Below are 57,671 nucleotides of genomic sequence, written 5' to 3' on the forward strand. Positions count from 1 at the left end.
CCTTTTTGGTATTATCTGGGTCTGTTTTAAAAATATTTTTTGATTATGCTTTGGTGTTATTTTCCATCAACTGCATAACTCCTGTGTTAATAAATCCTGCATATCAAGGAAAAGGCATTGGAAAAGAGTTAGTTAGATTGTTATCCCAAAAATACAAGGAGTATTTAAGGATTGTGCTTATAGCTTATGAAAAAGAAACGGAATTCTATAGACGCTGTGGATTTGAAGTTGGAGTGGAAAAGGTACCTATGTTTATTACTTCTTTGTGGACATAATTAATATAAGAAGTAGGGTTTTGATATCACAGAATGGTATCAGAAAGTTTTATTTAGGGGCTGACGTCCTGTCAGCCTCTAGTCTTCGAAGGCGCGCGACTATTACATAACACCACATTCACGCTATCGGGCTTCGGCCTGCGAGGGTAAGGTCATAACGGAGAAGGGCTTTGCCTCAGCCACATCGTCTCAGTAAGTCCAGGTATGACTAGACTTCGGCGACGTCGTGAATGCGCCCCGATAATCGGACATCGCTCGCTGCGCTCGCTCGTCCGATTATCGGGGCGCGGGCTTCGCCTGCTGATAGGCTCGCTCGCGCAAAGCGCTCGCGACATCGCCTATCAGCAGGTTTACGGACACCCCTTCGCCAAGTGCAAGCACTAGGGCTCAGGGCGTCGTAAACCCGCGCCCCGTTAAGCGCAATGTTCTTTAATAGTAAAAGAAAAGACCCAATATTGGGTCAGATTTTGCTCCAGAATTCATTTTCAGATATTTTAAGTTGCTTATCTAGAATTCTTTTCCATAGGTTTCTGGGGATTTCTTTAGCAATAGCATGACTGATTTTTATTCTGAGAACGGAGCCATCGGCTAAAACCTTTTCATAGTACCAATGATCTGTATTTCTTATAAGAACCCAACCGTTTTTATCACAGTATCTTTTTAGGTCTCCAAATTTAGGTGGCATTGTCCAGCTCTAGTAATTGACGAATTTCTTCATCAGTTTCACATAGTAGGACACGTAAGACATAAGGGAAATGAGATTTACGGTTGGGTGCGTTCAAGAATAATTGTGATCTCTGTATATAATCTGAGGCATAGATTTTCAGATCATCAACTAGACCACTGATAGCTTCATCTAAATTTGAACCATTTGAATAAAGCTCTAGGTCATCCAAAGCAAGTGTTATAGATGAATCATCTTCTTTAATAATCTCAGGCTTCAAGCTAAAATTAGACAATAACATTTTCTGTTGGTCAACTCGAAGAACCATTACTTCTTCTGACTTTTTTCGTTTAATTATAGCTGGTTTATACATATTGAAAACCTGATCATACAAAGAAGAGAACTCTTTGCGGGCATCGGTTAGGTTTAATTCATATAACATAGTCATACACCTCCTCACCTCCTATACTACAACAATATGCACAATCTGTACAGATAGAACATTTATAGTATGGGTTGAAGGGGATAAATTATAATGATACCAGAAAACGAGACAGACAAGATGGGTCAAATAAGTTAGAATAGAACTATGGACAAGAGAAGGAATTTTACACCGGAACAAAAAGCAAAAATCGTGATTGAAGTCTTGCGGGAAGAAAAAACACTGAATGAGATTGCTGCAGAGCATGAAGATTGTTGTTGGCACAGTTATAAGGAATCTAGAAATCATAGGAGGTACAAAATGAGAGAACTTAAAGCAAAAATGTTTAACAAAAAAGCATCAGACCCGAAAAATAAACCTGCTCATATTATAGAAGCCATAGGATTGAAATATGCGGATATTATCGCTGATATAGGTGCAGGTGGAGGTTATTTTTCACTAAGATTTGCTGAAATAGTGGGCGAAAAAGGTAAAGTTTACGCTGTTGATACAAATAAAGAGTTTTTGGAATTCATCAAAAACAGTGCTAAGAAAAAAGGGCTAAAAAACATAATTACACTCCTTATAACTGAAGATAAAATGGATTTACCTGAAGAAAGCTTAGATTTCATATTTATGCGTAATGTCACCCACCATATACCAAATCGTGTGAAGTATTTTAAGAATCTAAGAATGTTTTTGAAATCTAATGGCAGGATAATCATAATAGAGTACAAAAAAGGCAAACCTTTCACTTTTCGCGGGATGTTTGGGCACTATGTTCCCAAGGATACTATCGTACGAGAAATGGGAGAGGCGGGATATGTATTGGAAAAAGAATTTGATTTTTTACCAGAGCAAAATTTTACAGTTTACTTAAACACACCCCTTCGCCAAGCGTAAGCATGAACCGTTATCCGAAATGGCTTTACTCGATCGAACAGTGAATGCTTTTGATATCTGAATCATTGAAAGCTGCATATCCTGGAGGGTTAATTGGAGCTATTCATTTTAAGAATGCGAGCAACTCTGATTTTAGTCCAAGGCTAGAAAAAGAGAAGGAAGAACTTGAAAATGCTTTAAGAACTAAATCGATATGTTAAAGTTGTTTCACCGGATGCAATATTAGAAACACAGGAAATATATAAAATCTAAACCAGTTTTATTTAGCTGCTGCGAGGAGTGAGATTATTGAAATACGTGGTAATTGTGCCTGACGGGATGGCTGATTATCCTGTCCTCGAATTGGGGGGGCGCACTCCCCTGGAAGCCGCAAATACGCCGGCCTTTGACCGCCTGGCAGAGGCCGGGGAAGTCGGCATGGTCAAGACAATCCCCGAGGGGATGGCGCCGGGAAGCGACACGGCCAACCTGGCGGTAATGGGCTATGATCCCCGGGTGTATTATTTCGGCCGTTCTCCTTTTGAAGCGATCAGCATGGGCTTGAACCTTGCGGATACCGATGCGGTTTTCCGCTGCAACGTGGTGACGCTCTCAGAAGACGAGCCGTACGGCGAAAAGACCATGCTGGACCACAGTTCCGACGAGATTTCCACGGAGGAAGCAAGGGAACTGCTCGAAACCGTCAATCAACACCTGCGGACCGAAGAAATGACTTTTTACCCCGGGGTGAGCTACCGGCACATCCTCGTCTGGAACAATGCCCCGTTTGATTTCCGGTTTACCCCTCCCCATGACATCATCGGCCGAAAGATAAAGGAATACCTGCCTGCCGGCCCTTATGGCAGTCTTTTCCTCGGCATGATGGAAAAAAGCAGCAAGTTTTTAAAAGACCATCCCGTCAATATCAGGCGGAAGGAGCGCGGGTTAAAACCCGCCAACTCCATCTGGATCTGGGGCGAAGGCAAAAAACCGCGGCTGCCGAATTTTTTTGAGAAATACGGGTTAAACGGTTCGGTTATCTCTGCGGTTGACCTCATCAAGGGGATCGGGATTTGCGCTGGCCTGGAGCCGATAGAGGTGGAAGGGGCTACGGGCAACTTCCATACCAACTACGAGGGCAAAGCCCGGGCGGCCCTCGACGCGCTGCAAAACGGCCGGGACCTGGTTTACATCCATATTGAGGCGCCCGACGAGTGCGGGCACCGCTATGAAATCGAAAACAAGGTCAAATCCATTGAGGCGATCGACGCCAGGATCGTCAAGCCCATTACCGCTGAACTCGAAGCAGGGGGAGAGGAATACGCGGTCCTGCTCCTGCCTGATCACCCAACCCCGCTGAGACTGCGGACCCACACGGCTGAACCGGTTCCCTTTTTGATTTACAGAAGCGGCGACAAAAAAGACGGACGCGGACAGATTTATAACGAAGCGTCGGCGGCGGCCGCAGGCCGCTATATCGAGGAGGGGCACAAGCTGATGGATTACTTTGTAGGGAAACTCCCGTGGTGATATTTATTGGTAATAGTAGCAAAACAAACAGCGCAGCAAAAAGGCTGTCGGCGGTTGGCCGACAGCCTGGGCCGGCATTTTACCGGCTTTTTTCTTTTCCGCGTTACTCTTCCGGCAAGGCTTTGGCGCCGGAAACGGGGGTCAAAAGTTTTTTATAGAAGGCCTCTTCCACCGGCGATGTCAGGAGGCTTACCACTACCATGGTCAATGCCGAAAGGGGCAGGGAAATGACGATGGGATCGACCACTGTCCAGGGGAAGCCGGCCAGGGTAGCCTTCCCCGTTAGGGCTTTGCTGATGCCGAGTCCCGCTGCCCCTTTGGCATAAACGAAGGTCAGCCAAAAGAGGCTGCTGAGGGAGCCTATCACCATGCTGGCGATGGCCCCGGCAGTGGTAGCCCGCGGCCAGTATAAAGCGGCAGCATAGGCGGGAAGGAAGCTGGCGGCGCAAACGCCGAAAAAAATGGAAGTGGCTACGGCGATTATGCCGGCCGGAAGGCGGAAAGTGAGCCAGACTGTTATGATCATGGCTGCGGCCAGACCCAGCCTGTTTATCAACAACGAGTGCTTTACGGACCTGGACTTTGAACCGGCGTACAGGTCGCGGCTTAAAGAGGTGCCTATCACATGGAATTGCCCGCTTAAGGTGGACATGGCCGCTGCCATCAGCGTCAGGGTAAACAGGTAGGTAAACCAGGACGGCATGGCGGAATTGATGAACAGGGGTATGATCCGGTCGACATTAGGGGCGTTGGTGGCGGGGTCAATGGAAGCCGTAAGCGCGATCTTGCCCGTGGTTTGAGCGAAATAGGCATTGGAAAGGGAACCCACGACGAAAGCCACTCCCGTCATCATCAGGATGAATATACCGCCCACTACTACGGCCCGGTTTAATTCCCGGGGCGCTTTTACCGTCAGGTAGCGGACGATTAACTGGGGCTGGGCCAGGACCCCGATTCCCACACCCATTACCAGGGTTGATACAACCACCCACCAGTATTCCGAACCCAGAGCGGGCATGCTGGTCCAGCCCAGGTGGCCTTTCTGCGCCAGGCTGGCGGGAACCTGCGAGGACAGGGCTGTCAGAGCCTTGTGGGCCGTAAGAATCCCGCCCAGTTTGGCATAAGTCATCACCAATAGAAGCGACATGCCGATAAACATGATGCTTCCCTGGAGTGCGTCTGTGTAAACAACGCCTTTCAGCCCGCCGGTTATCACATAGGCGGCGACGAACAGGGCGAAGACCCACACCGCCAGTTCGTAATTTATGTTGAGGGTTTGCTCCAGGAACCTGCTGCCGCCGATCATTACCGCCGCGGCATACAGGGGCATGGCGCAGGTCACAACAACCGCCGCGTAGCGCTGGATGAAGTCTGATTGATAGCGGCGTCCCAGGAATTCAGGAAAGGTATGGGCATCCAGGTTGCGTCCCAGGATGAGGGTCCGCTTGCCGAAAAAGACGAAGGCCAGGAAGATGCCGACAAAGATGTTGGCGAAAGTCAGCCAGAGCAGGCTCATGCCGTACATCCCGGCGGTTCCTCCGAAGCCGACGATGGCCGACGTGCTGATGAAGGTCGAACCATAGGCCAGGGCCATCAGGTACGGGTGCACGTTGCCGCCCGCAATGAGATAATCCTTGTCGGACCTGGTCCGCCGGTAGGCTATGTAGCCGAGTATCGCCACGGCCAGAAGATAAATAACGACTATTGCTATTAGCTTGACGTTCACGAAAATTCACTCCTTTTTTTAAATATTTGATTGTTAATCATTGCTGTTCCATTTGACCACGCCGTAAACCACGCACAGCACCGCCGAGAGAACGGAAAGCAGGTAAGCCAGCCAGATTTGGGGATCGGGTATGCCCAACATATTCATCACCTCCCTGTCTAAAAAAATGCAAAAGGCTTTCCATCCTGCGAGGACGAAAAGCCTTGTTTTCCGCGGTACCACCTCTCTTGACCGGAACTTATCCGGACCGCTCAGCAGGGCACAGGGCGAGAAGCCTTTATACCCCCCTTCCTGGTAACGGTGGAAGTTCCGTGGGGCCTACTTTCCGACTTCTTGGTCAGTTTCAGCCGCCGGCTCCGGAGAGAACTTCGGCCGGGCAGACCATGAGGGAACTTGCAGTCAGCGATTCCCTCTCCCTGGAAGGCTGTTGCCGGCGTACTTTGCTCCGTCATTGCCGTTTATATTCTCTTTTTGTTTTAATATTTTAATAGTTTTAAAAACGCCTAAAACAAAAAACTTCTCAGTCCTTTAGGGACGAGAAGCCATGCTTCCGCGGTACCACCCTGGTTGGTCTGGCGTGAGACCCTCTCGGCGACGCACGGGACCGGATCACTCGGTCTCAGCCGGTGCGCCCTTCCCGATAACGGTGGAAGGCCCGGGCAAACCTACTTGCTGCGCGCGCAGTTTCAGCCGCCGGCTCCGGAGGGAACTTCGACCGTCTTCCGCCCGGGAAGGCTTTCAGTCAGCGGCCTTCCCTCCCTGGGGGTTTCGAACGGCGTACTTTTCTCCGTCATTGCCTTGATATTATTGTTAATATATCATATGCCGCCTGCAAAAACAAGTGCCTGATCCGGTTTTTTTATGACGTTTATTGTCTTTCACCGCCTTCAGCGGTGCAATCAATTATCGTTAAGTATGTTTCAACGATCAAATATGCATTCATAATGCGTGAACACCAGGTCCAGCCCACAGTCGGCGCCGGTAACCAGGGAACGGTTGCCGATCCTGTTTAAGGCGGGAACGGGGCTGTCACCCAAGTGCAGGCAGCGGTATAATGCCAGGCACAGTTCTTCGGCTTCAAGCGCCGCAGCCAAAAACATCTCCGGGAACGATAAGGTGAATGGGGTTGAGTTGTCCCAGGGCAGTCGCCAGGGGCGGCGTTGAAGATTTAAACAATCGAGTTCGCTGTCAATGCTGGTTGGGTAGACCATGCTCGAAATGAGCGGGGGGCGGCCCAAGAGTTTTTCCACAAAAATAAGCAGGGGCCTTTTCAGGCCGGTCCGGTCCCGCAGCGCGGCCTGGGCGGTTGCCATGTCCCTGGCGGCGCGGGAAACCTGTTCCGCGCTTACTCTAATGCCGTAAGTGTTTTGTAAGGCAACCCGGTACAGCCTTCCGATCGATTGGGCTTCTCCGGTATTTAAGGAAATAAGATTGTGGACCTTCAAATCTGCCGGTTTTTGGGCCAACAACCTTTCAAGCATCAGGACATCGGCGGCTGTTTCAAACAGGCGGTGACGGCAGACGTGCCTGGCGTCGGGATTTTCGCCCGGACGGGCAAAGCCTGTCCGGTAATAAACGTAAGGGTGAGCATGGCAGTCAAGGGAATAATGGCAGGCATAACCGCAAAGATAAGCGGTAAGGAGTTCCCTTTCCCTGCCATTTTGTTGCATAATATAACTGACGGCATTTGCAAAAAAGGCGTTCACTTTTTCCAAGTGCAGCATGTCCCCGGTTTTGTTGAGGCCGCGGTTTGCCGTCCAGGGCCAGGCACGGTAATAAAAGAAGATGTCCGGTCCCTGAGTTCCAAGGTTGAAAACCTGCCTGTTTCCGGCAATCAGCTCCCGCAGAGGTTCGTCTTTCAGGTTTTGGAGCACCTGGTGGCCGCAGAGGTAATGGGTAATAAAACCAGGCACGGGTTTCAGATCCTTTCTTTCGGATGAAGTTTAGAACGCGGAAATGCCTTACGGCGGCGAAGGAGGGCAGCAAACAGCATGTTGAAGAGGCTCACCATACAGGAAAAGAGCTGGGTCATGTACGACTGGGCCAACTCGGCATACTCCGCAATCATTACGGCTTCTATTCTTCCCATCTTTTTCAAATCCATGGCCAGGGACGCCGGATTAAGCCCGTATACGGCCGACGCTTACTGGGGCTATGCAACTTCACTAGCCACCCTGCTGGTTGCGCTATGCGCCCCGGTGCTGGGCGCACTGGGGGACTACCGAAATATGAAGATGCGGCTGTTTAAAATCTTTTTCGTCATAGCAGTAATATCAACGGCCGCGCTGGCTGCAGCCCAGCAGTGGTTCCACATCCTCGTCCTGTATGCGGTGACCATTACCGGTTTTGCCGGGGCCAACCTGTTTTATGATGCTTTCCTTGTTGATGTTACCACGGAGGACAGGATGGACATGATTTCCACATATGGGTTTGCCCTTGGTTATATCGGTGGAAGCACTATCCCTTTTATTATTTCCATCGCCCTGATCATGTTCGGCCCGCAAATCGGAATTCCTGCCGCTGCGGCGACCAGGTTTTCGTTTTTTTTGACAGCCCTGTGGTGGACAGTGTTCTCCATACCCATGCTGAAAAACGTCAAACAGGTCTACTTCATTGAGCCCGCTTTGAACATGGTACTCGGCAGTTTCGGGAGATTGCTGCAGACATTCAGGAATATCAGGCGGTACCGGCATGTTTTCCTGTTCCTGGCGGCCTACTTTTTTTATATCGACGGGGTCAACACCATAATCAACATGGCTGCCGTTTACGGGGACAGCGTTGGCCTGAGCAGCGCGACTCTCCTCCTGGCACTCCTCGTTACCCAGGTCGTGGCCTTCCCTTTTGCCATTATTTACGGCGCCCTGGCCAGGGTATTCGGGGCCAAAAAAATGATTTTGGCGGGGACTTTGGTCTATTTGCTGGTCTGCGTGCTTGGTTACCGTATGAAAACCGCCTTTGATTTCTGGGTGCTGGCCCTGCTGGTGGCTACTTCCCAAGGCGGCATGCAGGCGCTTTCGCGCTCATTTTTCGGCAGGATGGTGCCGAAGGAAAACTCCAACGAGTTTTTCGGTTTTTACGATATTATCGGCAAATTCGCGGCGGTTATGGGGCCGGCGCTTTACGGCCTTTTCAGCCAGTTGATGGGTCATTCGCGCTACGGTGTCCTGAGCGTGATGGTTTTGTTCCTGCTCGGCGGGGGAATCTTCCTTTTTGTTCCGCTGCAGCAGCCGTCCGGCACTGATTTGTAATCGCTCGTTTTTTAAAATCGTTTTTATCAAGTTTTACCTTTAAACTAAAAATGGATACTAAACGTGAGAAGAGAGGGATGGTTACGGAACACGCCGGCGATTTTAAAGCGCAGATCACCAGATTTCATGACCTGATGAAATTCAGGGTCACGGAAATACTGCTTGTCTCTACCCCGTATGACGGTTTTGTCCTGGAGGAAGACGGCAGACTTTCCGAAAGGATTTATAACGAATACTTTGACCTGAGCATTTATTTCGTACCGAGAATCCACAGGGTTTCCTGCGGCCTTGAAGCCCTGGAGGTCCTGCGGGAAAAAACCTACCACCTGGTGATAACCATGTCCCGCATCAGCGACATGAGCCCTTTTGAGCTCGCCGGGAGAATAAAAGAACTATACCCGGAATTGCCCGTCGTCATGCTGTCTTACGAGAGGCTGTCTGCGGAAATGATCGCCCGGGTAAGAGAGAGCAAGGCCATCGACAGGGTCTTTTACTGGACGGGCGACAGCAAGATCCTGGTTGCCACCATCAAGTATGTTGAAGACCGGCAAAATGTTGAAGAGGACTGCAGGCAGGGCGTTCAGGTAATCCTTGTTGTGGAAGACTCCCCTGTTTACTACTCGCAGTTTCTTCCCATCATCTATACGGAAATTATGAAGCAGACGCGGTATTTGGTATCACATGCCGTAAACAGCAGCCACAGGCTTCTCAGGGTCCGGGCCAGGCCCAAGATCCTTTTAGCCGAAACCTACGAAGAAGCGGTGTCGATCATCGAAAAATACAAGCATAACCTGCTTGGCGTTATTTCCGACGTGAGATTTCCCCGGGGCGGAGAAATCAACCCCACGGCGGGAATTGAGTTAGCCCGGAAAGTCAGGGAAACGCTCCCGGACATTCCTTTCCTGCTGCAGTCGGAAGAAAAGGAAAACGAAGAAATAGCGCGCCGGCTGCAAGTGACTTACCTGGACAAGAACACCCCCGCTCTCCTTTTGGAACTGCGCGCATACATCATGGACAGTTACGGTTTTGGGGCCTTTGAGTTCAAAAATAAGGAGGGAGAGGTGATCGGGGTCGCCACGGACATAACGCACCTGGAAAAACTTGTGGCGGAGGTCCCCGATGATGTTCTGTATTACCATGCGAGCAATAACCATTTTTCCAGGTGGTTCAGGGCCCGTACCGAATTTGAAACGGCAGAAGAACTGAGACGGCTTGATGCAAAAAGCTTTTCCAGCACTGCGGAGATCAGGGAACAAATCCTGGAAATTATCAGGAACTTTTTCAAGAGATACCAGTCGGGCGTCATCCTTGATTTTGGCCTTTCCAAAATGGATATGGAAAATGCGTTTATCAAGCTCGGCAGCGGTTCTCTGGGAGGGAAAGCCAGGGGCATAGCTTTTTTCAACTCCCTGCTGTCCGAAGCGCGCCTGGATGAAAAGTACCCGGGCGTGAAGATAAAAACCCCGCGCTCCTTTGTAGTCTGCAGCGAGGTTTTTGAGCAGTTCATCGAAGACAACGAGCTGAACGATTTTCTCGCCGCTTCAAGCAGCGAAGAGGAAATAGCCAAAAAATTCCTGGCTTCAGAGCTGACAAGAGAAATAAAGAATAACCTGCTAACCCTGATCCGCAATGCCGGGTATCCTTTGGCCGTCAGGTCGTCAAGCCTTCTTGAGGATTCGCAGGTGCTGCCTTTTGCCGGGATTTATAAGACGTATATCCTGCCTAACAACCACCGCAGCACAAGAGTCAGGTTCAAACAGGTCTCCGATGCGGTCAAACTGATTTATGCATCGGTTTTTTACGACTCGCCCAGACAATATGCCAGGAATGCGGATATCCGCATTGAGGAAGAAAGAATGGCCGTTTTGATCCAGGAACTGGTTGGAGAACAGTACGGGGACCTGTACTATCCCGTTGTTTCCGGTGTGGCCCAGTCGTATAATTTTTATCCGTATTCTCACCTGAAACCTGAAGACGGTATGGCCAGTCTCGCCCTGGGTTTCGGGAGGATGATAGTCGAAGGGGGTCAGGTATACCGTTTTTCTCCTGCCTATCCTAGGATGAACCCTCCGTATGCAAACCCGGGCGAATTTTTAAAAAAGTCACAGTCCATGTTTTATGCACTGAACCTGAAAAAGTCTTCGAGCGCCCAACTGAACCCGGATGACAGCTGCAACTACGAAAAGCACCCTCTTTCCAGGGCTGAAGAAGACCGCACTCTTGAATACGTGGGGAGCACATATTCACCGGAAAATGACTGCATTTTTGATCACTTGCACATCAACGGTCCCAGGCTGGTAACGTTTTCTCCCATCCTCAAACACGGCCTGTTCCCCCTGGCGGAGATCATCAAGGACTTGTTCGAACTGGGTAAAAGCTCTTTCGGTTCGGAAGTCGAAATCGAATTTGCCGTGAACATACCGAAAGATAAAACAAAGCCCAAAGAATTTTACTTCCTGCAAATCAGGCCGATGGTCGTGGGGAGAGAGCCCGTCCAGGTGAAAATCGAGTCCCCCGGCGGCGACCGCAGTATGCTGTGTGTTAGCAGGCACACTATTGGAAACGGCGTGTTTCAAAACATTCACGATCTGATTTTTATAGACCCGAACCTGTTCGAACTTGAAAAAACCGTTCAAATAGCCGCCGAAATCGGTGAACTCAATAAAGTGTTGTCTGAGGAAAAGCGCAAATGCATACTCATCGGGTTCGGGAGAATGGGCACCGCCGACCGCTGGCTCGGCATCCCCCTGGCCTGGTCTCAAATGTCGCAGGCCCGCGTGGTGGTTGAAGCGGACAGGATTGACCTGCAGTCCGAACCCTCGCTGGGCAGCCACTTTTATCACAACCTGATCTCTCTTAACATGGGATATCTTCATGTCCAACACGACGGCGGCGCCGAGGAACGGATAGACTGGGACTGGCTTTTAGCCCAGCCGGTTTGCAGGCGGACGAATTATGTGAGGCTGATCAGAAGCGACAGACCCTTTATAACGATAATTGACGGCAAGAGTTCCACGGGGATAATTATGAAATCATGAGCTTAGCGTGAACGGCAAGGGTCTCCCTGATTGGGAGGCCCTTTTTATGGAATGAGCAAAAATGTAAAATAAAAAGTATACAGTATACATAATACAAAAAAGCTGGTATAATATTCTTGAACCTCCAAGTACATATTTAATGGGGGAGAATGACTACTACGAGGGGGAGTTTATTTGAAGTACTTGGGTAAAGTAATGGAACAGGTGATTAAGAGGAACCCGAATGAACCCGAATTCCACCAGGCGGTCAGGGAAGTGCTGGAGTCTCTTGATCCTGTCGCGGAAAAGCATCCGGAGTGGGTAAAGGCGGGTATCTTTGAGAGAATCGTCGAGCCGGACAGGCAAATAATTTTCAAGGTGCCCTGGGTTGACGACAATGGCAATGTTCAGGTCAACAGGGGTTTTAGGGTCCAGTTCAACAGCGCAATCGGCCCTTACAAGGGAGGCCTGCGGTTTCACCCGTCAGTAAACCTTGGTATTATCAAATTTCTTGGTTTTGAGCAGATCTTCAAGAACTCTTTGACCGGCTTGCCGATCGGGGGAGCGAAGGGCGGGAGCGATTTCGACCCGAAAGGCAAGTCGGACGGCGAAATCATGAGGTTTTGCCAGAGCTTCATGGGCGAGCTGTTCAGGCACATCGGAGAGAACACCGACGTTCCGGCCGGGGACATCGGTGTCGGCGGCCGTGAAATCGGTTACATGTACGGAATGTATAAAAAACTGCGCAACGACTTTACCGGCGTTTTTACAGGCAAAGGCTTAACATGGGGCGGGAGTCTCGTCAGGAAGGAAGCCACCGGCTATGGCACCTGTTATTTCATGGAAGAAGCCTTGAAGGCGAAGGGCAAATCATTTAAAGGAGCAACAGTGGTCATTTCCGGTTCCGGGAACGTGGCGATTTATGCCGCCGAAAAAGTTTGCCAGCTCGGCGGCAAGGTCGTCGCGATGAGCGATTCGAACGGGTACGTTTACGACCCCGAAGGAATAAAACTTGATACAGTGAAAAGGATTAAAGAAGTGGAGAGGAAGAGGATCAAGGTTTATGTCGAAGATCACCCCACAGCCCGGTACCATGAGGATTGGACCGGTATCTGGACGGTCAAGTGCGACATAGCCCTTCCCTGCGCCACGCAAAACGAAATCGACGAAAAATCCGCCCTGGCCCTTGTCGCCAACGGCTGCTACGCGGTTGGAGAAGGCGCCAATATGCCATCAACTCCTGAGGCTATTGAGGTGTTTCTCAAGAACAAGGTCATCTTCGGCCCGGCAAAAGCCGCCAACGCGGGAGGCGTGGCCACTTCGGCTCTTGAAATGTGCCAAAACAGCATGAGGTATTCGTGGACATTTGAGGAAGTGGACGCAAAATTGAAGGAGATCATGGTCAACATATATAAGAGCGCCAGCAAGGCTGCCCGCGAATACGGCTGCGAAGACAACCTGGTGGTTGGAGCCAATATCGCCGGGTTCCTCAAAGTCGCCGACGCCATGTTAGCTCAAGGTGTCGCTTATTAAAATTTATAATTTATGTGCAGCTAAAATGTATAACCCTTTGCAGTTCTCCTTATTTAGGAGGCGCAAAGGGTTTTTTGTATTTAATCCTTGACAGTATTACGAGATGATAATATAATGAATCGCCACCTGATTTATATTCTGTATAGAATGGAGGCGCTATTTTGAAGCCGGTAATACTTGAGGCATTTGAAAATGAGAATTTTATTGGGAATACTTTAAAAAGATTGTTTGAACAAAAAGGTCAAGAATATTTCTACTTTAAGCTCAAGGATATGAACATACTACCATGCAGGTCTTGTGGTATTTGCAGTATAAAAACTCCTGGCAAATGTATTGTAGTAGATGACGACATGCCTGTAATATTAAAGGCCGTAGCCTCAAGCAGTATGTTGATCATGATCACCCCGATAGTGTTTGGAGGATATTCCTCACAACTGAAAAAAGCCGTTGACAAATTTATGTTGCTGGCTACCCCTTTATACAGCGGCAAGGGCGGCCGCCTGCTCCACCTTCCCCGCTATGGCCACAAATCACTGCTGGGTATAGGTGTAACGAAAAACAACTCCCGGTTTCAGGAAGATAGTTTTAGAAAACTGGTTGCCCATAATGCTTTAAACCTGCAATACGCAAACAGTACTCTTGTGTTTAAACCATCTGACGAAACAGCCAAAATAAAACGCGACATAGAGCTTGCCCTTAAGGAGGGAAAATAGAGATGAACGGACAAAGACTTCTCATACTGAATGGAAGCCCTCGTAGACAAGGGACCTCCTACAGCTTTGCCCGCACAATAAAAAAACTTGCTGAAGATGCGGGTAATCAAGCTGAAATTAGACATGTCATTGATTATTTTGATGGGCAAAAAAGCTTAAACGATTTGAAATATCATATTGCGGAAAGCGATATAATAGCCCTTGTGGCGCCTTTATATGCAGACACACTTCCCTATCCTGATATTTGGTGCCTGGAAAAATTGGCCGCTGAATACAGCAGTGAACTTAGCGGCAAGATGTTTTTTGCAGTTGGCCAGTGCGGTTTTCCGGATATAACCCGTCTCGAGCCAATGATTGACGCATGCAGGTTCTTTGCCGAAGAGACGGGAATGATATGGCGGGGTGGTTTAGCTTATGGCGGAGGGGCAATAATAAACGGGGCATTGCTGGAGAATTTGGGCAAGAAAGGAAAGAAAATCACTTCTGCCTTTAAGCTTGCCCTGGGAGATGTCATTCAAGGCAAAATGATTTCCGCCCGGGCACAGGATTTGTTGACAGTAAGAATTCCCAGAATTCTATACCGGCCGTTGGCTGCCTATTTAAACCATAAGATAAAAAAGGATGCGCTAAAGCATGGGATTACCGATGTTTCCAGAAAGGTTTACCTTGAATAACCCGTATTTACCATATGCTAAATACGATGAAAATTAAATCAAAAAGTATATTATGGAGGTAATAAAGAGGTATTGGCGAAGTAATGTTCAGAATAGACTTGAGTGCTTAGGAGATACCGCATGTTAAGAGTAACCGGACTTAAGCTGTCACTAGAAGAGGATATTAAACGGCTGCCTTATATGATTGCCCGCAAGTTAAGAATAAAGTCAGCCGATATCCTTGACTGGTATGTTTTTAAACAGTCAATAGACGCCCGTGACCGCAGGATGATTTATTTTGTTTATACGGTGGATGTTGTGGTTAAAAATGAGGCATACCTCATCAGCAAAATAAACGATCCGGGCGTATCCTTTACACCTCCTCTGCGGTATGAGTTTGCGCAAACGGGCAGTGAAAAACTGAAAGACCCGCCAGTGGTTATAGGGACTGGTCCATCAGGGCTTTTTGCCGGGCTTCTTTTGGCCCAGATGGGATACCAGCCCCTTATTTTAGAGCGGGGAGACAATGTGGAGACCAGGGCGGAAAAGGTCCGGCGTTTCTGGGAGACGGGCTGCCTGGACGGGGAGTCCAATGTCCAGTTTGGGGAAGGCGGGGCAGGGACTTTTTCCGACGGCAAGCTTACCACGCTGATTAAAGACAAAGAGAGACGCTGCCGCAAGGTATTGGAAGAATTGGTCCAGGCCGGAGCGCCGGCTTCTATCCTTTACTCGTTTAAGCCGCATATCGGTACGGATGTTTTGCAGCGCGTGGTAAAAAATTTGCGCGGCCGCATTCGCGAGCTGGGGGGACAGGTCCTTTTCCGGTCGCGCGTAACAGACCTTATAGTAAACAGCGGCCGGATTGACGGGGTAGTGGTAAACGGCCGGGACCGTATAAACTGCCAAGCCGTTGTTTTGGCTACCGGGCACAGCGCGCGGGATGTTTTCAGGATGCTTTATGAAAAAGGGGTTAAGCTGCAGCCCAAACCGTTTTCTATCGGGGTCAGGATAGAACATCACCAGGAGGTCATCGACCGGGCGCAGTACAGGGAATTTGCCGGCCATCCCCGGTTGGGAGCCGCCGAATACAAGCTGGCCTACCACTCGCCGTCAGGCCGCTCCGCTTACACCTTCTGCATGTGCCCGGGAGGAACGGTGGTGGCTGCAGCTTCCGAGCACGGCTATCTTGTCACCAACGGCATGAGCGAGCACGCCCGGGACGGCCGCAATGCCAACAGCGCCCTGCTGGTAGGTGTTACACCGCAGGATTTCCCGGGTGACCACCCGCTGTCGGGGGTCGAATTCCAGCGCAGGTGGGAAAAAGCGGCCTTCTTGTTGGGGGGAGGAGGCTACCTTGCTCCCGCGCAGCTGTTATCCGATTTTTTGGAGGGAAGAGTTTCCACGGTTCTCGGCTCCGTTAAGCCCACCTATCCCCGCGGCGTTACGTTGGCCGATCTTGCGGAGTGCTTGCCTTCTTATGTGACGGAGACGCTTCGCGAAGCGATTAGCGAATTTGGAAGGAAACTCCAAGGTTTCGCCGCGGCTGATGCCGTCCTGACCGGGGTTGAGACCCGCAGCTCGTCGCCGGTAAGGATTGCCCGGCAAGATGATTTCCAGGCCTGCTTTTCCGGGCTATACCCGGCTGGAGAAGGTGCGGGATACGCTGGCGGTATAGTATCCGCGGCCGTGGACGGGCTGCGGGTTGGGGAAGCCCTAGCCAGAAGGTTTAAACCGCTACAGGCCGGTATTACGGGCTAAAGGTTTTTATTCTAAACCTTGCTTTGCCGTAATAAATATTTAAACAAGCCCCAATTGTACGTGCATGTTGATATATTATTTACGCTAATCTATAATTAACTTAAATTAAATTATTAACTGCCGTAATTCAATCCTGGGACAAATCAGTTCTGTTATTTGTTTTCCTAAATAGCCCAAAAAGGCGGGGGAGAATTATATGAATAGCAAGAATATAATGTCATTTATGGACATTAAATTGGCCTGGGAAAAATACCTTCAATCCGGCGAAGTGATCCATGACATGATTAAACAGCCGATTGTCGAGTCGTGGAAAAGGAGCAACGAGGCCAGCGTCAACCCGTTTGACGGGGTATGCAGGTATGTCCTGGAACACCGGCAGCTGAAGGAGGTTAAGGAACGGAACAGCGAACTGCTGCAAACGGTTAAACCGCTGATGGAATACTGTTATGACCTTATTAAAGAGACCGGCGTTATCTTTGTGCTGATCGACGAGCAGGGTTACATCATGGAAAGTTTTGGCGACGCAAACGTGCTTGAAGATGCGAAAAGGATCAACTTTATCCAGGGAGCGACCTGGACGGAGAACCAGGTGGGAACCAACGCCATAGGGACTTCGCTGCAAATCAAGAAACCGATAAATGTCACCGGCGCCGAGCATTACTGCCAAAAACACCATCCCTGGACATGTTCCGCCGCTCCAATACTTGATCCGGCGGGAAAATTACTGGGAATAATTGATATTTCCGGCCCGGCGCGCACCTTTCACAAAAACGCGCTCGGCCTTGCGGCGGGAATCGCCAATACGGCCATGACGAAACTTATACTTAAAAAAAAGGGACAGGAGATGTCCCAGGTCGACAAACGGTTTTCCCTGCTGTTCAATAATGTTTCGGACGGCATTATCGAAGTCGATGCCCGGGGAGTGATTAAACGGGTCAATCCGGCTGTCAACAGGCTGTTTAAAATGACTTCCCAGGAAATGATCGGGAGGCCTGTTGAAGAATTGTTTGGCTGGGATATTCCCCCCATCATGTCCCTATTGAAAGGAAAACGCCTGGATTGCGAGTGCTCTTGGCCGGCGAAAAACGAAAGCAAGAAGTTTTTGCTGTGCGGCGAGTCTATAATTGACGCAGCTGGCGCCGTGGCGGGCGGAATTATCATTTTTAAACGCCTGGATGAACAGAAGGTGCTCGTTAAGAGGGCCGAGTCAGCAACTCGCAAAGATACTTCTTACCATTTCGCGGATATTAAAGGGGACAGCCCGGCTATTGTTGAAGCCGTGCAAATTGCCAGGCTTGCGGCCAGGAGCTTCTCCAACGTGCTGCTCCAAGGCGAGTGCGGGACCGGGAAAGAGATTTTTGCCCAGGCAATCCACAACGAAAGCGCAAGGAAAGAGGGACCGTTTATCGCTGTAAACTGTGGAGCCATCCCCAGGGATTTGATCGGTTCGGAACTGTTCGGATACGAAGAAGGGGCGTTCACCGGGGCCAGGCGAGGCGGCCGGGCAGGCAAGTTTGAAATAGCTTCGGGCGGGACTTTGTTTCTTGACGAGGTCGGCGATATGCCCTTTGAACAGCAGGTAGCCCTGCTGAGAGTGCTGCAGGAAAAGAAAGTCGTCAGGATCGGCGGCCACAGGGAGATTCCCGTCGATGTAAGGGTAATATGCGCGACCAACAGGAACCTTTCGGCTGAGGTTGTTAAAGGCAACTTCCGGCAGGACCTGTATTACCGTTTAAACGTGATAACCATAAACATCCCGCCGCTGCGGGAACGCAGGGAGGATATCATCCTTCTTTTCCACCATTTTTTGAAAAAACACGAATCGGCGCGGGGCTGGAGCTTCGAAATCGAGCCGCAGGTTTTCGACTACCTCCAAAAATACCATTGGCCCGGCAATGTCCGTGAATTGGAGAATGTGGTGGAAAGGCTGATAAACCTGACGCAGGACAGGAAGATCAAAGCCGGCAGCTTGCCCGCTGAAATCCGGTTCCCGCGGGAGTTTTTACCACGCGATGCTGCTGTGGAGATTCCTGTTTTTGACAGCTATCCCGTAGATAGGAAGGGGAGGAAACGGGAGAACGCCAAACTAGAGCAGCAGAAAATCATTTACGTGCTGAACAGGCATCACGGCAATGTCAGCAAGGCCGCCAGCGAACTGGGAGTATCCCGCAATACCCTGTACCGAAAAATGCGGCTTTATAATATAAACAATTAGATTCACTTGCCGCTGTTATCCAAATATGTCCTTGATTTGTAACATGCTGTCACGAACTTCAGCATTATTGGGACAATACTTTTTACCGTGCCGGGAAGCAGAACAGCAGACCACCCTGTGAAAACAGGGCGGTTTTGTTATGGCACAGATTTTGCAATTCTAGAACATGTGTGCCGGCAATTTAAAACTGAATCAAAAGGGGGGGTCAAGCAGTGGTGTTTATTAAACTGCCGGCAAAAGGAAGAGTAAAATATTTTGGATAAGGAAGGGAGAGTAATATGAAACTGTTTCCTATTTCGCTTTCCATCGGTATTCTGGCCGGTTTGTGGACTTATCTCTCTATCGCTTTTGGCCTGCTTACCTGGCCGGCTTTTGTCGGGTGGGCTATTTATTTTTACCTGGGAGGCACCAAAGAAGCCCTGGGCAAAGCCATACCTCCCATGATTGTCGGCCTGGGCCTGGGCTACCTGACTTCATTGGCCTATGCAGGGCTGAACGGCGACGCGTTGATCCTTTCAGGGCTGGTGGTAATCCTTGCTTTCCTCATGACTTACATGATGAATATACCCCTTCTGGCAGCGGCCCCGGCGGCCTTTCAGGGCTGCGCGGTCTTTTTCGGTGTCGGCGACCCGATTAAGGCGGGAATACCTTTTATCATCGGGCTGCTTCTCGGTTATGTTTCGGCGGTCATCCCCGATGTTTTGATGTCCGCCTCAAAGAAAAAGGAGGCAATGTGAGACCTTCGTCTGTTGTAACATAAGTGTCATGGCAATTTGTGTAATGGTGACACTTTTGTTACATTTAAGCTTGCGTTAGGCGAAAGAAAATGGCGGTACGGCAAGGCTAAGCCGCCTTTTTTTATTTATATAAAAATGGCATAACATTTGCAATTAAGAAATTCATAATAACAAATCTTATAAAAACCACACGCGGGGTGCTGAACAAATGGCTTTTAATCAGGTTCCTTTCTTTAACAGTATAAGATCGGCCTGGGATGCTTTTGTCACATACGGTGAACCACCCAGCCACACGGTCCGGCCGGAAATTATCGACTCATGGCTCCGGTGCCGGCAGGCGGGAGTCGACCCGGAGAACGGCTGCTGCAGCCGTATTCTGAGTTCCACGGAATTAAAAGAGATACTGTTGAAAAACTGGGATTTGATACACATAGCCAAACCCTTCATGAACCGTCTTTATAAATATTTCCAGGGATCGGGTTTTATTGTTGTTCTGGTCGATAAGGATGGTTACATAATGGAAAGCTTTGGCGATCCGAAGGCTCTTGAAAGCGCGAAAGAGATCAATTTCATCCGGGGAGCCAGGTGGTTGGAAAACGAGGTGGGAACAAATGCCATCGGGACGGCCCTGGTATTGAAAAAGCCGATCCAGGTTACAGGTCCGGAGCATTACTGCAGGAAGCACCATACCTGGACTTGTTCCGCTGCGCCCATTTTTGATTTAAACAACCAGGTGGCAGGGGTACTGGATATTTCAGGCAGCGCCGATGAAACCCATCTTCACACCCTCGGCATGGCGGTCGCGGCGGTTGAAGCGATTACCAGGCAGCTCAGGATCGAACAGGACCGCAAACAGGGATTGACCGGCGGCCTGAACAATAGAGCGGGTGGAGAGCTCGCCGCTGCCGGAAATTCCGAAAGCCAGGCCCGTGTTTTCAGCGGCGGCAATAAGTTATATAAGTTTAGTGACATCATATGCAGCAGCCCGGCGCTGAAGGAAAGCGTGCACGTAGCCTCGCTTGCTGCCGGCTGTATGTCCAACGTGCTTTTGCAAGGTGAGAGCGGGACAGGGAAGGAGCTTTTCGCTCAGGCCATTCACAGCGCCAGCTGCAGGAAAAACGGGCCGTTTATTGCCGTGAACTGCGGGGCCATACCCAGGGAACTGATTGCCAGCGAGTTATTCGGGTATGAGGAAGGGGCTTTTACCGGCGCAAGGAAGGGTGGAAAACCAGGAAAATTTGAACTTGCCCGCGGAGGAACTTTGTTTCTGGACGAGATTGGAGAAATGCCGCTCGAACAGCAGGTAGCACTTTTGCGGGTCCTGCAGGAAAAGAAAATTTACCGGATCGGCAGCGACAGAGCAATAGACGTCGATGTCCGCATCATCTGCGCGACAAACAAAAATATCCTGGAGGAAGTGGGTAAAGGCGCCTTCCGGCAGGATCTTTACTACCGGCTGAACGTGATTTCGATTACCCTTCCTTCGCTGCGCGAGCGCAGGGAAGACATAGTTTTATTGTTTAATCATTTCTTGAAGCAGATAAGCCGGGGAAAGGAGTATTACGTGGAGCCGGAGGTTTATGAACAGGTGGAGCGGTATGATTGGCCGGGCAATGTCCGCGAGCTGCAGAACACGGTGGAGAGGTTGGTGAATTTGGTCCAGGGGCCGATCATCAGTCTCTCCCACCTGCCCCCGGAGATCTGCGGCGCAGCCGGCGCGCAGTTGGAACCAGCGCCTTCCCTGGCTGAACAGGTTATGGGCGAAAGAAGCAGCAGGACGGAAAGAAAACGCAGGGCTGCGGAAAAAGAGCGCCAGAAAATCGTTTTTTTGCTGGACAGGTATGGAGGGAATGTCACCTGGACTGCCCGCGAGCTGGGCCTTTCGCGCAACACTCTTTATCGAAAAATGCGTTTGTACGGGATAAAGAACTGATTTGTACCAAAACTGTCATCGATTGAGACAGCGGGTGACAGGAGCGGTACACCGGCTGAGATGTTTCCTTTTAGTCCCTGCTGCTGATGAGGAAGAGAAACGAACCAAATCTCGCTTGGGTTAAGGTCTGGGCTTGTTTTCCCCGGTTTGCGGGAGTCTTGGCATAATACTTGCTGTACATACTGGTGATGGACTTATACGAGTCCGCTCTTCATATTTGCCAAAAAAAGGGGAAGGAGGTGAAGGCGTGGGCTATGAGCGGTTTGTTATAGAATTTGGCACCGGGGCCGACCTGCACGGGGAAGATGTGACCAAAGCCGCGCAAAGAGCGGTTAAAGATGCCGTTTCGCACAGCTGTCTTTGCGGCTTGGTCGATATTTTTGGGTACAGCGATCCCAACAAGATGCACATTGAGGTGAAAATCGGCTGTCCCTACCCGGAAAGAGTGAACAAGGAAGAAGTCCTCAAAATGCTTCCTTTCGGGACGGCCAACCTGGAAGTGGTAGCGGGAGGACTGCTGGCTCCGGGGTTAAAGCTTCCCGCTCTCGGGGAGGGCGACAGGGTTGTGCTTGCGCTGGCCGCCCTTACGGTTTACGTCGATACCGGAGGAATAAAAAAGAGCTAAAGGAGAAAAGGAGGAGACATTGATGGAAATCACCAAGGAAAAACTGCTCGGCTTTTACAAAACAATGGTCACGATCAGAAAATTTGAAGAAAAGGCTTGCGAGCTGTTCGCCGCAGGCAAGCTCCCCGGTTTTGTCCACCTCTATATCGGGGAGGAAGCCGTGGCGACAGGAGTTTGCGCCAATTTGACGGACAAAGATTTTATTACCAGCACTCACCGTGGGCACGGGCACCTGATTGCCAAAGGCGGCAAACTGGACCTGATGATGGCTGAACTTTTCGGGAAGGCCACTGGCTACTGCAAGGGGAAAGGCGGTTCCATGCATATTGCCGATGTCGATCTGGGCATTTTGGGCGCCAACGGTATTGTGGGCGCGGGACAGCCGATAGCTACCGGCGCGGCGTTTGCCTGCAAGTACAAAAAGAGCGATGCCGTAGCGGTGTGTTTCCACGGCGACGGCGCATCAAACCGCGGGACTTTTCACGAATCTTTGAACATGGCCGCTATTTTCAAGCTGCCGGTCGTTTTTGTGTGCGAAAACAACATGTACGGCATATCCATTTCCCAGAAATACCATATGAACGTGAGCGACATTTCCGATCGCGCAGCGGCTTACGGCATTCCCGGGGTGACGGTGGACGGCAATGACGTGGTAGCCGTTTACGAGGCTGCCGCCGAAGCAATTCAGCGGGCCAGGAAAGGTGACGGTCCCAGCCTCATCGAGTGCAAGACATGGAGACAGAAGGGACATTTTGAAGGCGATCCCCAGAGTTACAAGAAACCGGAGGAACAGGCGGAGTGGCTGCAGAAAGACCCCATACCCAGGCTGGAGAAGAAACTCCTGGAGCTGAAATATGCCACCAAGGCGGACCTCGATAAAATTCAGGGAGAAACAGCCCAAAAAATTGAAGCCGCGGTCAAATTCGCCCAGAACAGTCCCGACCCCTCTCCGGAAGACGTGCTGACCGATGTTCTCGCAGGTTAGATTATTTTGAAAGGGTGAGAAAAAATGAAGATGACTTATGCTGAAGCCATGAGAGATGGCCTGCGTGTGGAAATGAAAAGAGACCCCAATGTCTATTTGGCCGGTGAAGACGTCGGTCCCTTCGGCGGATGTTTCGGCCAGGTCGCCGGGCTTTACCAGGAGTTCGGTCCCGGCCGGATAGTGGATACGCCGATCAGCGAAACGGCGATTGTCGGGCACGCCGTGGGCGCTGCTGCGGCAGGACTGCGGCCCGTGGTGGAAATCATGTTTATGGATTTCATGGGCGTGTGCATGGACGAGATCTTGAATCAGGCCGCCAAGATGCGCTATATGTTCGGCGGTAAGGCCAAACTTCCCATGGTTATCCGGACGCCGTGCGGCGGCGGTTTGGGTGCTGCGGCCCAGCATTCCCAGTGCCTGGAAGCATTGTTTACGCACATCCCCGGCATCAAAGTGGTAATGCCGGCTGAACCTGCCGACGCCAAAGGGTTGATGGCGGCAGCCATCCGTGACGACAACCCCGTGATTTATGTCGAGCACAAAATGCTTCTCGGGGTGCAAGGTGAAGTGCCGGAAGGCGAATTCGTCGTGCCGATTGGCCAAGCGGCGGTTAAACGGCCAGGGTCCGATGTGACGATAGTGGCCTGGTCGGGAATGGTGCCCAAGGCCGCGGCTGCCGCGGAAACCCTGGCCGGGGAAGAGATCAGCGCCGAGGTCATTGACCTTCGCACGCTCACACCGCTGGACAAAGACTGCATTTTGAAGTCGGTAGGCAAGACTGGCAGGCTGGTGATCGTGCACGAGGCCAACCTGACCGGCGGGTTTGGAGGAGAAATAGCGGCCATTGTTGCCGATGAAGGTTTTGACCTTCTGAATGCTCCCATCAAACGGGTAACGGCTCCGGATACCCCGGTTCCTTTCGCCACCGTGCTGGAAAAAGCTTACCTGCCCAGTGAAGAAAAGATCGTCAGGGCGGTAAAGGAACTGTTTTAAAGACGAAGGCGGTGGGCAGGCCCTGACACTGCCCACCATCTTTTCCCGGTCCGGTCTGGTATGTATTGAAAAGAGTTTGCCTGTTGTTTATTCTTAACTCAAGGAGGAAAAGAATGCCTACGGTTGGGATTATCGCCAATCCTGCTTCGGGGAAAGACATTCGCCGGCTTGTGGCTTACGGCACAGTTTTCGACAACCTGGAAAAAGTGAATATCGTTCGCCGGATCTTGCTTGGTCTGGCTGCGGCAGGGGTGAACAGGGCAGTGTACATGCCCGATTATTTTGGGATTGTCCCGAAAGCGGTTGAGGGACTGTACAGCGAACACCGCCTGTCTATGGAAATAGTTCCGGCTGACATCAGGCTTACCGGCACTCAGGTCGATTCGTACGAGGCCGCTCTGGAGATGGGGAGGTGGGCGGCAGGTTGCATAATCACGCTGGGCGGCGACGGGACAAACCGCATGGTGGCCAAGGGCTGCGGAGATACGCCCCTCCTTCCTGTTTCCACCGGCACAAACAACGTTTTTCCCCGGATGGTTGAGGGCACTATAGCCGGGCTGGCCGCCGGCGCGGTGGCTTGCGGCAAAGCAGGCGGCCCACAGGTGCTGAACCCCAGCAAAAAGCTGGTCATTTATAAAAACGGGGAACCCGTCGATATTGCCCTGATCGATGCCGTCGTTCTCAAGGACAAATTCATCGGTTCCCGGGCCATGTGGGAAGTAGACAGCCTGCGGCAGGCAGTCGTCACCAGGGGCGAAGCGCATAACATCGGGATTGCCTCTATTGCCGGCAACCTTGCGCCGGTCGGCGTAACGGAAAAAAAGGGGATGGTTCTGGAATTCGATCCGGAGAAGAAAGACGTGCTGGCGCCTATCGCGCCCGGCCTGATCGTGCCTGTGGGCATCAAGCGTTTTCGCTTGCTGGAAGTCGGCGAGCGGGTGGAGGTCGACTGTCGGCCATGCATCATTGCCCTGGATGGAGAAAGGGAAGTGGAACTGAAAGAAAGCGATGAGGCGTACATTGAACTGACCTTTGACGGGCCCAGGGTGGTGGATGTCAAGGCGGCTTTGAAAACGGCAGTAGAAAACAATTATTCCCGCTGCCGGGCGAGGGCGATTTTGGGGTCAGAATAAAGGAGTGAACGAGACATGTTTGAGATCAGGATGCCCAAGATGGGACTGACCATGACCACGGGTACTGTGGTTAAATGGCACAAGAAGGAAGGCGATCCAGTAAAAAAAGGCGAGGAGATCCTTGATATTTCCACCGAAAAGATCACCAATACAGTGGAAGCCCCGGCGGATGGGGTTTTAATAAAGATCATCGCGCCGGAAGGGACAGAACTTCCTATCGGCGGTTTGCTCGGCCTGATTGGCTCGCCCGGAGAGAAGGCCGGGGAGGAGATTTCCGGCGGGATAAAGGAAGCGGGAGGCGGCGAAAGGATCAAGATCACTCCTGCCGCCGCAAAGCTGGCCAGGGAAATGGGCGTCGATTGCACACTGCTGGCCGGTACCGGGCCGGGCGGGAGAATAACCAGGGAGGACGTGGAAAAGGCCGCCGCTCAAGTCCGCTCCGTCCAGGCGCCGTCAGAGGGCGGGGATAAAAAGCCGGTTTCCGGCGAGTTCATTCCCTATACGGGCATGCGCAAGGCGATCGGCGACAATATGAGCCGCAGCTGGGCTACGGCTCCCAAGGTAACGCACCATGTTTCGGTTGATGTTTCCAGGCTGCTGGAACTGCGTAAAATGATCAACGAGGACCTTGACGAGATGAGCAGGGTTTCGATCACCGACCTGTTGATAAAAATTGCGGCCAAGGCGCTGGAAATGAAGCCGTCGATCAATGTGTCGCTTGAGGGCGGCAGCATTAAGCTGTTCAAAGATATTAACATCGGGGTGGCTGTGGCCCTGGAGAATGGCCTGGTGGTTCCGGTCGTCAAGAACGCCGGCAAGAAAAGCCTGCTTCAGGTAAGCGCCAAGGTCAGGGAACTGGCGCAAAAAGCCAGGGAAAACAGGCTCAGCCTGGAGGAGATGAGCGGCGGCACCTTTACCATTACCAATCTTGGCGCTTACGGGTCGGTGGACTTTTTCACCCCGATCATCAACCAGCCGGAATCGGCTATCCTGGGAGTAGGAAGGGTAGTGCAGGCTCCGGCGGTTATCGAGGGGCAGGTAGTGCCGCGGCCCATGATGGGGCTTTCGCTTGCTTTCGACCATCGTGTCATTGACGGGGCGCCGGCCGCGGAATTCCTGGCGGTATTGATCAAAATGATTGAAAGACCGCTGGCGGCAATTCTATGAGACAGCGTCCTGAAAACAAAAGAACAGTATGTATATTCTAATATATAATATTAAAGAAAGGGTTGATTTGAAATGTTGAAGGCTGCGTTCATGTTTGTAGCGCCGGAGTCGTCTCCGGAAAAACACCGGGCGGTGGTTAAAACCCCCGCGGTGGAATTGACCGTAGTCGGTGTTAAGGATTACAGCGAGGCGGCCAGGACCGCCGCGCAGCTGGCGGATGACGGCAATGTCGCCATCGAGCTGTGCGCCGGTTTCGGCGTGGAAGGAACGGCTATAGTGAAGAAAGCGGTCAGGAACAAAGCCGTGGTCGGCGCGGTCCGTTTTGACAATCACCCGGGGCTTGAATTCAAAAGCGGGGACGACCTATTCTAACAATGGACAAAGGAGCAGGATTGGATGAAGAAACGCGTTGTTGTAATCGGCGGCGGTCCGGGCGGCTATGTGGCCGCCATAAGGGCGGCGCAGCTGGGAGCCGAAACACACCTTGTTGAGTCTGACAGGCTTGGCGGAACGTGCCTGAATGTAGGTTGCATACCCACGAAAGCGCTTTTGCATACGGCCGGGCTGTTCAGGGCGGTAAAGGAAGGGGCCAGGCACGGCCTGGCGGTTGACGGGGCCAGGATTGAATGGCCTGTGCTGATGAACCACAAAGAACAGGTTGTTAATCGCCTGGTGAAGGGAGTTGCCGGTCTTTTGACCGCCAACAAGGTCGGCGTTCACCAGGGGCGCGCCGTATTGCAGGATAGCCGCACGGTAAAAATCGAAGGAGAAAAAAGCACATCCCTTACGGCGGACATTATCGTGCTGGCGGTGGGTTCTTTGCCTGTGCGGCTTGAGTTTCCCGGGGCGGAACTCCCGGGAGTGATTGACAGCACCGCCGCCTTGAGCCTGCCCAAAGCGCCCTCGTCGTTGATTATAGTCGGCGGCGGCGTAATCGGAGCCGAATTTGCGGCCCTGTTCAGTTCCCTGGGAGCTAAAGTTGCGGTGGTCGAAATGCTGCCCCGCATCCTGGCGCCGATGGACGGCCAGCTTACGGCGGTAATCGAGAAAGAATTGAAGAAAATGGGCGTCAAAATTTTAACGGGAGCAAGGCTTGCCGGGGTAAAGCAAGACGGCGATAAGCTTTCGGCCCGGGTGATAATTGAAAACAAAGAAGAAACGCTGGAAGGAGAAAAAGTGCTTGTGGCTGTAGGCCGCCGCTCCAACACCGCCGGTTTGGGACTGGAGGAGCTTGGCATCGGCCTGGAAAAGGGAGCGGTCGCTGTCGATGATAACTTTGAGACAAGCGTACCGGGCGTTTACGCCATCGGCGACTGCAATGGCCGGGTGATGCTGGCCCATGCCGCTTCCGCCCAGGGGACAGCCGCTGTTGAACACGCGCTGGGTCACCGCGCAAGGTACAACCCCCAGGCAATACCTTCCTGTCTTTACACCAGCCCGGAGGCCGCGGCCGTCGGATTGACCGAGGAAGAAGCCGGAAGGCGAGGCTTGGACTACCGGGTTGGTTTGTTCCCGCTGGCCGGCAACGGCAAATCGCTTATTGAGGGGTGTGAAAACGGCCTGGTGAAGATAATAGCCGGGGCAAGGCACGGGGAAATCCTGGGAGCGCACATTGTCGGGCCAAGGGCCACGGATTTGATTGGAGAAATGGCGCTGGCAATGAACCTGGAGGCGACAGTGGATGAGCTGGTGGCCACGGTCCATGCTCATCCCACCGTCAGCGAAGCGCTGGCCGAAGCGGCCCTGGCCTTCAGCGGCAAGGCGATCCACTGGCCGCCGGGTTTAAAGGTTAAATAAGGTTAAATAAAGAGCCCGAACAGGTAGGGATGCTGGTTGACCGGCATGTACTGGATGCCTTTCCTGTTTAAATTCTGGATGAGGATTTCGTAGTCTTCCTTTTTGTTGAGCTCCACCCCCACCAGGGCGGGGCCTTTTTCTTTATTGTTGACCTTGGTGTATTCGAAATGGGTAATATCGTCGGTGGGGCCGAGAACTTCGGTGACAAACTCGCGCAGCGCTCCGGGACGCTGGGGAAAATTGACGATGAAGTAGTGTTTGAGCCCTTCCGCCAGGAGCGATTTTTCCTTGATTTCGGCGGTGCGTTCAATATCGTTGTTGCCCCCGCTGACGATGCAGACGACGTTTTTCCCCCTGATCTGCTCCCGGTAAAAATCAAGGGCGGCCACGGGCAGGGCTCCTGCAGGCTCGACAATGATGGCGCTGTCATTGTACATTTCCAGGATTTTGGTGCATACTTTCCCTTCCGGCACCAGGACTATATCGTCGAGTATTTTTTTGCAGATGTTGAAAGTGAGTTCTCCCACTCTCTTCACGGCAGCGCCGTCAACGAACTTGTCGATGTCCTCCAGGGTGATTATTTCATTTTTTTCCAGCGATCTCTTCATGGCGCAGGCCCCTTCCGGTTCCACGCCGATTATTTTCGTGCGGGGACTGATGCCTTTAATATAGGTTCCCACCCCGGAAACCAGGCCGCCGCCGCCGATGGCGGCAAAAACATAGTCAATCTCCTCTTCCATATCGTTCATTATTTCGATGCCGATGGTTCCCTGCCCGGCAATGACGCCGTAATCGTCAAACGGGTGTACGAAGACCTTGTTTTCCCGTTCCGCGTAAGCCCTCGCTTCGCTGGAAGAATCGTCAAAAGTGTCGCCGGTGAGCACAATGTTTACATATTGGCCGCCGAAGCGTTCGACCTGGCATACTTTTTGCCTGGGGGTGGTCACCGGCATAAAGATTGTGCCGGGAACCTGCAGGGCTTTGCAAGAATAAGCAACCCCCTGGGCATGGTTTCCGGCGCTGGCGCAGACCACCCCGGCGTTCAGGGATTCTTCGGCAATCGACCGCATCAGGTTGTAGGCCCCTCTTATTTTAAAAGACCTGACCACCTGCAAGTCCTCGCGCTTCAGGAAGACGCCGCACCCGTACTTCTCCGAAAGGATCTCGCTTTTCTGCAAAGGCGTTTTGTTGATTGTCCCCTTAAGGACCTGTCCGGCCTTGATTATTTCGGCAATGGTTAGTTTGTTCATTAATAAGCACACTCCTTATCCTTGATGAATATGCAGGTGTAATAAAAAACCTCTCCTCCCCGGGGTTGATTCCCTTAACCCTAGGGACGAGAGGTTTTCCCGTCGTACCACCCTAATTCTCCACTGGTTCGCACCAATGGACTCGACGAGTCGCAAGCTCTGAGAGCTTTTAAACTCCGGTCCGGTAACGGGGACCTCGCCCGTTTTCACGGGCTGCCGGCATCGCTTACTGGCATGATCGCCGTTTTCAGCTAGCAGTTCAGGAGTGATCATTGCATACCGTTTTGCTGCCGGTTCTCAGCGCAAGCCGGTTCTCTGTAAGCAAAGTTCGGGCATCTTTCTCTCCGTCGGAACTTTTCTCGTATGAATTTTATTAGTCACTATCATAAAGAAGGAAAAGCGAAATGTCAATCACTTAATCATTGTTTTTAATCATTGTTTTTCTGCTTGCTTTTGTTTTTTACTGGTATAATAAGCTTAAATATATGCCTGCCGGATCAAGTAAATAATAAAGCGGGATTGTTTTTATTAAACTATGAAGGGAGGTCTGTTAATGGTTAAGAGGATCGGGATCCTGACCAGCGGAGGCGACGCTCCGGGCATGAACGCGGCGATTAGGGCGGTGGTGCGTACGGCGATTTACCACCGCCTGGATGTTATCGGGATAAAGAGGGGTTACTGCGGTTTAATAAACGGGGAGTATACCAGAATGAACCTGGGCTCTGTGGCCGACATCATTCACCGGGGCGGCACCGTCCTGGGAACGGCCCGCTGCGAAGAGTTTTACAGGGAAGAGGGCCGCCACACCGCCCTTGAAAAAATGCGTGAAGCCGGCATCGACGGCCTTGTCGCGATCGGCGGCGATGGTACGTTCCGGGGGGCGGTAAGGCTTAACGAGATGGGAATGCCGACCATCGGGGTCCCCGGCACCATAGACAACGACATACCGTGCACCGACAGGACCATCGGCTTCGATACGGTGGTGAATACCGTCACTGACGCAATCAATAAAATAAGGGATACGGCCACCTCCCACGAGCGGATTTTCATCATCGAGGTTATGGGCAGGAATTCAGGGTGCATAGCCCTGGCTGCGGGGTTGGCCGGCGGGGCTGAATCAATCCTTATCCCGGAAATACCGTTGGATTTGAATGCGGTCGTGGAGAACATCAAGCGGGGAAAGGCCAGGGGAAAACGGCACAGCATCATCATCCTGGCCGAGGGAGTCGCCCACAGCCTGGAGATCACCGAGGAGATCAGGAGATTGACGGGGATGGACACGCGCCTGACTATCCTGGGTTACCTGCAGCGCGGGGGCAGCCCCACTGCTCAGGACCGCATCCTGGCGAGCCGCATGGGAGCCGAGGCTGTCCGCCTCTTAATGCGCGGGGAAAAGAGCAAGATGGTGGCCGCCGAAGGCGACCAAGTAAAGGGCATTGATCTGGAGTGGGTCTTGAGCCAGACGAAGGAAATAAATTACGAAGATTACCGCCTGGCGGGAGTCCTTTCGATCTAGAAACCGGAAACCGGGCAAAGGAGAATATTTCATGACGGAAGCACGGAACTTTGTTTCCTTGGGGATCAGGCCGGAGTTTCAAGAAATACTGGCCCTCCAAAATATTATCGTGCCGACAGAAGTACAGGCTAGAACCATACCCGCGATCCTTGCGGGGCGCAACCTTGTTGTCCAATCGCCGACAGGGACCGGCAAAACACTGGCTTATTTGCTTCCTCTTATGGAAAAAATCAGTATTGGAGGCAGGTATCTAGAAGTTCTGGTTCTCGCTCCCTCACGGGAACTTGCCGTCCAGGTGGTTGGGGTCGCGCGTGAACTGGCCGGGGAGCGGTTTAAAGCGGTCGCGCTTATCGGGGGAGCCAGCCAGGCCCGCCAGCTGGATGTCCTCAAGGAGAAGCCGCAAATAGCCGTAGGAACACCCGGCCGTGTGCTTGACCTCCTGAAAAAACGGAAGATTAACGCCCAGGCGGTGCGCGCCGTGGTGGTCGATGAGGCCGATAAGATGCTTTCCGCGGGGTTTATGAAGGATGTGGCGGCGATCTTGAAGGCGACCCTAAAAACGAGGCAGGTACTCTTTTTTTCAGCCACCATTTCCCGGGAAATAATTGAAAAAGCTCCCGGATTGATGCAGGAGCCGGAATTTATTATTATCGACAGCGGCGGCCGCATCCCGGCCTCTATCAGGCACCTTTACGTCATGTGCGACGGGACCAGGAGAACGGAAACTCTTTCCCGGCTGCTCAATTCTTTTCGACCCCGGAAATCACTGGTCTTTATCCAGCACAGCGAAGGGACGGGGCCTCTGGCCGGCCGGTTGCAGGAACTGGGATTTGCGGCGGCGGCACTTCACAGTGAACTTTCGCCGCTTCACCGCCGGGACGTGCTGCGGGCCTTTCGCCGGGGAAAGGCCGCGGTGCTGGTGACGACAGATCTTTTGGCCAGGGGTATGGATGTTGAAAACATCGAATTCGTTTTCAATTATGACCTCCCGCCGGACGAGGAATTTTACCTTCACCGCGCCGGGCGCACGGGCCGGGCAGGGAACCTCGGCACAGTTGTCACGCTGGTGGAAGAGAGACAGAAATTTGTAATCGCCAAGTTTGAAAAATACCTGAGAAGAAGATTTATCCAGGTTGGCCTTGATCGGGAAAACAGGGTTTTTGAGATCAAGTACCGGCATAAGAACAACAACTCTTCCCAAATGCGGCCGGGGGACAAGAAGGAAAATCCGAAGAAAGGCGGGTCCGGAGCGCTGGATGGATAAAAAAAAGCTCAAAGACATCGTTTTGATGGCCCTGGGATGGTTTTTTCTCTTGCTTGGCGTGGTTGGCCTGTTTTTGCCCGTACTGCAGGGAATCCTCTTCATAATAATCGGCCTGTACTTTCTTTCAAAAAAGTCACGCTGGGCCAAGAACTTGCTGTTCAGGTTTAAATCCAGGTACCCGGCGGTTTATGAAAGATTGAAGGAGCTGAAACGCAAGCTCAAGCGTTAAAGGCAAACGAGAATGGCCTTATCTGTCCTGCTCATTATATGCTAAACTGTCTCTTTTAATATGGTCACCGGTTTAATATATTAAAAATAAATATCAATACAGGTAACCATACTAATGAAGAGAATGATTTGCGGGGGTAGGAACAATGAATGAGCGGTATGAATTAAACAAAAATTTGGCCCAGATGCTAAAAGGCGGAGTAATCATGGATGTGACCAGCGCCAAGGAAGCGGAAATCGCCCAGGAGGCGGGGGCGGTCGCCGTGATGGCCCTGGAGAGGGTGCCTGCCGATATCAGAAAACAGGGCGGCGTGGCCAGGATGTCGGATCCTAAGGTTATTAAAGAAATCAAAAACGCGGTTACGATTCCCGTTATGGCCAAGGTTAGAATTGGTCATTTCGTAGAGGCCCAAATCCTTGAAGCGCTGGGAATTGACTATATTGATGAAAGCGAGGTTTTAACCCCAGCTGATGAAATGTACCATATCGACAAGCATAGTTTTAGAATTCCTTTCGTTTGCGGCGCAAAAAACTTGGGAGAAGCCTTAAGAAGGATTGGCGAGGGAGCCGCCATGATCAGGACCAAGGGAGAGGCTGGTACGGGAAATATAGTCGAAGCCGTAAGGCACATGAGAACCATCATGTCGGAAATAAGGAGACTTAAAAACCTTCCCCCAGAGGAACTGATGACTGCGGCAAAAGAAATGGCTGCTCCCTATGATTTGGTGGTAAGAGTGGCTGAAGAGGGCAGGCTGCCGGTGGTAAATTTTGCAGCAGGCGGAATAGCAACTCCGGCTGATGCCGCTTTGATGATGCAGTTAGGCAGTGAGGGAGTGTTTGTCGGTTCTGGAATTTTCAAATCTTCCGATCCTAAAAAAAGAGCCAGGGCTATAGTCAAAGCAACCACGTACTACGACCGGCCTGAAATTATTGCCGAAGTGTCGGAAGACCTGGGCGAAGCCATGCCCGGCATGGAAATATCCCAGATATCACCTGAAAAAATCCTTTCCACCAGGGGATGGTAATAGTGATCAATATCGGCGTTCTCGCCATGCAGGGTTCTGTTAACGAACATCTCCGCATGCTGTCGAGAATCCGGGGAATAAACCCATGCGAAGTAAGGCTTGAGTCTGATTTGGAAATGGTATCCGGCTTGATACTGCCCGGCGGCGAAAGCACTACTATCGGCAGGCTGCTTAAAGATTCCGGGTTGGACGAAAAAATAATAAAAAGGGCTCATGAAGGGATGCCTCTTTGGGGCACTTGCGCAGGCATGATTCTCCTGGCTAAAGAAATAGTGAACGAGAATTACTTCCATTTGGGATTGATGGATATAGTGGTGAGGAGAAATGCCTATGGGGGACAATTGAACAGTTTTATTTCGAAAATGAAAGTCCCGCAAGTCTCTAACGATGTTATTCCCCTGGTCTTTATCAGGGCTCCCTGGGTGGAGCGGGTAGGCGGGAACGTTAAAGTCCTGGCTAAATTCAATGGCAGGATAATTGCGGTACAACAGAATAACCTGCTGGCTACTTCGTTTCATCCCGAATTAACTGGCGATCTTTCTTTTCACCAGTATTTTGTTAAAATTGTTGAAAGATATAAGCAAGACAAAAAGGCTGCTCTACAGCTGCCTTTTTGTGGGGGATAGAGTTAGCTTGAAAGGGGAAAGGATGAGCAATGAAATGAATAAAATAGCAAAATTTTTTGAAAGAGACAGGTTCGCTGCTTTTGCCGGGATAAGGCTTGTTGAGGTTGAGCCGGGCCGCGCAGTAGCCGAGATGGAAATTTCGGATAATCATTTGAATGCCGTAGATGTTGTTCAGGGCGGCGCAATATTCACCCTGGCGGATTTTGCCTTTGCGGCCGCTTCAAATTCGCACGGGCAGGTTGCGCTGGCAATTAACGCCAACATATCGTATTTTCACCCGGCCAGGGGGCAAAAACTGACTGCTGAAGCTAAGGAGGTTTCAGCGAGCAACAAGCTGGCCAGCTATAACGTCGATGTATTTGATGATGATAAGAAGCTGGTGGCCAGGTTTAGCGGGATGGTCTACCGGAAGAAGGACCGGATCGAATTTTGAAAAAAAACTAATCCAAGGGAGGTCTGAGCAATATGCTGGATATTTTGCTGAAAAGAAGGAGCATAAGAGAATATCATAGGACTGCAAGGATTTGACAGCGATGAAATAAACAACGGCAGCCATTGCACCGCTGGCCAGAAGGCCAAGTACATCCCCCATCAGCAGGCTTAAAACGGCCAACGCAGCCAGAGCACCTGAAAAATAGGTGGCTTGTTTTATGGCTTCCCGGAAATGATCTCCTGTTTTGGCTTGGGATGCAGCTGCTCCACTCGCGGCCGGTGGGGCGTAGGGGCCGGATTTTATTCTTGCACCACAGGAAGAACAGAAGGAATCGCTTTGCTCCACTTTGTTTCCGCATTGTTCGCAGTAAGGCATATTAGCGCCTCCTTGTTATCGTGCTATTTAACGGGTGTTCCGCAGTTGGAACAGAACTTGGCGTTTTCAGCATAGGTTGCTCCGCAGTTGCGGCATATGTTGGCCGGTTGTTCAACTCCGCCGGTAGGCGCCGGTTCGCCACACGCGCCGCAAAATTTCGCTTGAGGGTTAAGGGCAGTCCCGCATTTTGCGCAAGGATTGCCGGCGTAAAAGGCGCCGCCGGACTGAATTGCCGGCGCAGCGTAAAGGAATGATTCCATGGTTTCCAGGAGACGGTTTATTTCACGCCGCGACTGGCCGTAATCAATCACCTGCCCCCTGCTTTTGCTCTCAATGCTGATCGCGGTTTTTCCCGGTTCAAGCTCTGTCAGCCTGATGCTCATCGCGACTCCGAAGGGACATAGGACAGATACGCCGCTCTTGGTTTCCAGCACTCCCTGTTTCTGGTCGCTTGACTGCACAGTCCAGTTCAGTTTGCTGCAAGCTTGGGTTATTGCCTCCCAAGACTTGTCCAGCGGTGCGGAGTATGTTCTTGTTTCATGTTTGACTGACATTCCCACAACTCCTTTATTTTTTTATTTTAATGCCGCACCCGGCACAAAACTGGGCATCGGCATTTATTCTTTGGCCGCAGTTGACGCAGAACAGGGGTGGTTGTTGACCGGCTTGACTGCCGGGGGTAGGCTTGCCGCTTATAATATCGAGGTACTCGCTGGTGTCCATCCATTTCAAAAGCTCGGCGGAACGCATCACCGTCCAGGGATGGTTTTGGCTGGCAATGACCAGGAATTTGGCGATGCGGTCAAGCGTATCATAGTCATAGCCTTCAAATTCCCGGGACTGCTGGATGAATTCTTCAACGACAAGGGAGTTATAATACTTGAGCGGTACTCCGGCCATCTTTATGAAAGCGCTGACAGCATCATCGATACTTTGACAGGTAAGTAGTCCCGCCCGATCGGCTGTAAATTCCGACATCCTGGCCCAATGCAGCAGCGCCAGTTGCAATCCGGCCGAAAACAGCTCTCCGACGCCCAGGGTGGCTTTGCCTATTATCTCGCCCAGGATGGGGATGACCTTGGCCATCTGGTGATAAAGTACGTGCCTGCTTTTTATATGTCCCAGCTCATGCCCGATAATAAAAAGAAGCTCGTTGCGGTTCATCAGGTCAACGCAGCCGGAGAAGAGAACAACGAGAGGCTTTTCAACACCCATGGTCATGGCGTTGATCTGGTAGTCCCATTTGAATTGAACCATGGTTATTCATTAAGGAAATATTGTCCCCGGGGTCCAGATCAATATTTCCGCAGATAAAAACGAGGGGAAGACGCGCGAAATAATAGCGTTAAGCGCGTCTTCTTAATTTTCCGGGAGGCGCTAAATTTTACGGGCATTTGGGCGTTTGGGCGGGTTTAGCGAGGATGTTTTCGTGGCAAGATATATGGATGTAAACAAAAACTTATGGCTGTTGAAAGGCAGGACAGGAAGAATGACCCCTGGCTATCCCACACCTCACGACAGGTACTTGTTTCACCAGGGCACCCTGTATAAGAGTTACCAAATGATGGGAGCCCACTTGCGGGAAGAGGGCGGCAAAAAAGGCGTGCGTTTCACCGTGTGGGCGCCCAACGCCCGCTCGGTCGGCGTGGCAGGAGACTTTAACCGGTGGGACGGCGAAAGGCATGCCATGCAAAAGGTTGAGGAATCAGGGCTTTGGACTATTTTCATTCCCGGGCTGGGAGAAGGAGAGAAATACAAATACCAGATCATGACCCATTACGGCGAATCGCTGCTGAAAGCCGACCCCTATGCCTTTTATGCCGAACTGCGGCCAAGGTCGGCCTCCATAGTATACAGCCTGGAGGGCTACGAATGGCACGACCGGGAATGGCTGGAACGCCGGCAACAACAGGCCGTGTATGACCAGCCGGTCAATATCTACGAGGTTCATTTGGGTTCCTGGAAACAAAAAAAGGACGGGTCGTTTTACACGTACAGGGAACTGGCCCATGAGCTGGTCGATTATGCCGCGGAAATGGGTTACACCCACCTGCAGGTCCTTCCTATAATGGAGCACCCTTATGACGGTTCTTGGGGTTACCAGACAACGGGTTACTATGCCGTGACCAGCCGTTACGGCACTCCCCACGACTTCATGTACTTTATCGACTGCTGCCACCAGCGGGGTCTGGGCGTAATCCTGGACTGGGTCCCCGCTCATTTCTGCCGGGACGGGCACGGCCTGATCAACTTTGACGGCACCCGCCTTTACGAGGCTGAAGAGCTTTACGGTTGGGGCACCCTGCGCTTCGATTACGGCAGGCCGGAGGTGATGAGCTTTCTCATTTCCAATGCCGTCTTCTGGTTTGATGTGTTTCACGTGGACGGATTGAGGGTGGACGCCGTGGCGAGCATGCTGTACCTGGACTACGGCAAGGAGCCCGGGCAGTGGATACCAAACAGGTACGGGGGAAACGGCAACCTGGAAGCGATAGCCTTTCTCAAAAAGCTTAACGAAACAGTGTTCTCTTATTTCCCCAATGTCATGATGGTGGCGGAAGAATCCACGGAATGGCCTTTCGTAACTGGTCCCACGTATATCGGTGGGCTGGGATTCAATTACAAGTGGAACATGGGGTGGATGAACGACGTGCTTGTCTACATGCAAAAGGACCCGATTTACCGGTCCTGGCACCACGACCTGCTCACCTTCTCCTTTCTTTACGCTTTTTCGGAGAATTTCATATTGCCCATGTCCCATGACGAAGTTGTTCACGGAAAAAGGTCGTTGATTGAAAAAATGCCGGGCGATTACTGGCAAAAATTTGCCAATTTGCGCGTTTTCCTCGGTTATATGATGTCCCATCCAGGCAAAAAGCTGCTCTTTATGGGTGGGGAGTTTGCCCAGTTTATTGAATGGCGGTATTACGAGGGACTGGAATGGAATCTCCTGGATTTCGAGATGCACAGAAAATTCCATCACTATGTTAAAAGCCTGAACCTGCTGTACCGGGAACGCAGGGCCCTTTGGGAACAGGACCACGGGTGGGAAGGTTTCGAGTGGATTGATTGCCATAACAACTCGCAAAGCATCATCCTGTTCAGGAGAAAGGGAAAAAAGCGAGAAGACGACCTGCTGGTTCTATGCAATTTTACCCCCCAGTACTACGAAGGTTTCCGCATCGGAGTACCAGCTGACGGGTTTTATGAAGAGATTTTTAACAGCGACCTGGAACATTATGGCGGTTCGGGCAAAAAGAATTCCGGCCGGTTGAAGGCTGAAAAAATTCCTTGGCATAGCCGGCCCCATTCCCTGGAAATCAAAGTTCCGCCGCTGGCTTTTGTCCTCTTTAAAAAGGTTGGCGAAAATAAAAATTGACACCTCTGGGGAACAATAAAAATACTAGCTGTTTCACGAGCGAGGGTTGATAATGCTGGCAGACGCAGGTGGTTTTAAAAAAAAATTCAAGGAAAGGTTTCTTTCTTTATACGGCAAGGACTTTACGCAGGGCAGCCCAATCCAGCATTTCATGACGCTGGCCAGCATGGTCCGCGATGAGATTAGCAGGAATCTGCATGAAACTGGGCAAATCTATGGCCGCAGCCGGGAGAAAAAAATGTATTATTTTTCCATCGAATTCTTACCCGGCCGTTTTCTCATGACTTATCTTCATTACCTGGGCGTCAAGGAGACGGTGGAAAAAGGGCTTGCGGAACTAGGAATAAGCCTGGACATAATTAAAGACCAGGAACAGGACCCCGGTCTTGGGAACGGGGGGTTGGGCAGGCTGGCTTCCGCTTTTCTCGATTCACTGGCTTCATTGGGCATGCCGGGATTTGGCTGCGGCATCCGCTACCGCTACGGCCTTTTTGAACAAAAAATTGTCAACAAGGAACAGGTGGAATTGCCCGACAACTGGCTGCAGGACGGCTGCCCCTGGGAATACCGGAGGCCGGAAGAGGCTGAAACAGTGAAATTCGGCGGTCATGTCAGTATTCACTTCCATAACGGCAAGCCTTTTTTCATCCATGAAAACTACGAGTCAATAAGGGCTGTCCCGTATGACATCCCCATTCTCGGCTACCGCAACAATGCGGCCAATGTGCTGCGCATCTGGAGCGCGGAAGCGGAAAACATCGATTTCGAATTTCACACCTTTTCGCGCGGGGAGTACGCCCGGGCCTTCGCTGACAAAATATACGCGGAATCTATCTCCCAGGTGCTTTATCCCGACGACAGCACTTTTGAGGGCAGAAAACTTCGTTTGAAACAGTCCTACTTTTTTGTTTCGGCCGGGCTCCAGAGCATCGTCCGCCAGTTTAAAAAAGAAAAGGGCAGGATGAAAAACTTTCATGAAAAAATTGCGGTCCATATCAACGATACCCATCCCGCTGTGGCTGTCGCCGAACTGATGAGGATACTTCTCGACGAGGAAGGCATGGAGTGGGATGAAGCCTGGTTGATAACGACGCGCACGATTTCCTATACCAACCATACACTCCTTCCCGAGGCCCTGGAGAGATGGCCGGTCGACCTTTTTCGGGAGCTCCTGCCGCGCATTTACATGATAGTGGAAGAAATCAATAACAGGCTGTGCCGCGAGGTGACGAATAAAGCTGAAAGGCCGCTGGAAATACTGAGGGACGTAGCGATCATCGGAGACGGCTGCATCAAAATGGCTAACCTGGCTATTGTGGGGAGCCACAGTGTCAACGGTGTCGCCAGGCTGCACACACAAATACTGAAAAACCGGGTAATGAACAGTTTTAACGAGCTTTACCCGGGCAAGTTTAACAACAAGACGAACGGCATTACCCACAGGCGCTGGCTGTTAGTGACCAATCCCTGGTTGAACGAGTTTTTGCTGGAAACCATCGGGACGGGGTGGCTTAATGACCCCAACGAACTGGAAAAGCTTGCGGCTTTCGTGGATGAACCTGCCGCCCAGGAAGGGATTGAAAGGGTAAAACTGCGCAACAAGGAAAGGCTGGCCAGGTTTATACAGGAAAAATACGGCGTTACCGTTGATCCACATTCTATTTTCGATATTCATATAAAGAGGATTCACATGTACAAAAGGCAGCTTCTTAATGCCTTTCATATCTTGGACCTCTACAACCGCCTGCGAGAAAAGCCCGATCTGGACATTGTCCCGCGGACGTTCATCTTTGGCGGGAAAGCGGCTCCCGCTTATTTCCTGGCCAAGCGCGTCATCAAGCTCATCAATACGATGGCCGACCTGATCAACCATGACCAAAGGATTAAAGAAAAAATAAAAATCGTTTTCCTGGAAAACTACAATGTTTCTCTGGCCGAACTCGCTTTTCCCGCCGCTGATGTAAGCGAACAGATTTCCACCGCCAGCAGGGAAGCTTCAGGCACCGGCAACATGAAATTCATGATGAACGGGGCGGTAACTATTGGGACCATGGACGGGGCCAACATCGAGATTATGGAGCGGGTGGGACCGGATAATTTCATTGTCTTTGGACTGACGGCGGAGGAGGTTTTGAATTATTACGCCTTTGGCGGGTACAGCGCTTGGGAGATTTACTGCGAGGACACCAGGGTCAAAAAGATCTGCGACCAGCTGGTGAACGGTTTTCTTCCGGGAGGCTTTCAGGCAATATTTGATTACCTGTTTCACCACAATGACGAGTTCTTTGTCTTGAAGGATTTTGCTTCTTACGTGGATGCCCAAAACAGGCTTATGGAAAAATTTAAGGATAAACAGAATTGGAGCAGGATGCGCCTGCAAAACATCGCTCATTCCGGTTTCTTTTCCAGCGACAGGACGATCAGCGAATATGCGCAGGAAATCTGGAAAATAAAACCTGTCATGGCGAAGAAAGCGTTTAACCCCTTAAAAAAATAAAAAGGAGAATGAAATGATGCCGACTAAAGAATGCATTGCCATGCTCTTGGCGGGAGGACAGGGAAGCCGCCTGAGGGTTCTCACCAAGAACCTTGCCAAACCCGCTGTTCCGTTTGGAGGCCAGTACCGAATCATTGATTTCAGCCTCAGCAACTGCGCCAATTCGGGGATTGACACTGTGGGTGTACTGACCCAGTATAAACCGCAGCTTCTTAATTCTTACATCGGGACGGGGAGTTCCTGGGACCTCTTTTGCCGTAACGGAGGGGTTACGATCCTGCCGCCTTATGTGGGCGAGGACGGGGGACACTGGTACCGCGGTACGGCGCATGCCGTTTACCAGAACCTTGATTTCATAGACAAATACAGGCCTGAACATGTTTTAATCCTGTCGGGCGATCACATATATAAGATGGATTACTCCCAGTTGATAAAATATCATAAAGAAAAAAACGCCGATATCACCATTGCGGTGATTGAGGTGCCCTGGGATGAGGCCGGGCGCTTCGGGATCATGAGCATGAACGAAGAAGGGGAGATTACCGAATTCGAAGAAAAACCGCGCTGCCCCAAAAGCAACCTTGCTTCCATGGGTGTGTACGTTTTTAAAACGGAAGTTCTCAAGTACAACCTGATCAGGGATGCCGCAGACCCCGCTTCGGATAACGATTTCGGCAAAAATGTCATACCCAGGATGCTTAAAGAAAAACAAAAAATGTTCGCCTATCCCTTCCAGGGATACTGGAGGGATGTCGGCACCATCGACAGCTACTGGCTGGCCAGCATGGACATTCTTGACGATAAAGCCCCGCTTGATATATTTGATTCCTCCTGGGCGATTTATTCCGTCATCTCGCCCCAGCCGCCCCATTTTCTGGCCGGTTCGGCCAGGGTCAAGAATTCCATGGTTTCCGACGGCTGTTTTATTTACGGGGAAGTGGAAAACTCCATTCTTTTTCCGGGAGTGACTGTAGCCAGGGAAACGAGAATAAGGGACTCCATCGTCATGTCAAATGTCAGGATTGAAAGCAACGTTTTGATTGAAAGGGCTATCATCGGCGAAAACACCGTGGTGGGAGAAGGATCCATTATCGGCGGGGAATTCAGCGGCGACGAACAGTCCAGCTTTCGCAGCTTCACGGGTGATTTGCGGATAACCGTGGTGGAAGAGCACCTCACCCTGCCGCCCAATACGCGCATCGGGGTCGTTTTACGGATGAAAAGAGCGGAAAGCAAGCTCAGCGGGGTAGCCGGGGTATAAGGGACGTAAGGCGATGAAAAATGTGATGGGGATTATTCACCATGTGAAAAATGAAGGGAATTTAAAAGAAATCACCCGCCAGCGCTGCCTGGCCGCTGTTCCTTTTGGAGGCAGGTATCGCCTGGTGGACTTTGCGCTCTCCAATATGGTCAACGCAGGCATGCGCAACATCGGGATAGTTACGTCAATCAACATGAGGTCTCTTCTTGACCACCTTGGAAGCGGCAGGGAGTGGGGTCTTGATAAAAAGCAGGAAGGGCTTTTTATCTTGCCGGCTGCTCATGCCGGGGAAAGCAAAAACGCACGCAAAGTTGACCTGGAAGACATGCACGTCAACCTTGATTATTTAAAGCGCAGCCGTCAAAAATTTGTCGTTGTTTCGGGCAGCAACATGGTCTGCAACATCGATTTCAAGCGCATCTTTCTCTTTCACCAGGAAATGCAGTCCGACCTTACGCTGGTTTATAAAGAGGATTACCCGTTTGGCGGTGATGACCTTGAAGGCAACGTGTTCCTGGAAACCGGGCCCGGCGGGAGAGTGCTGGCGGTTCGCGGCAGGCCTGCTGTTAAAAAGAGGCACAGGGTTTCCATGGACATTTACTTGCTGAGCAAGGAACTGCTGGTCCAAATAGTGGAACACTGCGCCGCTGCGGGCAAGTGGGACCTGGTGAAAGATATTATTGCCGGCAGTATAAAAGAACTAAGGGTTTACGGGTATGAGCACCGGGGATACCTGGCCATCATCAATTCCCTGGGCGGTTACCTGCGCCGCCACCTGGAGCTGTTAAATCCCGAAATCTGGCAGGAACTGTTTTTCCGGCACGGAACAATTTATACGAAACTTAAAGACGGCCCGCCCACCAAATACTTTGAGAATTCCGAGGTTCGTAACACCCTGGTCGCCAATGGGTGTAAAATAGAAGGTAAAGTTGAAAACAGCATACTTTACCGCGGGGTTAGAATAGCGAGGGGAGCGGTGGTCAAAAACAGCGTGGTCATGCCCAAGGCGGAAATTGAAGAAGAAGCTGTACTGGACGGTGTGATTCTTGACAAGAACGTTCGCGTGAGAAAAGGAGCCCGGCTCCTGGGGGACCAGAACAGGCCCTTGGTCGTGCCTAAGAATGCCCTGGTTTGAAAAACGGAGAGGAGCATGGTGATGAAGGTTTTGTTTGCGGCTTCCGAAGCGTCGCCTTTTGCCAGGACCGGAGGGTTGGGAGAAGTTGTGGGGAGTTTGCCCAAGGCTTTGAACCGGCTTGGCGCCGACGCGCGGGTGATCATACCCAAGTATGGGACGATTGCGGCGGAGTATAAAAAAAACATGAAGAATATCGGGAATGTTACCGTGCCCGTAGCTTGGCGCCGTCAGTATTGCGGCGTTGAAAAACTGGAGCGGGAAGAGGCAACCTATTATTTTCTGGATAATGAATATTATTTTAACAGGGAAAACATTTATGGTTATTACGACGAAGCGGAAAGGTTTTCCTTTTTTTGCCGGGGTGTGGTGGAAACACTAAAAATCCTTGATTTTTCGCCCGAAATCATTCACTGCCACGACTGGCAGGCTGCTTTGATCCCGCTTTTTTGGAGAGAGTTTTGCTCCGGCCAACAAGGGCATGCCCCGGTGAAGACGGTTTTTACGATTCATAACCTTAAGTACCAGGGAGTATTCACCCACTGGATACTTCACAACATCCTGGGTTTGGGCGACGAGTACTTTACTCCTGACAGGCTTGAATATTATGGAAAAGTAAACATCTTAAAAGCGGGAATTGTTTTTAGCAACAGCCTTACTACTGTCAGCAGGACATACGCGGAGGAAATAAAATATCCCTTTTTTGGGGAAGGCCTGGATGGGCTGATCAGGGCCCATGAACATAAACTGCGCGGCATCTTAAACGGGCTGGATTACAATGACTATGATCCGGAAATGGATTATAATATTTATGTAAATTACAACCAAAACCCGGATTTTAAGCAGGAAAACAAGGCGAAACTGCAGGAAGAACTCGCCCTGCCGGTGAACAAAAATATCCCTTTGCTGGGGGTCGTTACCCGCTTGACTGTCCAGAAGGGCCTAGATTTGCTGATACATATTCTTGACGAACTGCTGGAGCTTGACGTTCAACTGGTGGTCTTGGGCGCGGGCGAGGAAAAATATGAGCAGTTTTTTTCCGAGAAAGCTTCGTGCTGCCCGCAAAAATGCCGTACCGTTTTAAAGTTCGATGAAGTCCTGGCCCGTAAAATATATGCGGCTTCCGACCTGTTTTTGATGCCGTCTCTTTTTGAACCGTGCGGCTTGAGCCAGTTAATAGCCCTTCGTTACGGAGCGCTTCCCGTGGTAAGAGAGACGGGCGGGCTGAAGGACACGGTTAGGCCTTACAATGAAAAAACGGGTGAAGGGAACGGCTTTACCTTTGCCAATTATAACGCCCATGAATTACTGTTTACCATCAAAAGGGCCCTTTTACTTTACCGTGAGCGAGAAACCTGGAACAGGCTGGTAGCCAACGCCTTGCAATCAGATTACAGCTGGGAGAAATCGGCGCGCGAGTATTATTCCTTGTACCGGGAACTGGCAGCAAAGCCGGTTTTGAAAGAGGGGGCTGTCGTTTAAATGGACTGGATTGTGCACGATTCTCAGGATGCTTTTTACCGCAGTCCCTTTGGAGCTGTGCCGTGCGGCAGCCGGGTCAGGCTGCGTTTAATGGTGCATTCCAAGGAAACAGTCGATTCAGCTAATGTGCGTTTGTGGAAAGAAGGCAGCGAGATAAACCTTGAAATGAGGCCAATCCAGCACAAAGAAGGGATGCGGGTCTATGAGGCCGAATTCGAGGCTTCGGCGGAACCGGGCCTTCTCTGGTACTATTTCTATGTAGTCAGGGGAAACAGCGTCTATTATTACGGAAATAATCACCAGCGCCTGGGGGGCAAAGGGGTCATCCAGGAACAGCCGCCCCCGTCCTACCAGGTCACTGTTTACAGTGCCGGTTTTACTGTTCCCGCCTGGTTCAAGGAAACGGTCTTGTACCAGATCTATGTGGACCGCTTCTTTAACGGGCGTGAAGACGGGCGCGTCTTAAACCCCAGGAAAGGCAGCCTCATCCACGGTTCCTGGGACGATACCCCGCTTTATGTCAGGGACCCGGGAGACCACGGCATCAGGCGCTGGACATTTTTTGGCGGCAACCTGGAAGGGGTGATCAAGAAGCTCCCCTATTTACAAGACCTGGGAATAGGAGCGCTTTACCTCAATCCCATTTTCGATTCCCCCAGCAACCACAAGTACGATACGGGAGACTACCTGAACATAGATCCCATGTACGGGGACAACGAGACCTTTCGCCTGCTGTGCGAGAAAGCGAAAGAATACGGCATAAGAGTCATCCTTGACGGGGTTTTCAGCCACACCGGCAGCGACAGCATCTATTTCAACAAGGAAGGCAATTATCCCGGTTTGGGCGCCTACCAGTCAAAAGAGTCCCCGTACTACAGATGGTTTCGTTTTATCGAGTATCCTCACACCTATGAATCCTGGTGGGGGATTGACACCCTTCCCAATGTCGAGGAAATGGAACCCTCCTACCAGGAATTCATCATTGACGGCGAGAACAGCGTGGTAAAATACTGGATGAAAATGGGAGCAGCGGGCTGGAGATTGGATGTCGCCGACGAATTGCCGGACAAATTTATCAAGAAACTGCGCCGGACCATGAAAAGGCTTGATCCTGAATCCGTGCTCATTGGCGAGGTATGGGAAGACGCCTCCAACAAGGTGAGTTACGGGCATAGCCGGGCCTTCCTGTGGGGCGAGGAGCTCGATTCCGTGATGAACTACCCCTTTCGTCGGCATTTGCTGGATTTCATACTGGGCAAAAAAGACGCGCTCCAGTTTCACCGGCAAATGATGAGCCTTTACGAAAACTATCCCCGGGAAGCTTTTTTCGCCTCGATGAACCTGGTGGGGAGCCACGACGTGGCCCGCATCCTGACTTTGCTGGGCGAAGGGGCCCCGGGAGAGCACCTTGGCGAAATAGAAAAAGAGAAGGCCAGGCTTTCGCCTCAAAAAAAGGCACTCGGCCTGGCCAGGCTCAGGCTTGTGTCCGCCATTCAAATGACCTTTCCCGGCGTTCCCTGTCTTTACTACGGTGATGAAGCCGGGATGGAAGGTTATGCCGATCCTTATAACCGGGGTCCGTACCCGTGGGGAAGAGAAGAACAGGGGTTGCTTGAATGGTACAGGAAAATCATAGCGCTGCGCAACAATCACCAGGCCCTGAAGGCTGGTGACTGGTTTTTACTCGCCGCCGAAGGGGATGTCTACGGCTACCTGCGGCAAAAAGGAAGCGAGCGGATCGCCGTTTTCGTCAACAGGAACGTGAAAGATGAGGCAGCAGTACTTGCGGATATGAACAGGTGGGGTGAAGGCGCCTGGCAGGATTTGCTTGACCAACACGGGAAGCTGGTGGTGGAAAAAAGCAGGACGGAAGTGCGCCTTTCACCCCTGGAAGCGAAAATTTTTTTAAAAAATGACTGACCGGAAGGATTACTTAATCAGGTTAAACGGCCTGCCGGATGTGAAGAATCAGACATACCGGCATATCGGAAAACAGCAAGCGGTGGCAACAGCCGGCGACGCAGGAGGTATTTGCTTGAAATTAGACAGGGCAAGCGGTATTCTGCTTCATCCCACTTCTTTACCTTCCGCCTACGGGATCGGTGAACTGGGTAAAGAGGCTTTTTCCTTTGTTGATTTCCTTGCCGGTTGCGGGCAAAAAATATGGCAGGTGCTGCCGCTGAATCCGGTCGGATTCGGTTATTCACCGTATCAATCATTTTCGGCCTTTGCCGGCAACCACCTTTTGATCAGCATCGATATGCTCCTGGAAGAAGGACTGCTGGACGAAAAGGAAGTTGAACCCATACCCGAATTCGCGGGGCAGGGTGTGGACTACCCCGTGGTGCTCAAGTATAAGTATTCGCTTTTTTTGAAGGCGTACTTGAAGGCCAGAACCCTGCCGCGCCGCAAAAGCTACAGCGATTTTGTGCAAAAAAATCACTACTGGCTCTATGATTATGCTTTCTTTATGGCTTTAAAGGAATATTTCAACGGCCTGCCCTGGAACCAGTGGGAGCCGGGGATCGCTTTCCGCAAACCGGAGGCGCTGGAGCGTTACGGGGAGATGCTGGCCGACAAGATAGAATTCCACTGTTTTTTGCAGCACTTGTTTTTCAGCCAGTGGGCTTCGCTAAAGAGGTATGCGGCGGAAAAAGGCATTCGCCTCGTCGGCGACCTTCCCCTGTTTATATCATATGACAGCGCCGATGTCTGGGTTTATCCCCACCTGTTTGAACTGGATAGGGAGGGGTACCCGGCCAGGGTTGCCGGCGTGCCGCCGGACTATTTCAGCAAAACAGGCCAGAGGTGGGGAAATCCTCATTACCGCTGGAAGGAGATGGCGCGCGATGATTATTACTGGTGGCGCGAAAGGTTTAAGACCATTCTTGGGCTGGTAGACGCGGTCCGCCTTGACCATTTTCGCGGTTTTGAGGCCTACTGGGAGATACCCGGCAGCGAGCCGACGGCGGAAAACGGGAAGTGGGTAAAAGGGCCGGGAAGAAAATTTTTTGCCGCCGTGGAAAAACACCTGGGAAAACTGCCCTTGATTGCCGAGGACCTTGGGTTTATCACGCCGGCGGTTATAGAACTGAGGGACGCTTTTGAGCTTCCGGGCATGAGAGTTTTGCAGTTTACATATGAAGAAAACATCGATTCCTGCCGGCAGAACCCAAATACCGTTTATTATACCGGCACTCACGACAACGATACCCTGTGGGGATGGTATAAGGATGTCGTGCTGTCGGGGCTGAAAAGCAGGGCCGGGCAGGGTGAAGACGCCCGCAGTATTTGCTGGGAGTTTATCGAAATAGTCCTGCAGAGCGCCTGCAGCTGGGCAGTTATCCCCCTGCAGGACGTTCTCGGCCTGGACAGCTGGGCCAGGATGAATACACCGGGCACAGTGGGAGGAAATAACTGGCGCTGGCGCTTTCTTCAGGAAGACCTGACCTGGGATACAGGAAAAAGGCTTGCCCAATTGACCGGGAAACACGGCAGGTAAGAGCCCGAAAGATAAAAGGAGGTAAAACAGTTTATGATGGATAAACATAGCGGCTGGAAACGTTTCCAAGAATACTGTTTTTGCTACCCGGAAATCGGCTTGAGTCTTGACCTCAGCCGGATGTTTTTTCCGGACGGTTTTATCAACGAGATGGAACCGGCCTTCAAGAAAGCCTTTCATGAAATGGCCGCGCTGGAAGCGGGAGCCATTTCCAACCCTGACGAAAACAGGATGGTCGGGCATTACTGGTTAAGGGACCCCCGGCTGGCCCCTTCCCGGGAGATTTCCTGCGAAATTGAGGGTAATACCCGGGAAATCAAGCGGTTTGCAAGTGAAGTGGGGCAAGGGGTTATCCGGCCGGGTAAAGAAAGAATTTTTAGGAACTTTGTCCTGATCGGCATCGGCGGCTCGGCTCTCGGCCCGCAGCTTCTGGCAGATGCCCTGTGGGATGGAGGGTTCCTCAAACCTTATTTTCTGGACAACACGGATGCCGACGGTATTGACCTTCTTCTCAAAAAACTGCGGGATAAACTGGAAGAAACCCTGGTCCTTGTCGTTTCAAAAAGCGGCGGCACCGTGGAAACATATAACGGGATGCTGGAAATCCGGCATGCGTACCTGGAAAAAGGCCTTGATTTCGCCAAGCACGCCGTTGCCGTAACCATGGCGGGCAGCAAGCTTGACCAGCTGGCCAGCGGGGAGGGATGGTTGGCCCGTTTCCCTCTTTGGGACTGGGTCGGGGGGAGATTTTCCATTACTTCGACGGTTGGACTCCTGCCGGCGGCGCTGCTGGGCATCGACATCGACTCTTTCCTGGAGGGGGCGAGGCTCTGCGACAGGGTAACACGCAAGCCTGACGTTTGTTCAAACCCGGCCGCGCTTTTGGCCGCCATGTGGTATTACGCCGCGGATGGCCGCGGGAAAAGGGACATGGTTGTTCTCCCATACAAGGACCGCCTGCAGTACCTGGCCAGGTACTTGCAGCAGCTGGTGATGGAATCTTTGGGAAAAGAACTTGACCGCGGCGGGGTGAGGGTTAACCAGGGATTGACGGTGTACGGCAACAAAGGCTCGACTGACCAGCACGCTTACGTGCAGCAGCTTTTGGACGGCGTAAACAATTTTTTTGTGACCTTTATAGAAGTGCTTTCCGATAACCGGAAGAAGCACGTTGTTATCGAGAAAAACGTTACCAGCGGCGACTACCTCCGGGCTTTCCTGCTGGGGACAAGACAGGCCCTGACCAGGAAGGGCAGGGAATCGATAACCATCACCATCAAGAAAGCGGATCCTTTTCATCTCGGTGCTTTGCTCGCCGTTTTCGAGAGGACGGTGGGATTTTACGCCAGCCTGGTCAACGTCAACGCTTACCACCAGCCGGGTGTCGAGCTGGGCAAAAAAGGGGCCGGCGTGGTTATTGAAATGCTGATCAAAATATATTCCTACCTTCATGAAAAGCCGGGAGAAGCCAGAACCGTTGGGGAAATTGCGCAGGCCATCGGTTTCCCCTTTGAAGAAGAAACAGTCTACAAGATACTGGAATTCCTTGCGGCCCAGGAGGAACGGGGCATTAAAAAAACTCCCGGAGACGGCCTTTTTGATTGCGGTTATTTCGTGTAATGCTTGATGAAACTGGAGAATGAAGCTGCCAGCCCTTGCAGGCGTTCCTGGGCGGCCTGTGCGGATTCCCCTCGCGTGGCCAGGTATATTTTCAGCTTCGGCTCGGTGCCGGACGGTCTTACACAGCACCACGACCCTTCATCCAAGACATAATAAAGCACATTGGAAACAGGCAGGTTCAAGGGTTTTTCTTTTCCAGAGGGAAGGCTCTTTTCTTTACCTGTCAGGTAATCCCTTACGGCCTGGACGCCGTAGGCTGCAAGGAAATCCGGCGTTTTCCGGCGCAGGGTGTCCATGATCAGGGCGATCTGGTTTTGGCCTTCTCTCCCGGCCAGGTTGATGTTAATCAGGGCTTCCCGATAATATCCGAACTCCGCAAAGAGCTGCTGGAGCCGTTTGTATAGGTTTAAGCCTCTTTTTTTATGATACAGCGCCATTTCCGCAATGACCAGGGCTGTTTGTATGGCGTCCTTATCCCGCACATGCTGGCCTACAAGGTAGCCGTAGCTTTCTTCGTAGCCAAAAAGGAAGGTGTATTCCCCCGATTCTTCGAATTCGGCTATTTTTTCGCCGATGTACTTAAAGCCGGTTAAAACGTCAACGTGCTTGACGCCGTATTTGGCCGCGATTTTTGCGCCCATTTCGGAAGTAACGATGGTTTTGACAATCACTCCGTTGTGGGGGATAGTGCCTTGCTGCCGGCGGGCTTGCAGCAGGTAGTCGATTAACAGCGCTCCCGTCTGGTTGCCTGTCAAATGCTGGTAGCGGCCCTCCTCGTTTTTGACGACCAGCCCGATCCTGTCGGCGTCGGGGTCGGTTACCAGGATAACGTCGGCATGCAGTTCGCCCGCCGTGCAGATGGCCAGGCTGCAGGCCGCTTCTTCTTCAGGATTGGGATAAACCACGGTGGGAAACTCCGGGTCGGCTGCGGCCTGCTGTTGAACAACGTTAAGGCCGGTAAAACCGCATTGTTCGAACAGCCTGGTCAGGGGGACCAGTCCTGTGCCGTGCAGCGGCGAGTAAACCACTTTTAATTCGTGTGCGGATTCTTTGACCATTTCTTTGTTGAGAATGAGTTTTTCGGTCTCGGCCAGGTATTTATCAAGAATTTCATCGCCGAGCCAGACCAGCAGATTTTTATCTTCGGCTTCTTTTTGATCGGCGATCTCGATGGCAAAGACATCCTCGATTTTTTCTATTTCTGTAGTGATTTTTTCGGCCAGTTCATCCGTTACCTGGCCGCCCAGCCGGTTGTATACCTTGTAACCGTTGTACTCCTTGGGATTGTGGCTGGCAGTGATGACAATGCCGGCGGCAGCCTTAAGTTCACGAACGGCAAAAGAAAGGAGCGGGGTTGGAGTGATTTCTTCAAAGACCAAGGCCTTAATCCCGTTTTTGGCCAGGACCAGCGCCGCTTCCCGGGCAAAATCCCTCGACTTGCGGCGCGAATCGTAAGCGATCACGACGCTGTTTTTTCCGGGGCTGTCCGCGCCGTGGAGGTAGTTGGCCAGGCCCTGGGTAGCTTTCCGGACGGTGTATATGTTGATCCGGTTGGGGCCGGCTCCCATAAGACCCCGCATCCCTCCCGTGCCGAATTCCAGTCCCTTATAAAAGCGTTCCTGGATGGCCTCCTTTTCGTTTTCTATGGCGGCCAGCTCGTTTTTCAGGTCGGGGCAGTTGACGTTTTCTTTCCACAGGTGGTAGTGTCTTTCAAAATCAATCATTATACATCTCCTCCTTTATCCATGGTATAATAAAATGCTGTTTATTGGAAAGCAAAAAGAAAAAATAGCCGGCGGCTTTTTATCCCCCAGCTATTGATAAAGTCGAAACGAAGGCGGGATTACTGGATTTCCAGCTTTTTGCCTTTAATTTGAGCGGGCTTTGCCCTGGGGGCTGTAACGGTTAATATACCGTCCCTGTATTCCGCCCGCGCCTTCTCTGGTTCGATTTCTACGGGCAGGGGTATGGAGCGTGAAAACGCCCCGTAATACCTTTCGGACCTGTAGATCTCTTCGTCCTTAAACTCGGCGTCTTTCCTCATTTGGCCCGATAGCCTGATGGAATTCTCGTCAACGTAAATGTTCAGGTCTTCCCTGGATACCCCCGGGAGGTCCGCTTTGATGATAATCTCTCCGGCGGTCTGGTACACGTCGATTTTTGGCGAAACGCCGCCATAAAGATGCCGGAAAGGGGAACGTTCCCAAAAGGTTCCCAGGTCCTTTGACAGGTAATCCAGTTCGCGGAAGGGATTCCATTCCACGAGATTCATAAAAAACCACTCCTTTTTTTAGCATTTCAGTAGTATAATCCCCTTTTGAAAAGTCGTTTATTCCCAATTTTATGTTATAATCAGGGGCATAAAAGATATAATATAAGATAACAACGACGGGCAAATGACGGAAACACGAACCGCGCAGGGGGGAAGATAGAATGCTTAACTTTATCCAGAATATTATTAATGAGGATATGAAAACGAACAGGTACGGCGGTCGCGTCCATACCCGCTTTCCACCCGAACCAAACGGGTATCTTCATATAGGCCATGCCAAATCCATTTGCCTGAACTTTGGAATAGCTGCGGCGAACGGCGGGCTCTGCAACCTGCGCTTTGACGACACCAATCCCAGCAAGGAAGAGGTTGAGTATGTCGAGTCAATCAAGAGGGATGTCAGGTGGCTGGGCTTTGATTGGGGGGACAGGCTTTATTTCGCCTCGGATTATTTTGATCAGATGTACGAGTATGCCGTTCAACTGATCAAAAAGGGCAAGGCTTATGTTTGCGATTTAAGCCCCCGGGAAATAAAAGAATACCGGGGCACACTGACCGAACCCGGTAAAAATAGTCCCTATCGCGAGAGGACGGTTGAAGAAAACCTCGATCTGTTTGCCAGGATGAAAAAGGGGGAATTTCCAGAGGGTTCCCGTGTTTTGCGGGCTAAAATAGACATGGCTTCACCAAATCTCAACATGAGAGACCCCGTCCTTTACCGCATCATCAAGGCCTCCCACCACAGGACGGGTGATAAGTGGTGCATCTATCCCATGTACGATTATGCACACCCTATATCCGACTCCATAGAAGGAATAACCCATTCCATATGCACGCTGGAGTTTGAGGACCACAGGCCGCTCTACGACTGGGTCCTTGATGCCCTGGAAATCCACCATCCCCAGCAGATTGAATTTGCCCGCTTAAACCTGACCGGCACGGTGATGAGCAAAAGGAAATTACGGCAGCTGGTGGAGGAAGGTTACGTCGACGGCTGGGACGACCCGCGCATGCCCACCATTTCAGGGCTGCGCAGGCGCGGGTACACTCCCCAGGCCATCCGGGATTTCTGTGAGCGTATCGGGGTGGCCAGGAGCAACAGCCTGGTGGACAGATCGATTCTTGAACACTGCGTCCGGGAAGATCTGAATTGCCGGGCTCCCCGCGTCATGGCCGTGCTTCGCCCGCTCAAGCTGGTTATTGAAAACTATCCTGCAGGCCGGGTGGAATGGCTGGACGCGGAGAATAACCCGGAAAACCCGGCGATGGGCTTCCGGAAAATACCATTTACCTGCGAACTGTACATTGAACGGGAAGATTTCATGGAGAACGCTCCCCGGAAGTATTTCCGCCTGACTCCGGAGCAAGAGGTTCGCCTGAAACATGCCTATATCATCAAGTGCGAGAAGGTGATTAAAGACAGCAGGACCGGCGAGATTTTGGAGGTTCGCTGCACGTATGACCCGCAGTCAAAAAGCGGCTCTGACGGCAGCGGGCGTAAGGTAAAGGGTACGATCCACTGGGTTTCCGCCGCTTATGCGGTGCCGGCGGAAGTGCGCCTTTATGACAGCCTGCTTATGGATGACCAGGTCGAAGCGGAAAACGAGGAAGACGACGTTTCTGATTTTATTTCCAAACTGAACCCCAATTCCCTGGTCAGGCTGACTGGATGCCTGGTTGAACCGGGGCTTACCGGCGCTGAGCCCGGCGCGAGTTACCAGTTTTTGAGGCAGGGATATTTTTGCCGGGACACCGGCAGTCATCCAGGCGAGAAGCTGGTGTTCAACAGGATTGTATCGCTGCGTGACAGCTGGGCTAAGATTGAAAAGAGTTTTACCGGATCAAATCGAGAAAATGGTGAAGAATGCGCGCAGTCAGGCCCCAGATGATGTATTTTTCGTATTCGTAAAAATAGACGGGGTACTCGCCGGTTCTCCAGGGATAATTTTTCCCACCCGGTACCAGGTGATAAGGGAAATCCGCATCCAGTTCCATTCTGACACGCACCATTTTAACCAGGGGCTGCATTTTTAGGAGAGATTCAAGGGGAACAAAAAATATTTCCTCTACTTCCGCGGGATCGGGGCGCAGGACGGCATCCTTGTCGATAAAAGCGGCGTAAGGATGAATTTTAAGCTGGTGATGCGTCCAGAGAACGTCGAGGGCCCCTGCCGTCTTGATGCTTGTTTTCTTGATCCCCAGTTCTTCCGAGGCTTCCCTTATGGCAGTGTCGCGGGGGCTTTTGTCGCCGGGCTCTTTCTGGCCGCCGGGGAAGCATATTTCACCGGGCTGGCCTTTCAGGCTCTGCGAGCGCACTTCAAACAAAAGGGATAATTCTCCCCGGTACATCATCAAGGGCAGCAGGACCGCGTATTCGGAATAACCCTGGTCGTCGAGCACACCCGGCTTTCTCAGCCGGAGCGCATTGATGACGTTTTCAATTGAAGGGCTTTTTGAACCAGGCAAGCGTTATTCATTCCTTTCCGTAATTCTATTCTATTATTCTACCAGAATATCACTGTTTGATCTCAGAAAGCATTCCACAACAGCAACTTTTTTTCAAGGTTTAATGAAAAAATAGGAATAAAATTTGATGAAATCAAGAATGCTAATGACTGAGTAAAACAGTGAAGGAGTTGATTAAATGGATACCTTGGCGCTTGTCCTGGTTATTATCGGAGCTTTAAACTGGGGACTCATTGGTTTATTCAAGTTTGACCTGGTGGCAGCTATTTTTGGAGGGCAAACCGCCCTCTTGAGCAGGATCGTTTATTCGCTGGTCGGGCTGGCCGGGCTGTATTCCATCACTTTTCTTACCGGGAACCGCCTGGGAGAACGGGTGCGCCGCAAGCAGTAAACAGGAAGCCATTTCTTAAAACATACTCCCCAAACATGAAGAAATCGCAAATCGCCTGGTTGAATTGGCCTTGAGGTTTGCGATTTCTTTTTTTTTATGGAAGAGCAATCCCAGCGGGGGTGGCCGGGATTGCATTATTTGGATTCAATTTGCGCCGATGGTCATGGCAGGAATTTTTCCGATTAACGCGTATAATAACAAGTGACAAGGGGAAGGCCCTGTTAAAGCGCCTGTCCGGCCCGGGAATATTGCGGGCCGGCGGAAGGAAGTGCTTTCATGAGGCGTTGCAAGCAGGATACAATGTCATTGAGCGGGCACCTGGAAGAACTGCGCAGACGGTTGATTTTCTGCACGGTTGCCGTGCTGGGCGCCGCGGTGCTCGGGTTTGCCTTTGTGGATAAACTGCGTTGGATTTTGACCAGACCCGCCGGAAACCTGGAATTGGTTTTCATCTCGCCCCCGGAAGCCCTGATGGCCAATTTTCGTCTGGCGTTCATCGCCGGCTTAATTCTTGCCATGCCGTTTGTTCTCTACCAGTTCATGGCTTTTGTTCTGCCCGCGCTGTATAAACATGAAAAAAAAGTGATTATCCCTGTCGTTTTCATGATGGTGCTGTTTTTCTTCCTGGGGGCAGCGTTCGCTTATTTCATCGCCTTTCCCCTGACCATCCGCTTTTTGATGAAATTTTCATCGGACGCCGTTTCGCCCATGTTTACCATCTCCAAATACTTGACCTTCGCCACCACGTTTATCTTCGCCTTTGGCCTCGTATTTCAGATGCCGCTGGTCTTTTATGCCCTGGGCCGCCTCCGGGTGGTAAACGCCCGCTTTTTACGCACCTACAGGAAACATGCCCTGCTCCTGGTGCTGGTCATCTCCGCCCTGCTCACCCCGCCTGACGTCTTGTCCCAGCTGATGATGGCCGTACCGCTGATGCTGCTCTACGAGCTGGGGATAATGCTGGTTGTGTTAAGCCAGGGAAAAGCAGAAAGAGGACAAAAGGAGCGGAATAATCGCCTGATGTCATAAAGCGTCCGTTTTCTCAAAGGTGATGGAATAAATTGCCTGCAAGGCGCAAATATTGTTACGAGGAGTGAAAAGAAATGCAAACACCTAAACAATGGTATTGCGAAACCGTGGGGCAGAAAGTGGTGGAAGCGCTCCGCAAAAACAATTTCAATGCCGACTATGCGGCCACGAAAGAAGAAGCCAGGCAGAAAGTGCTCTCCCTGGTAGGCGACAGCCGCAGCATTGGCATCGGCGGTTCCGTAACCATCAAAGAGCTGGGGGTGATCGAGCAGCTGGCAAAAGAAGGGAAAGAAATCCTGGACCACACTCTCCCGAATCTAAAACCGGAAGAAAGCCTGGCCATCCGTCATAAACAGCTGACCTGCGACTGCTTTCTTTGCAGCACCAATGCCGTAACCCTGGACGGCCAGCTGGTCAATGTGGACGGCACGGGAAACCGCGTCGGGGCGATGGGATTTGGGCCGGGGAAGGTGATCGTTGTGGCCGGGATCAATAAAGCGGTCAAAGACCTCCAGGCCGCCCTGGAAAGAATCGAAACCCGGGCCGCGCCGCTGAACAATAAACGGTTAAACAGGCCCAACCCCTGCACGCAGAGCGGCGTTTGCCTGGACTGCGCCAGCAGCACCCGCATCTGCAACATTACGACGATAATAAGAAGAAAGCCGCCCTTGACGAATATCAACGTGATTGTTGTCGGGGAAGAGCTCGGATATTAGCGGGAATAATGACCAATTCGAAAAAAACATTCGAAAAAAAGTTGTTGACAATGGAAGCTTGCCCGTACTATACTTATAAATAACATTTATCTTTTGGAAATTGAATGTTTTCAAGGTAAAGGCGATGAAGGGAAGCTGTTATAGGAGAAAGTACGTCCCAGAGAGCCGGGGTGCTGGAAACCGGCACGTATGATATAACAACCTCGTCCCCTGGAGCCGTTTGCTCGAAACATCGCCAGTAGGGCAAGCCGGCGGCAGCCGTTAAGATGCGCGAATGAAGGTGACTTCCTTAGATGATATGGAGGTAAATGGGGTGGTACCGCGAGATTCCTCTCGTCCCTAACAGCCGTAAGGCTTAAGGGGTGAGGGGTTTTTTATTTAAACAAAAATATTAAACCGTCATTTTTTATAAAACGATTGAAGTGTACCTAGGGTTCCAGCCGCCTGTTGGTTGGCCGGATGCTGCCGGCTGAAACGCGGTGATTGCGACCGAGCGGTACAGACAGATTTATTGAGAATCTGCTACACCGTGAGGATAAAAGACTCGAGCGGCAAGTTCTAATCGCCTGAACATGCTCGCTCGGATTTTTATAATCATTCGTCACCGCAGGTATTATTTCCAAAAATAAACACGGAGGGATCGAAAATGAAAAGCAGTTTAATCAAAGACGGGCCGACGAAAGCTCCTCACCGCTCTTTGTTGAAAGCGCTGGGCGTCACCGACGCCGAGATGAAGAGACCGTTTGTCGGCATTGTTAACTCTCACAACGAATTTATTCCCGGGCACCAGCACCTGCGGGAAATCGGCGAGAACGTCAAAGCGGGAGTTCGTTACGGCGGGGGTGTCCCCTTCGAGTTTTCCACAATTGGGGTCTGTGACGGGATTGCCATGAACCACCTGGGCATGAAGTATTCCCTGGCCAGCAGGGAACTTATCGCGGATTCCGTGGAAACCATGATCATGGCGCACCCCATGGATGCTCTTGTTTTTGTCACCAACTGCGACAAAATTGTGCCGGGGATGATGATGGCGGCTGCCCGGTTGAATATCCCCAGCATTTTTATCAGCGGCGGGCCCATGCAGGCCGGCTGGTATAAAGGCGAACGAATAGCCTTGAGCAATCTTTTTGAAGCGGTGGGCAGGCACAGCCAGGGCAAAATGAGCGATGAGGAACTGGCGGAAATGGAAACGGCGGCTTGTC

Annotated in this window: 47 protein-coding genes, 1 pseudogene and 1 other annotated feature (1 of these 49 running past the window's edge); of the genes and pseudogenes, 39 read left to right on the plus strand and 9 right to left on the minus strand. The window is 51.4% G+C overall.

The features are described from left to right. Nucleotides 1-275 (plus strand): GNAT family N-acetyltransferase (locus NUV48_04970; protein ID MCR4441492.1); only part of this gene is annotated, 275 nt, incomplete at its 5' end. Between the two features lie 674 nt (nt 276-949). Here NUV48_04970 and NUV48_04975 read toward each other — a convergent pair. Next, complete coding sequence (locus NUV48_04975) at nt 950-1,381, minus strand: exoribonuclease R (protein MCR4441493.1); 432 nt, start codon at nt 1,379-1,381, stop codon at nt 950-952. Nucleotides 1,382-1,528: 147 nt separating this feature from the next. Between NUV48_04975 and NUV48_04980 the strand changes: the two are divergent. The 3 genes and pseudogenes from NUV48_04980 to NUV48_04990 all read left to right on the plus strand — a co-directional run bounded on the left by NUV48_04980 (nt 1,529) and on the right by NUV48_04990 (nt 3,772). Next, nucleotides 1,529-1,627 (plus strand): annotated as a pseudogene (locus NUV48_04980) (transposase). Next, nucleotides 1,613-2,263 (plus strand): class I SAM-dependent methyltransferase, encoded by a 651-nt coding sequence (locus NUV48_04985; GenBank protein ID MCR4441494.1) that lies wholly within the window; start codon nt 1,613-1,615, stop codon nt 2,261-2,263. Before NUV48_04980 ends, NUV48_04985 begins: the two are co-directional and overlap by 15 nt. Nucleotides 2,264-2,551: 288 nt before the next feature. Then, the gene (locus NUV48_04990) at nt 2,552-3,772 is read left to right on the plus strand and encodes a cofactor-independent phosphoglycerate mutase (GenBank protein MCR4441495.1); all 1,221 of its coding nucleotides are present in this window, start codon (nt 2,552-2,554) and stop codon (nt 3,770-3,772) included. A gap of 103 nt (nt 3,773-3,875) precedes the next feature. On the opposite strand, the gene NUV48_04995 is transcribed toward NUV48_04990, so the two are convergent. Together NUV48_04995 and NUV48_05000 are read right to left on the minus strand one after the other, a co-directional pair. Continuing rightward, complete coding sequence (locus NUV48_04995; GenBank protein ID MCR4441496.1) at nt 3,876-5,498, minus strand: sodium:solute symporter family protein; 1,623 nt, start codon at nt 5,496-5,498, stop codon at nt 3,876-3,878. A 920-nt stretch (nt 5,499-6,418) separates the two neighbouring features. Beyond that, nucleotides 6,419-7,411: a zinc dependent phospholipase C family protein gene (locus tag NUV48_05000; GenBank protein ID MCR4441497.1), complete on the minus strand. Its 993-nt coding sequence runs from the start codon at nt 7,409-7,411 to the stop codon at nt 6,419-6,421. 78 nt (nt 7,412-7,489) lie between these two features. On the opposite strand from NUV48_05000, the gene NUV48_05005 reads away from it, so the two are divergent. The 16 genes from NUV48_05005 (at nt 7,490) to lpdA (ending at nt 28,005) form a co-directional block, all read left to right on the plus strand. After that, on the plus strand, nt 7,490-8,746 hold the full coding sequence (locus NUV48_05005) for an MFS transporter (protein MCR4441498.1): 1,257 nt from the start codon (nt 7,490-7,492) through the stop codon (nt 8,744-8,746). A gap of 77 nt (nt 8,747-8,823) precedes the next feature. Continuing rightward, nucleotides 8,824-11,784 carry a phosphoenolpyruvate synthase gene (locus NUV48_05010; GenBank protein MCR4441499.1) on the plus strand — a complete coding sequence of 987 codons (2,961 nt, stop codon included), beginning with the start codon at nt 8,824-8,826 and terminating at the stop codon, nt 11,782-11,784. Nucleotides 11,785-11,958: 174 nt separating this feature from the next. Next, the gene (gene gdhA / locus NUV48_05015; protein ID MCR4441500.1) at nt 11,959-13,296 is read left to right on the plus strand and encodes an NADP-specific glutamate dehydrogenase; all 1,338 of its coding nucleotides are present in this window, start codon (nt 11,959-11,961) and stop codon (nt 13,294-13,296) included. A gap of 161 nt (nt 13,297-13,457) precedes the next feature. Further along, on the plus strand, nt 13,458-14,009 hold the full coding sequence (locus tag NUV48_05020) for an NAD(P)H-dependent oxidoreductase (GenBank protein ID MCR4441501.1): 552 nt from the start codon (nt 13,458-13,460) through the stop codon (nt 14,007-14,009). A 2-nt stretch (nt 14,010-14,011) separates the two neighbouring features. Then, the gene (locus NUV48_05025; GenBank protein ID MCR4441502.1) at nt 14,012-14,683 is read left to right on the plus strand and encodes a hypothetical protein; all 672 of its coding nucleotides are present in this window, start codon (nt 14,012-14,014) and stop codon (nt 14,681-14,683) included. Between the two features lie 120 nt (nt 14,684-14,803). Then, entirely contained in the window at nt 14,804-16,420 is a 1,617-nt protein-coding gene (locus NUV48_05030; protein MCR4441503.1) for an FAD-dependent oxidoreductase, read from the plus strand. Nucleotides 16,421-16,616: 196 nt separating this feature from the next. After that, on the plus strand, nt 16,617-18,635 hold the full coding sequence (locus NUV48_05035; protein ID MCR4441504.1) for a sigma-54-dependent Fis family transcriptional regulator: 2,019 nt from the start codon (nt 16,617-16,619) through the stop codon (nt 18,633-18,635). A 278-nt stretch (nt 18,636-18,913) separates the two neighbouring features. After that, nucleotides 18,914-19,372, plus strand: a complete 459-nt coding sequence (locus NUV48_05040) for a DUF1097 domain-containing protein (GenBank protein MCR4441505.1) — start codon at nt 18,914-18,916, stop codon at nt 19,370-19,372. Nucleotides 19,373-19,580: 208 nt separating this feature from the next. Continuing rightward, nucleotides 19,581-21,305, plus strand: coding sequence for a sigma-54-dependent Fis family transcriptional regulator (locus NUV48_05045; GenBank protein MCR4441506.1), 1,725 nt, complete (start codon nt 19,581-19,583; stop codon nt 21,303-21,305). 247 nt (nt 21,306-21,552) lie between these two features. After that, a complete protein-coding gene (locus NUV48_05050; protein MCR4441507.1) occupies nt 21,553-21,930 on the plus strand; it encodes a Lin0512 family protein in 378 nt (125 codons plus the stop codon). A 22-nt stretch (nt 21,931-21,952) separates the two neighbouring features. After that, the gene (locus NUV48_05055; protein ID MCR4441508.1) at nt 21,953-22,915 is read left to right on the plus strand and encodes a thiamine pyrophosphate-dependent dehydrogenase E1 component subunit alpha; all 963 of its coding nucleotides are present in this window, start codon (nt 21,953-21,955) and stop codon (nt 22,913-22,915) included. A 24-nt stretch (nt 22,916-22,939) separates the two neighbouring features. Continuing rightward, complete coding sequence (locus tag NUV48_05060; protein ID MCR4441509.1) at nt 22,940-23,908, plus strand: alpha-ketoacid dehydrogenase subunit beta; 969 nt, start codon at nt 22,940-22,942, stop codon at nt 23,906-23,908. A gap of 113 nt (nt 23,909-24,021) precedes the next feature. Continuing rightward, nucleotides 24,022-25,041: an NAD(+)/NADH kinase gene (locus NUV48_05065; protein MCR4441510.1), complete on the plus strand. Its 1,020-nt coding sequence runs from the start codon at nt 24,022-24,024 to the stop codon at nt 25,039-25,041. A gap of 15 nt (nt 25,042-25,056) precedes the next feature. Beyond that, the gene (locus tag NUV48_05070; GenBank protein MCR4441511.1) at nt 25,057-26,208 is read left to right on the plus strand and encodes a 2-oxo acid dehydrogenase subunit E2; all 1,152 of its coding nucleotides are present in this window, start codon (nt 25,057-25,059) and stop codon (nt 26,206-26,208) included. Between the two features lie 72 nt (nt 26,209-26,280). Then, complete coding sequence (locus tag NUV48_05075; GenBank protein MCR4441512.1) at nt 26,281-26,580, plus strand: DUF6506 family protein; 300 nt, start codon at nt 26,281-26,283, stop codon at nt 26,578-26,580. 24 nt (nt 26,581-26,604) lie between these two features. Next, on the plus strand, nt 26,605-28,005 hold the full coding sequence (gene lpdA / locus NUV48_05080; protein ID MCR4441513.1) for a dihydrolipoyl dehydrogenase: 1,401 nt from the start codon (nt 26,605-26,607) through the stop codon (nt 28,003-28,005). 2 nt (nt 28,006-28,007) lie between these two features. Here the strand turns inward: lpdA and ilvA are convergent, their stop codons facing one another. After that, nucleotides 28,008-29,255, minus strand: a complete 1,248-nt coding sequence (gene ilvA, locus NUV48_05085; protein ID MCR4441514.1) for a threonine ammonia-lyase IlvA — start codon at nt 29,253-29,255, stop codon at nt 28,008-28,010. A gap of 553 nt (nt 29,256-29,808) precedes the next feature. Here ilvA and pfkA point away from each other — a divergent pair. From pfkA to NUV48_05115, 6 genes are all read left to right on the plus strand, one after another. Beyond that, nucleotides 29,809-30,771 carry a 6-phosphofructokinase gene (pfkA, locus tag NUV48_05090; GenBank protein MCR4441515.1) on the plus strand — a complete coding sequence of 321 codons (963 nt, stop codon included), beginning with the start codon at nt 29,809-29,811 and terminating at the stop codon, nt 30,769-30,771. 31 nt (nt 30,772-30,802) lie between these two features. Then, nucleotides 30,803-32,035 carry a DEAD/DEAH box helicase gene (locus tag NUV48_05095; protein MCR4441516.1) on the plus strand — a complete coding sequence of 411 codons (1,233 nt, stop codon included), beginning with the start codon at nt 30,803-30,805 and terminating at the stop codon, nt 32,033-32,035. Then, on the plus strand, nt 32,028-32,264 hold the full coding sequence (locus NUV48_05100) for a hypothetical protein (protein ID MCR4441517.1): 237 nt from the start codon (nt 32,028-32,030) through the stop codon (nt 32,262-32,264). The genes NUV48_05095 and NUV48_05100 overlap by 8 nt, the downstream gene beginning before the upstream one ends. A gap of 145 nt (nt 32,265-32,409) precedes the next feature. Next, on the plus strand, nt 32,410-33,288 hold the full coding sequence (pdxS, locus tag NUV48_05105) for a pyridoxal 5'-phosphate synthase lyase subunit PdxS (GenBank protein MCR4441518.1): 879 nt from the start codon (nt 32,410-32,412) through the stop codon (nt 33,286-33,288). Further along, nucleotides 33,282-33,914, plus strand: a complete 633-nt coding sequence (pdxT, locus tag NUV48_05110) for a pyridoxal 5'-phosphate synthase glutaminase subunit PdxT (protein MCR4441519.1) — start codon at nt 33,282-33,284, stop codon at nt 33,912-33,914. The genes pdxS and pdxT overlap by 7 nt, the downstream gene beginning before the upstream one ends. 34 nt (nt 33,915-33,948) lie before the next feature. Then, complete coding sequence (locus NUV48_05115) at nt 33,949-34,347, plus strand: PaaI family thioesterase (GenBank protein ID MCR4441520.1); 399 nt, start codon at nt 33,949-33,951, stop codon at nt 34,345-34,347. Nucleotides 34,348-34,745: 398 nt separating this feature from the next. On the opposite strand, the gene NUV48_05120 is transcribed toward NUV48_05115, so the two are convergent. After that, the gene (locus NUV48_05120; GenBank protein MCR4441521.1) at nt 34,746-35,276 is read right to left on the minus strand and encodes a zinc ribbon domain-containing protein; all 531 of its coding nucleotides are present in this window, start codon (nt 35,274-35,276) and stop codon (nt 34,746-34,748) included. 13 nt (nt 35,277-35,289) lie between these two features. Next, complete coding sequence (locus NUV48_05125; protein ID MCR4441522.1) at nt 35,290-35,979, minus strand: M48 family metallopeptidase; 690 nt, start codon at nt 35,977-35,979, stop codon at nt 35,290-35,292. 232 nt (nt 35,980-36,211) lie between these two features. Here NUV48_05125 and glgB point away from each other — a divergent pair, with 232 nt between their 5' ends. The 8 genes from glgB to NUV48_05165 all read left to right on the plus strand — a co-directional run bounded on the left by glgB (nt 36,212) and on the right by NUV48_05165 (nt 49,595). Next, nucleotides 36,212-38,101: a 1,4-alpha-glucan branching protein GlgB gene (gene glgB, locus NUV48_05130; protein ID MCR4441523.1), complete on the plus strand. Its 1,890-nt coding sequence runs from the start codon at nt 36,212-36,214 to the stop codon at nt 38,099-38,101. A gap of 52 nt (nt 38,102-38,153) precedes the next feature. Then, nucleotides 38,154-40,598: a glycogen/starch/alpha-glucan phosphorylase gene (locus tag NUV48_05135; protein ID MCR4441524.1), complete on the plus strand. Its 2,445-nt coding sequence runs from the start codon at nt 38,154-38,156 to the stop codon at nt 40,596-40,598. Nucleotides 40,599-40,611: 13 nt separating this feature from the next. Then, a complete protein-coding gene (locus NUV48_05140; protein MCR4441525.1) occupies nt 40,612-41,859 on the plus strand; it encodes a glucose-1-phosphate adenylyltransferase in 1,248 nt (415 codons plus the stop codon). Nucleotides 41,860-41,872: 13 nt separating this feature from the next. After that, complete coding sequence (gene glgD, locus NUV48_05145) at nt 41,873-42,994, plus strand: glucose-1-phosphate adenylyltransferase subunit GlgD (GenBank protein ID MCR4441526.1); 1,122 nt, start codon at nt 41,873-41,875, stop codon at nt 42,992-42,994. A 21-nt stretch (nt 42,995-43,015) separates the two neighbouring features. Next, nucleotides 43,016-44,473 (plus strand): glycogen synthase GlgA, encoded by a 1,458-nt coding sequence (glgA, locus tag NUV48_05150; protein MCR4441527.1) that lies wholly within the window; start codon nt 43,016-43,018, stop codon nt 44,471-44,473. Beyond that, on the plus strand, nt 44,474-46,393 hold the full coding sequence (locus tag NUV48_05155; GenBank protein ID MCR4441528.1) for a glycoside hydrolase family 13 protein: 1,920 nt from the start codon (nt 44,474-44,476) through the stop codon (nt 46,391-46,393). A 115-nt stretch (nt 46,394-46,508) separates the two neighbouring features. Continuing rightward, nucleotides 46,509-47,975, plus strand: a complete 1,467-nt coding sequence (gene malQ / locus NUV48_05160; protein MCR4441529.1) for a 4-alpha-glucanotransferase — start codon at nt 46,509-46,511, stop codon at nt 47,973-47,975. 33 nt (nt 47,976-48,008) lie between these two features. Beyond that, the gene (locus NUV48_05165) at nt 48,009-49,595 is read left to right on the plus strand and encodes a glucose-6-phosphate isomerase (GenBank protein ID MCR4441530.1); all 1,587 of its coding nucleotides are present in this window, start codon (nt 48,009-48,011) and stop codon (nt 49,593-49,595) included. Here the strand turns inward: NUV48_05165 and NUV48_05170 are convergent. Together NUV48_05170 and NUV48_05175 are read right to left on the minus strand one after the other, a co-directional pair. Next, complete coding sequence (locus NUV48_05170) at nt 49,583-51,319, minus strand: phospho-sugar mutase (GenBank protein MCR4441531.1); 1,737 nt, start codon at nt 51,317-51,319, stop codon at nt 49,583-49,585. The genes NUV48_05165 and NUV48_05170 overlap by 13 nt on opposite strands. Nucleotides 51,320-51,438: 119 nt before the next feature. Then, nucleotides 51,439-51,867, minus strand: a complete 429-nt coding sequence (locus NUV48_05175; protein MCR4441532.1) for an Hsp20/alpha crystallin family protein — start codon at nt 51,865-51,867, stop codon at nt 51,439-51,441. Between the two features lie 161 nt (nt 51,868-52,028). On the opposite strand from NUV48_05175, the gene NUV48_05180 reads away from it, so the two are divergent. Beyond that, entirely contained in the window at nt 52,029-53,756 is a 1,728-nt protein-coding gene (locus NUV48_05180; protein MCR4441533.1) for a glutamine--tRNA ligase/YqeY domain fusion protein, read from the plus strand. Here the strand turns inward: NUV48_05180 and NUV48_05185 are convergent. Beyond that, nucleotides 53,701-54,333, minus strand: coding sequence for a CoA pyrophosphatase (locus tag NUV48_05185; GenBank protein MCR4441534.1), 633 nt, complete (start codon nt 54,331-54,333; stop codon nt 53,701-53,703). The two genes, NUV48_05180 and NUV48_05185, sit on opposite strands and share 56 nt — an antisense overlap. A gap of 178 nt (nt 54,334-54,511) precedes the next feature. On the opposite strand from NUV48_05185, the gene NUV48_05190 reads away from it, so the two are divergent. From NUV48_05190 to ilvD, 4 genes are all read left to right on the plus strand, one after another. Further along, nucleotides 54,512-54,724 (plus strand): DUF378 domain-containing protein, encoded by a 213-nt coding sequence (locus NUV48_05190; GenBank protein ID MCR4441535.1) that lies wholly within the window; start codon nt 54,512-54,514, stop codon nt 54,722-54,724. A gap of 276 nt (nt 54,725-55,000) precedes the next feature. Beyond that, entirely contained in the window at nt 55,001-55,753 is a 753-nt protein-coding gene (gene tatC / locus NUV48_05195; protein ID MCR4441536.1) for a twin-arginine translocase subunit TatC, read from the plus strand. A 74-nt stretch (nt 55,754-55,827) separates the two neighbouring features. Beyond that, nucleotides 55,828-56,469, plus strand: coding sequence for a lactate utilization protein (locus NUV48_05200; protein MCR4441537.1), 642 nt, complete (start codon nt 55,828-55,830; stop codon nt 56,467-56,469). A gap of 115 nt (nt 56,470-56,584) precedes the next feature. Beyond that, nucleotides 56,585-56,813 (plus strand) — a binding site (T-box leader). Between the two features lie 302 nt (nt 56,814-57,115). Next, a protein-coding gene (ilvD, locus tag NUV48_05205) for a dihydroxy-acid dehydratase (GenBank protein ID MCR4441538.1) crosses the window boundary here: on the plus strand, nt 57,116-57,671 show its 5' end (the start). The gene runs 1,109 nt beyond the window's last position; the window shows 556 of its 1,665 coding nt (coding positions 1-556); the start codon lies at nt 57,116-57,118; the stop codon falls past the right edge of the window.

Source organism: Peptococcaceae bacterium, assembly GCA_024655825.1.
GTDB lineage: Bacteria > Bacillota > Peptococcia > DRI-13 > PHAD01 > JANLFJ01.

Bases quoted from the DNA above. Each gene is read 5' to 3' on its own strand.
- NUV48_04975 (MCR4441493.1), bottom strand. From the start codon at position 1,381: ATGTTATATGAATTAAACCTAACCGATGCCCGCAAAGAGTTCTCTTCT.
- NUV48_05005 (MCR4441498.1), top strand. From the start codon at position 7,490: ATGTTGAAGAGGCTCACCATACAGGAAAAGAGCTGGGTCATGTACGAC.
- NUV48_05010 (MCR4441499.1), top strand. From the start codon at position 8,824: ATGGTTACGGAACACGCCGGCGATTTTAAAGCGCAGATCACCAGATTT.
- NUV48_05025 (MCR4441502.1), top strand. From the start codon at position 14,012: ATGAACGGACAAAGACTTCTCATACTGAATGGAAGCCCTCGTAGACAA.
- NUV48_05030 (MCR4441503.1), top strand. From the start codon at position 14,804: ATGTTAAGAGTAACCGGACTTAAGCTGTCACTAGAAGAGGATATTAAA.
- NUV48_05035 (MCR4441504.1), top strand. From the start codon at position 16,617: ATGAATAGCAAGAATATAATGTCATTTATGGACATTAAATTGGCCTGG.
- NUV48_05040 (MCR4441505.1), top strand. From the start codon at position 18,914: ATGAAACTGTTTCCTATTTCGCTTTCCATCGGTATTCTGGCCGGTTTG.
- NUV48_05045 (MCR4441506.1), top strand. From the start codon at position 19,581: ATGGCTTTTAATCAGGTTCCTTTCTTTAACAGTATAAGATCGGCCTGG.
- NUV48_05055 (MCR4441508.1), top strand. From the start codon at position 21,953: ATGGAAATCACCAAGGAAAAACTGCTCGGCTTTTACAAAACAATGGTC.
- NUV48_05060 (MCR4441509.1), top strand. From the start codon at position 22,940: ATGAAGATGACTTATGCTGAAGCCATGAGAGATGGCCTGCGTGTGGAA.
- NUV48_05065 (MCR4441510.1), top strand. From the start codon at position 24,022: ATGCCTACGGTTGGGATTATCGCCAATCCTGCTTCGGGGAAAGACATT.
- NUV48_05070 (MCR4441511.1), top strand. From the start codon at position 25,057: ATGTTTGAGATCAGGATGCCCAAGATGGGACTGACCATGACCACGGGT.
- NUV48_05075 (MCR4441512.1), top strand. From the start codon at position 26,281: ATGTTGAAGGCTGCGTTCATGTTTGTAGCGCCGGAGTCGTCTCCGGAA.
- lpdA (MCR4441513.1), top strand. From the start codon at position 26,605: ATGAAGAAACGCGTTGTTGTAATCGGCGGCGGTCCGGGCGGCTATGTG.
- ilvA (MCR4441514.1), bottom strand. From the start codon at position 29,255: ATGAACAAACTAACCATTGCCGAAATAATCAAGGCCGGACAGGTCCTT.
- pfkA (MCR4441515.1), top strand. From the start codon at position 29,809: ATGGTTAAGAGGATCGGGATCCTGACCAGCGGAGGCGACGCTCCGGGC.
- NUV48_05095 (MCR4441516.1), top strand. From the start codon at position 30,803: ATGACGGAAGCACGGAACTTTGTTTCCTTGGGGATCAGGCCGGAGTTT.
- NUV48_05100 (MCR4441517.1), top strand. From the start codon at position 32,028: ATGGATAAAAAAAAGCTCAAAGACATCGTTTTGATGGCCCTGGGATGG.
- pdxS (MCR4441518.1), top strand. From the start codon at position 32,410: ATGAATGAGCGGTATGAATTAAACAAAAATTTGGCCCAGATGCTAAAA.
- pdxT (MCR4441519.1), top strand. From the start codon at position 33,282: ATGGTAATAGTGATCAATATCGGCGTTCTCGCCATGCAGGGTTCTGTT.
- NUV48_05115 (MCR4441520.1), top strand. From the start codon at position 33,949: ATGAATAAAATAGCAAAATTTTTTGAAAGAGACAGGTTCGCTGCTTTT.
- NUV48_05120 (MCR4441521.1), bottom strand. From the start codon at position 35,276: ATGTCAGTCAAACATGAAACAAGAACATACTCCGCACCGCTGGACAAG.
- NUV48_05125 (MCR4441522.1), bottom strand. From the start codon at position 35,979: ATGGTTCAATTCAAATGGGACTACCAGATCAACGCCATGACCATGGGT.
- glgB (MCR4441523.1), top strand. From the start codon at position 36,212: ATGACCCCTGGCTATCCCACACCTCACGACAGGTACTTGTTTCACCAG.
- NUV48_05135 (MCR4441524.1), top strand. From the start codon at position 38,154: ATGCTGGCAGACGCAGGTGGTTTTAAAAAAAAATTCAAGGAAAGGTTT.
- NUV48_05140 (MCR4441525.1), top strand. From the start codon at position 40,612: ATGATGCCGACTAAAGAATGCATTGCCATGCTCTTGGCGGGAGGACAG.
- glgD (MCR4441526.1), top strand. From the start codon at position 41,873: ATGAAAAATGTGATGGGGATTATTCACCATGTGAAAAATGAAGGGAAT.
- glgA (MCR4441527.1), top strand. From the start codon at position 43,016: ATGAAGGTTTTGTTTGCGGCTTCCGAAGCGTCGCCTTTTGCCAGGACC.
- NUV48_05155 (MCR4441528.1), top strand. From the start codon at position 44,474: ATGGACTGGATTGTGCACGATTCTCAGGATGCTTTTTACCGCAGTCCC.
- NUV48_05165 (MCR4441530.1), top strand. From the start codon at position 48,009: ATGATGGATAAACATAGCGGCTGGAAACGTTTCCAAGAATACTGTTTT.
- NUV48_05170 (MCR4441531.1), bottom strand. From the start codon at position 51,319: ATGATTGATTTTGAAAGACACTACCACCTGTGGAAAGAAAACGTCAAC.
- NUV48_05175 (MCR4441532.1), bottom strand. From the start codon at position 51,867: ATGAATCTCGTGGAATGGAATCCCTTCCGCGAACTGGATTACCTGTCA.
- NUV48_05180 (MCR4441533.1), top strand. From the start codon at position 52,029: ATGCTTAACTTTATCCAGAATATTATTAATGAGGATATGAAAACGAAC.
- NUV48_05190 (MCR4441535.1), top strand. From the start codon at position 54,512: ATGGATACCTTGGCGCTTGTCCTGGTTATTATCGGAGCTTTAAACTGG.
- tatC (MCR4441536.1), top strand. From the start codon at position 55,001: ATGAGGCGTTGCAAGCAGGATACAATGTCATTGAGCGGGCACCTGGAA.
- NUV48_05200 (MCR4441537.1), top strand. From the start codon at position 55,828: ATGCAAACACCTAAACAATGGTATTGCGAAACCGTGGGGCAGAAAGTG.